This window comes from Bradyrhizobium sp. SZCCHNR1002, assembly GCF_032381435.1.
Classification (GTDB): domain Bacteria; phylum Pseudomonadota; class Alphaproteobacteria; order Rhizobiales; family Xanthobacteraceae; genus Bradyrhizobium; species Bradyrhizobium aeschynomenes.
Genome location: NZ_JAUHIS010000001.1, coordinates 2200390 through 2258060, shown reverse-complemented (window position 1 = coordinate 2258060; position 57671 = coordinate 2200390). Strand labels below are relative to the sequence as shown.

Here is a 57671-nt window from a genome sequence, read left to right as displayed (position 1 = left end):
AAAGCTCGGGAAGAGCGACCAGGCCGCGAGCCCGATGGCTGCGACCGTAAAGCCGAGGGCAAGGCGTTGCGCCTGCACGCTCCCGCGCTCCCGGCTGTGCTCGTCGCCGGGCCTATGGTCGCTTGGGTAGGGGGCGTTCATCGCGAGGTCCATCTCCATGCGCGTGACCCGCTGATCGCGGAGGCGGGCCGACCGACGATCAACGCGCCGCCGATTTGACAGGGGCGGGCAGGGTTGCGACTGTTCGTGGCCAGAAGCAAGAAGCTGGACCAGGGAACGCCAGGAAAGCGCCATGTCAACAGAGGCGATGTCAACAGAGCATGTCGACGTGCTGATCGTCGGCGCCGGGCTGTCCGGCATCGCCGCTGCCTATCATCTGCAGCACAAATGCCCGGCCAAGCGCTTTGCGATCCTGGAGGGGCGCAGCGCGATCGGCGGCACCTGGGACCTGTTCCGCTATCCCGGCATCCGCTCCGACAGCGACATGTACACGCTCGGCTATTCGTTCAAGCCCTGGACGGATCCGAAGGCGATCGCGGACGGGCCGCAGATCCTGAAATATGTCAGGGACACCGCGACGGAGAACGGTATCGACCGCCACATCCGCTTCAACCATCGCGTCGTCAGCGCGGCTTGGTCGAGTGCGGACGCCCGTTGGACCGTCGAGGCCGAGCGACAGACGGAGCAGGGCACGATCGAGACCGTGCTGATGACCTGCGGCTTCCTGTTCATGTGCTCCGGCTACTACCGCTACGAGAACGGCTATCTGCCGGACTTCAAGGGCATGGCCGACTTCAAGGGCCGTATCGTGCATCCGCAGGCCTGGCCCGAGGATCTCGACTATGCCGGCAAGCGCGTGGTGGTGATCGGCTCCGGGGCCACCGCCGTGACGCTGGTGCCGGCGATGGCCAAAACCGCGGCGCATGTCACCATGCTGCAGCGCTCGCCGACCTATGTGGTGTCGCGTCCGGCCCAGGACGCGCTCGCCAACAAGCTGCGCGCGCATCTGCCGGCAAGCCTGGCCTACCACCTGATCCGCTGGCGCAACGTGCTGTTCGGGATGTATTTCTTCCAGCTCAGCCGGCGCAAGCCGGAACGCGTCAAGCAGCTGATCCTCGGCGGCGTGCGCGCCGCGCTCGGCGCTGACTACGACGTCGCCACCCATTTCACGCCGCGCTACAACCCCTGGGATCAGCGGCTGTGCCTGGTGCCGGACGGCGACCTGTTCAAGACCATCCGCGAGCAGCGGGCTTCGGTGGTGACCGCCGGGATCGAGACGTTCACCGAGCGCGGCCTGCGCCTGTCCGATGGCCGCGAGCTCGAAGCCGACGTCGTCGTCACCGCGACCGGGCTGGTGCTGCAGGTGCTCGGCGGCATCGAGGTGATCGTCGATGGCCGCAAGGTCGATTTTGCCAAGACGCTGAACTACAAAGGCATGATGTATTCCGACGTGCCGAACCTCGCGGCGACGCTGGGCTACACCAACGCGTCCTGGACGCTGAAATGCGACCTGACCTGCGAGTATGTCTGCCGTCTGCTCAACTACATGGACCGGCACGGCTACCGCCAATGCGTGCCGCACAATGACGACAGCAGCGTCACGCCGCTGCCGTCGCTGAGCTTCAGCTCCGGCTATGTGCAGCGCTCGATCGCGGACCTGCCCAAGCAGGGCTCGAAGCGGCCGTGGCGGCTGTACCAGAATTACGCGCTGGACATCGTCTCGCTGCGCTTCGGCAAGGTGGACGACGGCGTGATGCGGTATTCGTGAGGAAGAGAATCTCGCGGCCTGCGCTGCTGCTGTGAGGACAGGGGCCTCATGGTTCGAGACGGCGCTGCGCGCCTCCTCACCATGAGGGTGAACATTTAGCCGCGCGACCGATCCTCATCCTGAGGAGCCCGCCGAAGGCGGGCGTCTCGAAGGATGGCTGCAGGGACGGTGTAGGCCAAGCTCCTGTTCGCCGCGATCATACGGCCTCGTATAAGCACTCACCGCTCCGCCGCGCCCTCGCGCAGCGGAGCGCGGCTGAGCTCGTTGCCGGCGGCGATCGCCTTCTGCATCAGACGCACCAGCTCCTTCGCTTCGGCCCTGGTGAGGCCGCGCACCATCAGCCGCTGCGCGGCCTCCACCGCAGGGGTGATCGCGTCCAGCGTCCGCCGGCCGTTCTCGGTGATCAGCAGCTCGCGCGAGCGGCGGTCGCGTGCGCTCGCGCGGCGCACAACCAGACCCTTCTGCGCCAGGCGATCGATCACGCCGGTGATGGTGGTGCGGTCATAGGCGATCAGGCCGGCCAGGGTGATCTGGTCGATGGCCGGATTGGCGGCGATCGCGGCCAGCGCGGCGTATTGCACCGGCGTCAGGTCGAAGCCCGCCGCCTCCACCTCTGCCAGGAACACCGCCACCGCGATCTGCTGAAACCGCCGCGCCAGGTGCCCTGGCATGTCCTGCATTTCGCTCACCACGAATCTCCGATGTTGTCTTGACAAGCATACTGATGATCAGCATACTGATCAATAAGGAACAACGCGGGAGGGCGCGACATGCAATTCCATCTGAATGGATTCCAGCCGGGCGACCCCGAGATTGCGGACCCCGATGAGCGCGTCGCCAGCCACGGCGCGAGCGGTCCGCTGCCATCGGAGGTCGACGTCCTGATCGTCGGCTGCGGGCCGGCGGGGCTCAACCTCGCCGCCCAGCTCTCCGCCTTTCCTGACGTCAAGACCTGCATCGTGGAGCAGAAGCCGGGCCGGCTGCTGCTGGGCCAGGCCGACGGCATCGCCTGCCGCACCATGGAGATGTTCCAGGCCTATGGCTTTGCCGAGAAGGTGCTGAAAGAGGCGTGCTGGATCAACGAGACCACGTTCTGGAAGCCCGACGACGCCAACAGCGCGCAGATCGTCCGCAGCGGCCGCGTTCAGGACGTCGAGGACGGCCTGTCGGAGATGCCGCATGTCGTGCTCAACCAGGCCCGCGTGCACGACTTCTTCCTGGACGTCATGCGTCGCTCGGCATCGAAGCTCGAACCTCATTATTCGCGGCGGCTGCGCGATCTCACGATCGATCCCGCGGCGCCCGCGGGCGCGCCTGGCGTGACCGTCAGCTTCGACCGTATCGATGCCGCGCATGAAGGCCAGGTCGAAACGATCAGAGCGCGCTACGTCATTGGCTGCGATGGCGCCCGCAGCGTGGTGCGCAAGGCGATCGGCCGCGAGCTGCAGGGCGATTCCGCCAATCACGCCTGGGGCGTGATGGACGTGCTCGCCGTGACTGACTTTCCCGACATCCGCTTCAAGTCGCTGATCCAGTCGGCCCGGGACGGCAGCCTGCTGGTGATCCCGCGCGAGGGGGGCTATCTGGTGCGGCTCTATGTCGAGCTTGCCAAGCTCGATGTCGGCGAGCGCGTGGCGGGCCGCAACATCACCGTCGATACCCTGATCGAGAAGGCGCAGCGCATCCTGGCGCCGCATACGCTCGAGGTGAAGGAGGTGGCGTGGTGGTCGGTCTATGAGATCGGCCAGCGCATCACCGACAAGTTCGACGACGTGCCGGAGGCCGAGGTGGCGACGCGGCTGCCGCGCGTTTTCATCGCCGGCGATGCCTGCCACACCCATAGCCCGAAGGCGGGGCAGGGCATGAACGTGTCGATGCAGGACACCTTCAACCTCGGCTGGAAGCTCGCGGCCGTGCTGGGCAAGCGTTGCGCGCCCGAGCTGCTGCACAGCTACTCGGCCGAGCGGCAGGCGATCGCGCAGGAGCTGATCGATTTCGACCGCGAATGGGCCGCGATCCTCGCCTCCGCCGCCAAGCAGGGCGGAGCGGATGCAGCGCAGACGCAGGACTATTTCGTGCGTCACGGCCGCTACACCGCGGGCACCGCGACCCACTACCGGCCGTCCCTCCTCACCGGCGACGACACCTTCCAGCAACTCGCTTCGGGCTTCGTGATCGGCAAGCGCTTCCATTCTGCACCCGTGATCCGGCTGGGTGACGCCAAGCCGGTGCAGCTCGGTCACGTGGTCCAGGCCGATGGCCGCTTCCGCCTGTTCGCATTTGCCGGAGCCGAAGATCCCTCCGCGGCTGATTCCGCCATCCGCCGCCTGTGCCGGTTCCTGGCCGAGGATGCAGCCTCACCCGTGCGTCGCTTCACGCCGGCCGGCGCCGATATCGATGCCGTCATCGACCTGCGCGCGGTGTTCCAACAGGGCCATCGCGGGCTCGCGCTCGAGACGATGCCGGAGCTGCTCAAGCCGCGGAAGGGCCGCTACGGCCTGATCGACTACGAGAAGATGTTCTGTCCCGATCTCAAGGGCGGCCAGGACATCTTCGCGATGCGCGGCATCGATCGCACGGCAGGCTGCCTGGTGATCGTGCGGCCCGACCAGTATGTCGCCGACGTCATGCCGCTCGACGATGTCAGGAGGCTGGCGGCGTATTTCGACGGCATCATGCTGCCGGCCGGGTGAGGGACCATGGTAAACAAAATGCAAACCGCGGCGCCGGATTCCCGGACCTCGCGCTAGCCGGATCCCAACGTTTTGCCGCTACAAGCATGAGTCTCCGGATGGACGATTGAGTGGGTGAGACGTCGAATGTTGATGTTGGCGAACCGTCGCAAGAGCGAACGTCGGCTGTGCAAGAGAATTGCCAAGATACACTACGGCAACGGCAGCTTGCCGCGTGACTGCACGGTGACGGATATTTCGGATGGCGGCGTGAAGGTGGTCGCCGAATTCGTTGAGATCCCACCGCAGTTCACGATCGTCTTCTCGCCCGACCACCAGCGGAAATGCCGGCTGGCTTGGCGCATCGGCTGCGAATTCGGCGCCGAATTCATCGATTGAGGCGCCCCTCGCGCGGCTGCTTAACGGGACCTTAGGGTTAATCTGCCAGCGTGCAGGTCATCTGGTCCCGAAGTAGTTCAGTTGCATGCGTACGCGGCCCTCCTGCTCCCTCCCTCTGCTCCGGCCGGCCGCGTTCGCGCTGTCGTTCGGCGTCGTGCTGCTTGGCCTCGGCGCCTGCCAGACCACCGATCTCGGCGACATCACCGGCGCACTCGGCGGCAAGTCCGAAAAGCCCGGCGGAGCCGCATCCGATCCGCGCGCCGAGCTCGACCAGCTCCGCGAGCGCTTCCGCGCCGCGCCGAACGATCCCGACGTCTCGCTTCGCTATGGCAGCGCGCTGCGCGCCACCGGCCAACGCTCGCAGGCGGTCGCCGTGCTCGAGCAGGCGACGATCGCCAATCCCGGCAACAAGGCGCTGCTGGCCGCCTACGGCCGCGCGCTCGCCGACAACGGCAATTTCCAGCAGGCCTTCGACGTCCTCAGCCGCGCGCATTCGCCGGAGGATCCGGACTGGCGCATCCTCTCGGCGCAGGGCGCCGCGCTCGACCAGATGGGGCGCAACGAGGAGGCGCGGCAGTACTACGTCACCGCGCTCAAGATCGCGCCCGACGACCCTTCCGTGCTGTCCAATCTCGGTCTGTCCTATGCGCTGTCCAACGAGCTGCCGAAGGCCGAGGAGCAATTGCGCAAGGCGAGCGCAAATCCCGAGGCGAGCCCGCGGGTGCGCACCAATCTCGCCGTCATCGTCGGCCTGCAGGGCCGCATGAGCGAGGCGGAGAGCATCGCGCGAACCGGGCTGCCGCCCGAGCAGGCCAATGCCAACGTCGCCTATGTGAAGAAGATCCTGGTGCGAAGGCAGATGGCACAGCGCGAGCTGTCGCCGCGCCACGACCGCCCGGTGGTTGGCCAGCCCGACAAGGCGCTGGCGAAGGCGCTGAGCCGTTCCGACGACTGAGCGCTATTTCGCGCCGAGCAGCCTGGCGATCGGCGCCAGCAGCGAGCTGCGCTGCGGCCTCGCATCGACGCGGCCGGTGAGCCGGTTGGCGATCTCCTGAAACAGCTTCGGCGTGCGGCTCAGCGCTCCAACCTCCGCAATCATCTGGCCGTTGTTGGCGGCCGTGCCGAACAGCTTGCAGTCGAACGGGATCACCGCGACCGGCTCGGCCTCGACCGTCTTGGCGAAGCGCTTCAGGTCGATCTCCGGCCGCTTGGGCATGCCGACCTGGTTCAGGCAGTACAGCGGCGGCCGGTCGTTGGGGCGCGAGGCCTTGAGCACGCCGAGCAGGTTCTTCGCGTTGCGCAGATTCGCGAGATCCGGCTCGGCCACCACCAGGATGTCGTCGGCATTGATCAGCGCGTGGCGCGTCCAGGCCGACCATTGGTGCGGCACGTCGAGCACGATGCATTGCTGCGTCAGGCGCAGCGTGTCGAAGATCGCGTCGAACGCCTCGGCGCCGAAATCATAGACGCGGTCGAGCGTCGCCGGCGCCGCGAGCAGATTGAGATGCTCGGTGCATTTGGCGAGCAGGCGGTCCATCAGCGCGGTGTCCGGCCTGTCAGGCTGGAAGATGGCGTTGGCGATGCCCTGCAGCGGGTCCTGGTTGTAGTCGAGGCCGGCGGTGCCGAACGCCATGTCGAGGTCGATGACCACGGAATCCAGCGTCAGGTCGCGCGCCATGCTCCAGGCGACGTTGTGCGCCACCGTCGAGGCACCGACGCCGCCCTTGGCGCCGACCACCGCGATGATGCGGCCGGTGATGACGGCCTCGGAGGCCGAGAACAGGCTGCAGATCGAGCGGATGATGTCGATGGTCTCGACCGGGCCGACCACGTAGTCGTTGACGCCGCGCCGCACCAGCTCGCGATAGGCGACGCCGTCGGCGGGGCTGCCGATCAGCACCACGCGGGTGCCGGGATCGCAGACGCTGGCGAGATCGTCGAGGCCGCCGAGAATGTCGCCGCCGGGCTTGGTCTCCAGCACGATGACGTTCGGCGTCGGCTGAGAATTGTAGGTCTCGATCGCGCGCGGCATGCCGCCCGCCTTGATCGTGATATGCGCCTTGCCGAGCCTGCGGTCCTGGCTCGCGGCGAGGATCGCGGACGAGGTCTGGTCGGTCTCGCAGAACGCCTGCACCGAGACGCGCGGCACCGGCGCGATGTGATCGTCGAGCACCGGGCCGCTCGGCACGGGCTGCTCATCCTGGCTGTGGCGCGACGCTTTGATCATTTGCCTGTATCGCTGAGCTTGGCCTTGTCGGCATCCGGATAGGTGATCGCCGTCGACTCGCCCTTGCGGTACTTCTCGAACAGAGCGGAGCGGCGCGGCGTGTAGGCGGCGGTCTCGGAGCGCGGCTGCTCGAGGTCGGCCGGGTTGTCGATCATCGCGGCGAGGTTGCGCTGCGTGGCGCAGCCGAAATTCTGATAGTGCTGATTGCTGCTGTAGCCGGGATTGTTGATGTTCGGCCCGAGATCGTCCGGCCACAATCCGCAGGGGCCGGCGACGGCGGCGATCTTCGGATAGCTCAGCCGGATGACGGCGAGCTGCCGCGGGTCGTCCGGCATGGTGTTGCGCATCGTGATGGCGCGCGAGGGCACGCCGCTGGCGGTCAGCATGGCGCGGATGTCGTGATAGACGTCGGCGGCGGCGCGCGCATTCGGCGTGCCGGCCGGCACCTCGGCGACGATGGCGCCGGTGCCCTCGCGCTTCCAGGAGCGGGCGAGGCCGATGACGTCGTCGCGCTGCGGGCCGGTGAGGCCGCCGCGGCCCTGGCCGACGAACACGACGATCGACTGCCGGCCTTCCTCGATCGCGATCGGATGGCGCATCCGGTAGTCGTCGGGGATCGTCGCGACGACCTCGCCGCTGGTGTAGTTGCAGGCGCCGAGCGTGAGCGCGAGGCTCGCCAGCGCGCCGACCCGCCATGACGCGCGCCGTCCGTCGTCTCCAATTGATCCCGACATGATCGTTCCCCCGTGCCCCATGGTCCCCGTCGTCTCAGTCGATGATGAAGCCGAAGCCGGCCGGCTGCCCCGTGGTCGCGTCGACCTTGGCGGCGATGCCGTAGAGCCGGTTCATGCGGCCGAGCAGCGCCGATTCCGAATCGGTCGCCGGCGCAAAGCCGTCATCCGGCCGCGACAGCTCCTTCTGGGCGACGGCGCGCACGACATAGGGCGTCACCATCACCATCAGCTCGGTCTCGTTGTTGACGTAGTCCTGGCTGCGGAACAGCTGGCCGAGCACCGGCAGCTGGTTGAGCCCGGGCAGGCCGTTGACCGCCTGCTTGGTCTGGTTCTGGATCAGGCCGGCCATCGCCATCGAGCCGCCCGAGGGAATCTCGAGCGTGGTCTCGGCGCGGCGGGTGCGGATCGCGGGGATCGTCACCGACGAGGTCGCGCCCGCGCTCAGCGCGTAGGACACGGTGATCGCGTTGTCGTTCGACAGTTCCGAGACTTCGGTCATGACGCGCAGGCTGATGCGGCCTTCGCTCAGCACCACCGGCGTGAAGTTCAGCGAGATGCCGAATTTCTTGAACATGACCGAGGTGCTGCACAGGCCCGTCTTGGGATCGCAGGCGTAGCCGCCGGGGACCGGAAACTCGCCGCCGGCGATGAAGGTCGCGGACTCGCCGGAGATCGCGGTCAGGTTCGGCTCGGCCAGCGTCTTGACGACGCCCGCGGTCTCCATCGCGCGCATCGTCGCCGCCACCGACGACAGGTTGCCGCCGCCGATCGCGGAGAGGCCGTTGCCTGACACCAGCGACTTGCCATAGGCCGTGAACGGGTTGGTCTGGTTGAAGTTCACGACCGCGGTGCCCCAGGTCATGGAGGCGCTGAGATCGATGCCGAGCTGCTTGACGATCTCGCGCCTGACCTCGGCGACGTTGACCTTCAGCATCACCTGGTCGCGGCCGCGCACGGCGATCGAGTTGACGACCTTGTCGGCGCCGCCGACCAGCCTTGCCGCGATCTCGCCGGCCTGCTGCGCCTCGACCGGGCTCGACACCGAGCCGGTCAGGATCACACCGTCGCCGACTCCGTCGATCTTGACGCCGGGAATGCTCTGGCTGAGCGCCTGGCGCACGCCGTTGAGATCGCGCTTGATCGCGATGTCGTAGGCCGCGACCTGCTGGCCCTCGCCGTCGAAGAACACCACGTTGGTCTGGCCGACGGTGGCGCCGATGATGTAGGCGCGCCGCGCCGAGCGGACGACGGCGTTGGCGATCTTGGGATCGGCGACCAGGACGTCCTTGACGTCCTGCGGAAAGTCGACGACCACGGACTTGCCGATGCCGAGCGACATGTAGCGGACCTTGGACGAGCCGACCGACACGACCGGCGTGTCCAGCCTGTCCTCGGCCGCCTTCACCGGCGTGATCGCCGGAGTCAGCGCCAGCGCCACGGCTGCCGACATGGAGAGCGCGCGGACGATCCCCATCCCCATCTTTGCGCGTTGATGCCCCGTCATCTTCCCCGTCCTTACTTCTGCGCGGTCTGCGAGGTCGAAACCCCGTAGCGAATGATCTCGATGGCGTTGCCCCGCCGCGCCATCTGCTGCTGTTGCTGGGCCTCGGCGGTGTTGGTCTCGGCCGCGTTCACGTCGGCGATGCTCCGCAGCGCCAGCGCCAGCGTGCCGGCCTGCCGTGCGCGGGCCAGCGTCTCGGCCTGATCGGGCTTGAGCTCGAGCGTCACGGTCTTGCCGACGACGGTGTTCTGGCCTTCCTTCTCCTTCGGCGCCTGGTCGATCGCGAGCACGCGCACATTGGTCAGGATGGTCTCCGAGCTGACGGCGTCGGCCGCGCCCGGCTTGTCCGGATTCTTGTCTCGCTTCGACAGGATGACGTCGACGCGATCGTTCGGCAGGATGAAGCCGCCGGCGCCGGTCTCGGGCGAGATTTCGGTGGAGATGGCGCGCATGCCCGCGGGCAGGATCGCAGCCATGAAGCCCGAGCCGTCGGACTTGACCAGCTTCTGCTCGCGAATGGGTTCGCCGATGACGAAGGGGGCGCGTGCGATCGAGCCGACCAGCTGATTGGCCGCCTCGGGACGGTCGCCGCGGCGAATGAAGATGTTGCTCGCAGCCTCCGGCCAGGTCTGCCAGACGAGGTCGCCGGGCTTGATCGCGTGTCCGAGACCGATGTCGCTCTTGGCGACGAGCACCTCGACCGTCGGCAGCTGCACGACGGGGGCTGCGGGCGCCGGCTGCTGGCCTTCGGAGTTGCTGACGAGATAGGCCGCAACGCCGCCAGCGCCGAGAGCGATGGTTAACACCACGATGCGTGCGGTCATCATGCGCGGACTACTTTCTACTCATACACAGGGAGCAAACGCGCGCATCGATCGACAGCGGTTCTCCCTGACTAACGACTAAGCGCCAATGGTATAAGCAGACTTGAACGAGGCGGGCTGCAGCACCCGCCTCAAGCAACGATTGCGCAAGTGGTGAACAGGTTGTTAGCGTGAAAATAGTGAAACGCCGCGAATGTGTTAGCTATTTGCGCGGGACGCGTCTGCACGCATCCGTCGCCGTGCGCTCAGCAGAATGAGATCGTGAGTTGCAGCCGCGCCTCAGTGGGCATCTCGTTAAGCTTGATCGTTTGCTAACAACGCTTGCTTAGGAACGACCACGTCGTCGGCGAGGTTGTGCCGTCGCGCGCGAACGCGATCGGCGGATCCCGACTTGCCTCTGCGTTGCGTGGAACGTCCGCGCTGCACTCACCATGGGGGGCGATGATGCCGACACTGCCTGCCGCGCTGCACCGTAATCGGACGGGGCCGCAAATTCAGAAAGCCGAAACGGGTTCGCCCTACGATTCCGTTGGGCGGGAATTCCGGTCTCATTTTCAGACTTTCTTAGGCTTTTACGCGCACGGTCCGGGCATGATGGCTGGGATTGTTCTGCGCGTTGTATTCCGCTCGAAAATACACGCAAAGATTGTATTTGTTGCGCCGCGGCGAGAGCTGCGGGCGGTCGCGGGTCTTGGGGATGGATGGGCGAGGGGAGGCGTGCAATGTCGGTTGCTCGATTCCTGAAGCAGCGCGCGGTCCGGATTCAGACGGTCGGCACCTACACGCTGCCGAACTGGTATGATCCGCAGGGGCGCCTGCGCTCCTTCGCCTGCCGCACCACGCGCGTGTCGCCGTTTCGTGCGCTGCTCGACGTGCCCGTGGTCGGCAAGGTCGGCGACCGCCTGACCTCGTACTTCCGCGACTTCGGCAAGTTCGAAGGCGAGATCAGCGACACCGTGCATGGCGGCTTCCTGCTCGAGCTGGAGATGACGCGCGCCGAGCGCGCCAAGCTCGCCGAGAAGCTGGTCTGGCTGGAGAAGAAGCAGAAGGATCCGACGATCCGCGATTCCCGCCGCGATACGCGCTTCGTGCCGAACTCGCCGCATTCGGAACTGACGCTCGCCGACGGCAGCTGCATCCCGTGTCTCGTCATCGATGCGTCGATGTCGGGCGCGGCCGTCTCGGCGGCGGTCCAGCCGGAGATCGGCACGCCGCTCGCCGTCGGCAGCTGCATCGGCCGCGTGGTCCGGCATTTCCCCGACGGTTTCGCCGTGAGGTTTGTGGATACGATCCCGGCGTCGTCCGAGTTGGAGCGGCGCGTCATCACCCCGCCGACCCGGCCGACGCGGCAGAAGCTCGCCTCGCACCATGACGATGAGCGAGGCGTCGAGACGCCCCAGGACTTCTTCATGGTCTGATTGTGACCACGGCGAAGACGGTTCTTCACCCTCCCCTGGAGGGGGAGGGTCGCCTCGCGGAGAGCGAAGCGAAACGCGAGGCGGGGTGGGGTGGTCTCTCCACTCGCACCGCTCCCGGCGGAGAGATCACCCCACCCCGGTCGCCCGCTTCGCGCGCGACCGACCCTCCCCCTCCAGGGGAGGGTGAGCATCACGCCCCCGACTGAGTCCGCCGAGCAACATCCGCGGTTTCGCGTATTGGGCGAGGAGCCGAATCCGGGCATTGGGAACTGGCAGCCGTCCGCACGGTTAACGCGCTGTTAATCGGCGTCGTGAAAGCTTGCCGGTGCCGGGTGCAATGCCAGGAGGACCAGTCCCATGGAGGCCCAGAAGACCGCGGTGGATGCCGTCGTCATCCTGACCGGGTGCGACCGCGAGGCTGTCGCCGCCTTCATCCGCCGGATGTATCTGGCCGGCGTACGCGATCCGAAGCGGCTGACCTTCAAGGGGCTGCAGGAGATGGCGCGGGGGTGACGCCCCGGCGCTGAGCGCGAGCCGGCCAAGCCCAGCTGTTGCCGCCAGAGCACGGCGAGAAACTATTGCCGTCTGTTTCCCGTCACAACCCGTGTCCCGGGGGATGCGGCCTGCCGCGCTTCCGGCTAAATTGTGGCTTTCGCGGTCGGCATCAGAGCACCACCTTCGATCTCGCCCATAAGGCGACACGGTTCTGCGCAACACGCTCTGAGCGGCCGGATCATGGGTACCGGGCATGCTCAGACAGCTCTTCGCGCCACAGCTCATCGGCCTCTACATCCTGATCGGGGCCACCATCTACGTCCATTTCCGCGGCAAGGAGCGGCTGCGCTTCGCCCGCCAGCTCGGCGACCACTCGACCTATCTCGCGCCCTACAACGTGCTGATGTATGCCGGCTCGGCCGTGCCGAACACGCCGGTGATCCCTGTCGAGCAGTTTCCGGAGCTCAAGAAGCTCACCGACAATTGGCAGGAGATCCGCGAGGAGGCGGTTCGCCTGTTCGACGAAGGCTTCATCCGCGCCGCCGCCAAGAACAACGACTGGGGCTTCTACTCGTTCTTCAAGAGCGGCTGGAAGCGCTTCTATCTGAAATGGTACGACGACTTCCTGCCCTCGGCGCGCACGCTTTGCCCGAGGACGGTGGAGCTTTTGAACTCCATCCCGAACGTCCACGGCGCGATGTTCGCGATGCTGCCGCCCGGCGGCAAGCTCGGCGCCCACCGCGACCCCTTCGCCGGCTCGCTGCGCTATCACCTCGGCCTGGTCACCCCGAACTCGGACAAGTGCCGCATCCTGGTCGACGGCGTGCCCTGCGTCTGGCGCGACGGCGAGGCCTTCATGTTCGACGAGACCTTCATCCACAGCGCCGAGAACGCGACCGACCAGAACCGCATCATTTTGTTCTGCGACGTCGAGCGCCCGATGAAGCTCGGCTTCATCGCGGCGATCAACCGCTGGGTCAGCCACCACATCGTCAAGGCCTCCGCGACGCAGAACGTCGAGGGCGAGCATGTCGGCGTGCTGAACAAGGTGTTCGGCAAGCTGTACGAGTTTCACCTGGCGACGCGCAAGGTGAAGGCGTGGAACAGGACGGTGTACTACACGGCGAAGTACACGCTGACGGTTGCGATCGTGGGCGCGATCGTGGTGTCGGCGTTTCGATGAGGGGCGGGCCCCCGCGCCGACTCCCTTGCAGCCCCAATAAGCCTCCGGCGCGCCAAAAGCTCGGCGGCTTATGGCCTGCGGGACCGGTAAAAACTTCTACGATCCTTTCAATAGTTCGAGCAACAGTGCCTCGGTCGCTCTAGCCGAAACAGCGCAGCCATATTGATGCAGATTGTCGTTCTTATCCGTATCTGCAAAATCGACAACACACTTGGCCGAAAAGAAGTGCTTTGGATTTGTTGGCGCTTCATGGGCAGCGAAATAAACGCCAAATGTTTCCATATCGAGTGCCGCGATCTTCCGATGCTGTTGCTCAATATGAGCTAGTCTTCGGGCATCTGCGATCACGGCAGAGCCGGTCACAAAGGGAGCGAGCTTCGGTGTCGACCTCAGTGCCGGTCTAAGGTAGTTGCCATCAATTCGCGCCTCCAACATTTCTCGGAACTCGTCTTTCGATATTGTATGATCGATAATTGCGCGAGTTTGTGATTTCAAAGGAATCTGGGTGGGGGCAATCTCAAAGCCGTTTTCCGACCATTTTCCCGCTTGGTACTCCCAGACTGGTGATCCAACCACGAGTTGCCCCAGTTTGGTCTGGCCGCTAAAGCCTGCGCATATACCACTCATGCATATGATATCGACGTGGAAAACGTTTAGCGCCCAGGTGGCTTCATAGGTGGATGCTACCAACCCCATTTGACCGAGTCGCATTAGTCCCCCAAAGTAGCGCCGCTCTCCTTCAAGGTACACGTAATGTACGTTAAGGCCGCCAACAACGACCTCGGATATCTTTGTAAAATCGGTAAACCGAAATCCCTGACGTTCCTCTTCTAGAGCGCAGACGACCAAAAAATCCAAAGGCGTCTTCGTCTCGCTTCGCGAGTCAATGTCTTCTACTATTCGTAATAGTGATCGGCGCCAAGTTTCGGTACTGTCAAACTTTGTTATAAGTACGCCAAGTTCATCGAATTTTTCTCTGTACGCAGCAACCTCGTCCGGAAATGCGGATAGACCAATCACGGGAGTGCTGCGGTTCTTTCCATCGACTGATCGGAGTTGGCGGAGAAGCTCAAGGCCGGCTCGGCTGTCGGCAGGGCCATCTGTAAGATATGGAAGCATCAAATCGAGAATAACTAAATCAAACAGAACTTCGCTCAACACCCGAATAGCGTCGGCTAAAGTACTTACAACGGTCACTGAGTATCTATGATTTCCATTTAGCGACGAGTCTATTGCCTCGGAAATTGATGTGGACTTGTCCTTGTCATCGTCAATAATTAGAACTCTCATGGATTGCCCCCTTTGCCGTTTCTATTTAGGTCTAACAAATAATTGCGTAAGGGAGAGCGCCAGCTATCTCGATCAAACTCGTATAGTAGGCAGGCCTTCACGTCTACACCAAAGCGTACCCGGAGAGCTTTGGCGGCAATCGATAATGGAACGTCCCTTCCATCAATTTCGATGTCTGGATACTGTGTTACTACAATGAATGGAGACGTGTTGTTGAGGCGACGCGCTAGCCGAAGTACCTCGAGCCCACCCTGGCCTTGCGGCGAGCCGCCTCCACCTAGTCCGGACATCTCGAACGTTGGGAGAGACATATCCAGCACGATCAAAGCAAAAGTCTCGCCGTTTATGGCCTTTAGTGCCGAGGTCACGGACATTGCTCGAACAACGCTGGATGAAGAGAAGGACTCCTCGAGGACCTTCAATATGTCTGTTGCCTTAAATTCGTCGTCTTCTACAAGAAGCACATTCATTAGCCGCGCATCCTTGTAAATGTAATTTCAGAGGGTAATCTAAGCTTGAATGTAATCGTGAGGTTGTGTTCGTTTCCGTCTACCCAAAGAGCAACGAAAGGTGATCGGACGCGGACTATCAGGCCTGCCAGCTTCATCAAGCCGCTAAAGCCTTCCTGAACAGCGGCCTGAGCAATAGCTTGAGCGTCTTTATTAAAGGCGGTGTCAATCCGAGAAATCGCATCTCGGTAATGATCCGCCGAGGAGACGTCGGAAGTGACCTCAAGCTGAACTATGTTACTGCCACCAATTACTTGCGCGGAAACGTGTATGTGCCCATCGCGCTTTCCGTGTCTTGCGGCGTTGCCAAGCAAGACGAACAGTGCATCTCCGAAGACATCAAAGCTGCCTCTGTTCAGAGAAATGTCGTCAGATACAACGACGTCTTCAGAAAAATCATACTCGTAATCTAGCTCTCGTACGATCGAGAGTGTGGTAGATATGAGCATTTTTAGGCTATATCGATCTCTCCGAAACACCGGGCGGATGAACCAGCCGCATACCTCTTGTATTCTCGCCTCGATTATCTGTCGGCATTCGTGCAAGAATGGATAGACCATCTCTTTGTCATCAGGAGATGGCATTTGCTCAAAAAGCTCAAACAACTTGCGTGTTGCAGCCGGTAGGAAATCTCGAAGCATATACCGTCTTAGTTGAGCTAAGTCGGATTCCAGGCAGTCCCAGCAAAATGAGTAGATATCAGGGAATACATCGTAAGCACCATTTGATTCTATTACGCGCCTGCGAACCCGCGCTGTCATGGCGTCCAAATGTTGAATGTTAGCTGGAGTTCGCCATTGCGCCTGTATCAATCCTTTTGGGTGCTCGGCGCTTTGGATCTGAATGACGTCCTTCCGGGCATGATCCAGCTCCGCAAGAAGAAATGCCCTGAAGTCCTCGGCAAAGCGAATCGCGCCCGAGTTATCGCTCGATGCATGAGCTTGTTCGTGGAGAGAAACCAATTCGGCGAGGCGGCCAAGCGCTCTTGTAACGGGCGTCATCACGTGGCCATTTAGGGTTCCATGTCGAATCCTGCGGCTTAGGTATGCATCCAAACCAAAAGTGCGATCCGAAACAAAGGTCTTGAGCGTGGCGTCGACGATTGCGATCAATAGAAACTCGGAGCCAATTTGCGTCTCGGCGGTAAAGTCGTCGACTTTTGGGCCTGGCTTTTCGAGATTGGAGAAAAACTTTATAAGTGAGCCAAATGAAGGTCCTGAATCTTCAGCCTGAGCTGTTTGTTTGTACCGTGAGACGCTCGCGCTATGAAGCGTGTAAAACCACTCGCGAAGTGACTCTTCGTCGACGTGAACGCGCGTGCTGTCAAGGTCAGACCTAGCTTCTAAATTTTCAAGTTCTCGTATCAGGGCTTCGCATTCTTCTTGAAGTGTATCAGAAGCAGGGTCAGTCTTTCCTATTAGCCATCGGCAGACCTCCAATCGCGCTTCGAGCACATCCTTGACGGAAGACATCATCATGAATAGTCGTTCAAGAAACGTTCTTGAGCATGTTCTAGCTAATAGAATCGCTGTAGATGGGCAGGTCTTTGCAACTGTTTCGAATACGTCGGTTAGGCTTGAGTTTTGATCAAAAAGACGCATGAACGCTAGGCGGCGATCCAATTCATTGTCTTGAGTGCGTTTTTGTCTATAAACTAACTCCCACAAGACAAACGTAAGTAATTTTGAGCGTTTTGTTAGTTCTGAATTGAGCAGTGCGTCAAAGGTCCGGGCCGAGGAAAAAAGTTGGATGTCGTCGGTGGAAGATAGTAGCTCTGCAACGGAGCTTTGATCGATTTGCTGGCGTGCAAGCATTCGTCTGGAGCTTTCTGCGATGAGCGCGGCTGACAGGAATGTGCGACTCTTTAGCTGTGAGTCTTCAGCTAAGAAGGCTAGTTGCCAATCATCGAGCTGTTGAATCGCCGCCTGTGCCTGGGCGGGGTGTTCAATGATCGCGTTGGCGGCGCCGCTAAAGCGTGGGACGTTCGCGTCAAGATTGATCTTTGACATGTCGGGTCGTTCGGCGAAGATCAGTGGATTAAGTTGACATCGCCAAGTGACCACAGAGGAAGAGTCATCGAAGAAGAAACTTGTCCGGTAGATATCTGTGTCATTAATGCCGCCGTTATCGCGAGGGCCATAAGCGCGGGGTACTTGAAGTGGAGTGTTCGAGAATCGCTGAATTAGAGTTGACTTGATCGGGTCAGTAAGATTTTGGAATGCGGACTGAATCAAACTGTTAAATGGAGGAGAATTGCGCTTCCGCCAAAGTAGAATGGCGAGGTCGAGTAGGGATAGCGCGCTGTATCTGAGCAATGAGCACGAAAGCCCATGTGCGTCGGTGGAAAGAGTCAGGAGTTCGTCCTGAAGTATCCGGGCGTACCAAGGGTCGTCGGCAAGATGGCCGTCTGCTAAACGAAGCCACCTCAAAGCAGCTCTGGTCGGATTAAATGTTGGGTCGATCATATCGTAGGCGTAGTGAGCTAGCAGGGCCCATGCCGTGTTCTGACAGTCGGCGGTGAGTGACTTGTACCGCCTTGAAAGTCCTGCGAGTCCGTCGCGCTCTAAGGCCGCGAGAAGGTCCTTTTTCAGTGCGATCAGGGAAAGTCCATATAGTCGCCGGTGCTCAGCTAGGGCTTCTTCGGTTTCGCGCAGGCGCCCTCGGGCCAAATGATCATTGATATCCGCGAGACTGTTCAGAGCATCGGTTAGTTTGCTAGAGTAGTGGTTTAGACGCGCAACTTGCAGTGCTAGTTCATTTGTGAGCTTTAGCGGCCTTAGAAGACCAAAAGCTGGATCTGGAACTTTCGACTCTTCGACCGGGAACGAATTGCCAAGTCCTGGAAAAGGGTAGGCCTTGTTATCTTCGATCACCTCGCAAACAGTCGCGTATTCGGCAGGGGGCGTCTCCTGTCGTACAGCTTGGATTTGCTTCCAGTAACTAGGTGCTCTTCGTGACCTGAAACTCTGCTCGTGATGAAGATTAAAGAATGGCCTTAGACTATTTCTTGCGCGGCTTACCGCAGATAGCGACTTTGGTCGTGACACTTGACGACTCCATCAAAAGGTACTCAAGAATAGATCGATTTTGTTGTAAAGCGAGCAAAAAACGACTTGTGGTTGGTGGTATCTGAACGCGGGGCAGCTCGTCGGGCAAATCAATTCGCGGCCTGCAAAAGGAAAGTGTCAAGTGATTCGGAAAAACATAAAGTGCTTTCTTTTCCCCGAAATCAGCATTATGGTCCGTCCATCCCGTTGCACGGTAGGGGACGGTTCGCGGTCGTCACGGACGTTGGCAGCGGGGAGCGGTGGACGCGGGGCGGCGGCGTGTGATGAGCACGGACGAACGCTTTTCTCGCGGACGGTGAAGGCGTGTGGTTCTGATACTCCGATGCTAGTATCCAGCGTAATGCGCGACAGCGCATTGCGCGACATGGTGGCCAGAAAGCCCGGTGCACCAGGAAGAGCACGCTATAGCCTGTTAAAACCATCGCGCGGGGAAGGCCGGGTGTGTTCGGCCAGACCTGTGGTGACTGCCGCCTGCTTTTTTGTTTGCAGGCGGGCCACGGGCGCGGCCAGCGCCCGGCCTTCCCTGCGCCCTCCATCTGGAGAGGGCGGGAGTTGGAGCATCACTCGGGCGCGGAATGCGTCGCGAGAAGGTGGATGCTCGTTCCCTCGACGCGATGCTGTTTGAGATTGTGGATCAGTGTTGCCGCTTGCGTCATCGCGAGCGCAGCGGCGCAGCGAAGCAAACCAGCGTCCTCGTGACGCCCTGGACTGCTCCGCTGCGCTCGCAATGACGGAGTTTGGGGCGGGCGCTCTGCCAAGCCACCAGGTGTCATCGTCCGCAGAGGCGGACGATCCAGTATTCCAGAGGCGGTGGTGATGAATCGAGGAGCCGCGGCGTACTGGATGCCCGCCTTCGCGGGCATGACAGCTGTGGAAAAGGCCGCGCAGCAGCGCGGCCTTGCAGATATCGAGTTTTGAACCGCTTACTTCGCCGCCGGCCCGATGCTCACCTTCAGCGTTCCGACGCCGTCGACGCCGCATTCGATCTTGTCGCCGGCCACCACGGCTGCGACGCCGGCAGGGGTGCCGGTCATGATGACGTCGCCGGCGGCGAGTTCGACCTGCTGGGACAGCTTCCAGATGATCTCCGGCACGTTCCAGATCAGCTCGGAGAGGTCGCCGGTCTGGCGCTCGGTGCCGTTGACCGACAGCCAGATCTTGCCCTTCGCGGGATGGCCGATCTTGGCGGCGGGCACCACAGCCGAGCACGGCGCGGAATGGTCGAACGACTTTCCGACCTCCCAGGGGCGCTGCATCTTGCGGGAGGCGAGCTGCAGGTCGCGGCGGGTGAGGTCGATGCCGACGGCGTAGCCGTAGACGTGGTCCAGCGCCTTGTCGGTCGGAATGTTCAGGCCGCCGCTCTTGAGCGCGACCACCAGCTCGACCTCGTGATGCATGTCCTGGGTCAGCGGCGGGTAGGGGATGACGGCGCCCTCGGGCGCCAGCATGTCGGCGTGCTTGGCGAAGAAGAACGGCGGATCGCGCTCGTCATTGCCCATCTCGCGGATGTGCTCGAGATAGTTGCGGCCGACGCACCAGATGCGGCGGACCGGGAAGACACCGGCTTCGCCGACGACGGGAAGAGAGGGCTGCGGGAAGGCCGGGATGACGGTGGAGCTCATGAAAGGTCTCGATGCGGTGAAATGGGCTTTTCAGGATGTCGCGGTCATGGGGATGACGTTCGGCCCCATGTCGCGCTGTTGCAGGCGGAAGAACGAAGCATAGCGGCCGCCACGGCGCAACAGATCGTCATGCCGGCCCCGCTCGACGATGTCGCCGGCCTCGACCACGAGGATGGCGTCGGCGTTCATGATTGTGTGCAGGCGATGCGCGATGACGATCGTGGTGCGGTTCTGGCAGAGATGCTCGATCGCCTCCTGCACCTGCCGCTCGGATTCCGAATCCAGCGCCGCGGTGGCCTCGTCGAGCAGGATGATCGGCGCGTTGCGGATCAGCGCGCGCGCCACCGCGATGCGCTGGCGCTGGCCGCCGGACAGCTGCGTGCCGTGCTCGCCGACCGGCGTGTCGTAGCCGAGCGGGAAGCTCATGATGAAGTCGTGCGCGCAGGCCGCCTTCGCCGCCTCGATGATCTCGGCCTCGGTGGCGCCGGGCTTGCCGAAGGCGATGTTGGCGCGGATCGAGTCGCGGAACAGATAGACGTCCTGGCCGACATAGGCGGTCTGCTCGCGCAGGGAGCGGCGCGACACCTGCGAGATCGACTGGCCGTCGATCAGGATGTCGCCCTCGGTGGCCTCGTAGAAGCGCAACAGCAGCGCCAGCACCGTCGACTTGCCGCCGCCGGACGGGCCGACCAAAGCGGTGACCTTGCCGGGCTCGGCTGTAAAGCTCATGCGGTTGAGCACCGGCTCGTTGTCGCGATAGGCGAAGGAGACGTCGCGCAGCTCGATTCTGGCTTGCGTCAGCTTCAGCGCCGGCTTGTCGTCGTCGGGCTGCTCGCTGGCGGGGCTGTCGACCACTTCGAGCAGCATGCGGGCGCCGACGAGCTGGCTGTTGAGGTCGATGTTGAGCCGCGCCAGCCGCTTCGCCGGCTCGGTCGCCATCAGGAAGGCGGTCATGAAGGAGAAGAACTGGCCGGGCGTGGCGTTCAGCGCGATCACCGCATAGCCGCCATACATCAGGCAGCCGGCGACCGCGAAGCCGCCGAGCATCTCCATCAGCGGGTTGGAGCGGTTGGAGACGCGGGCCATCTTGTTGGCGTTGCGCTCGACCACCGCGATGTTCTCGTCGATGCGCGCGCGCATCGCGTCCTCGAGCGTGAACGCCTTGACGGTGCGGATGCCCTGCAACGATTCCTGCATGGTCTCGAGGATGTCGGCATTGCCGGTGAACTGGCTGTGCGCGAGGCCCTTGATGCGCTTGACCAGCTTGCGCAGCACGATCATCGCCGGCGGCACCACGACGAGGCCGAGCAGCGACATCCAGGGGTCCTGCGAGATCATCACGATGATCATGCTGATCAGCAGCAAGAGGTCGCGGCCGATCGCGTTGATCAGCATGGTCAGGACGTCGGTGATCGACTTGGCGCCGGCGGTGAGGCGCGCCAGGAACTCCGAGGAGTGGCGCTCGGAGAAGAAGCTGATGCTCTCGCTCATCAGCTTGGCGAACAGCGCGCGCTGGTTGTTGGCGAGGATCGCGTTCGAGATCTTCGACAGGATCACCGCATAGCCGTAGGTCGAGACGCCCTTGACGAACAGCAGGATGACGGTGACGCCGGAGAGCACCGCGATGCCGGGAATGCTGCGGTCGACATAGGCCTTGTTGATGACCTGTCCCAGGATGTAGGCCGCGCCGGCGCTGGCGCCGGCCGAGACCGCCATCAGCGCAAAGGCCGTGAGATAGCGGCGCCAGTAGACGATGCCCTGTTCCATGACCAGGCGGCGGATCAGGATCGCGGCGCCATAGGGATCGTCGGTGATCTTCTTCGGAAATTCGGCCATTCTGGTCCCTGGCCGCGCGGGCAAATCGCCGGGCGGCCAAGTGTGCTTGCCCGCTCGGGGCGGCTTTTTCAAGCCCCCCGTCGTCCGGCTAAGTCGTTGATTCTAGGCCGAGGCCCGCTGCTCCTGATCGCTGTGGCGTTCCAGGAACAGTTTCTGCTCCCAGGCCAGCGCATGGGCGGCGATCGTTTCCAGATCGTCATAGGCCGGCGTCCAGTCGAGCAGCGCCCTCAAACGGCTGGTATCGGCGACCATGGCCATCATGTCGCCCGGCCGGCGCGGCCCGTATTGCACCGGAATGGCCCGGTCGGACACGCGGCGGACGGCCTCGATGGTCTCGAGCACGGAATAGCCGCGGCCATACCCACAATTCAGCGTGACCGAGCTGCCGCCGCCGCGCAGATAGGCCAGCGCGGCGCGGTGCACCTGGGCGAGGTCGCTGACATGGATGAAATCGCGGACGCAGGTGCCGTCCGGCGTCGGATAATCGGTGCCGTAGACGTCGATCTTGGCGCGCTGGCCGGTGGCGACCTCCATCGCGATCTTCATCAGATGCGTGGCGCCGACCGAGGCGAGTCCGACGCGGCCGTGCGGATCGGCGCCGGCGACGTTGAAATAGCGCAGCACGGCGTAGTTGAGATCGTGCGCCGCGGCGACGTCGTGCAGCATGATCTCGGTCATCAGCTTCGAGCTGCCATAGGGCGAGGTCGGCCGCGTCGGCGCGGTCTCGGGCACCGGGATCTGCTCCGGATTGCCGTAGACCGCGGCGGTGGAGGAGAAGATGAAGCGGCTGACGCCGCGCTTGACCGCCGCATTCAGCAGGCTGCGCGTGGTCATGGTGTTGTTGCGGTAGTACAGCAGGGGATCGCGGACCGATTCCGGCACCACGATCGAGCCCGCGAAATGGATGATGCTGTCGACGCCGTGCTGGCTGATGACGCCGTCGACGAGGTTCTCGTCGCCGGCATCGCCGATGAACAGCGGCACGCTGTCGGGCACGAAGCCGGAGAAGCCGGTGGAGAGATTGTCGATCACCACGACGCTCTCGCCGGCTTCCGCCAGCGCCAGCACCATGTGGCTGCCGATATAGCCGGCGCCGCCGGTCACGAGCACGGTCATTGCTTGACGCGATCCCTGTTTGTTTTGCGGCAGACTAACGCCGCCGAAATGAAGGACCTGTTGCGGGAATGGCGAACTGGCGGGCGTGCTTAATGTTGCGTATAGGGAACCGGTAGAATTGGAGTTGATGGTGCAAGCCGAGCCTTTTTCCGCTGGGGATCTCGACGTGATCGTGCCGAACCTGCACCGGCGCTATTCCGGCGTGACGGCGACCAACCGCATGGTGGCGCCGAAGCTGGCGAAACTCGTGCGTGCGGCGTGGCTCGGCACCTACGCGCCGGAGGGGATCGCGCGGATGACCGCGCGCGATCTTCTTGCCGTTTGGCGCCGGCGCCGGTCGCTGATCTGGCACGCGCGCCGCAATGACGAGATGATCATCGGCGTGCTCCTGCGCGCGCTCGGCTGGCCGTTCAAGCTGGTGTTCACCTCGGCCGCGCAGCGCCATCACAGCTGGATCACGCGCTGGCTGATCCGCCGCATGGACGCGATCATCGCCACCAGCGACATCTCGGCGTCCTATCTGAAGCGCGCGGCGACCGTCATCACGCATGGCGTCGACACCGAGGTCTACACGCCGCCGGCCGATCGCGCCACGGCGTTTGCCGAGAGCGGCCTTCCCGGCAAATACGCCATCGGCTGCTTCGGCCGCGTGCGCGCGCAGAAGGGCAGCGACGTGTTCGTCGCGGCGATGTGCCGGCTCTTGCCGCGCCATCCGGATTTCTCCGCCGTGCTGGTCGGCGCCGTGACGCCCGAGCAGATGCCGTTCGCGGCCGAGCTGAGGAAGCAGATCGCCGCCGCAGGCCTCGAGCAGCGCATCGTCATCACCGGCGAGCTCGACATCGCCGAGGTCCAGCGCTGGTATCAGCGGCTGACGATCTACGCCTTCACCTCGCGCAACGAAGGTTTCGGCCTGACCTTGATCGAAGCCATGGCCGCCGGCGCTGCGCTGGTCGCGGCGCGCGCAGGTGCTGCGGAGATCGTGGTGGAGGAGGGTGTGACGGGAAAGCTGGTGCCGCCGGGCGACGTCGACGCGCTGGTCGCAGCGCTCGAGCCGCTGATGCGGGATCCGGCCGCGGCGCGCGCGATGGGAGAGCGGGCGCGGACGCGCGTGGTGGAAAGGTTCAGCCTCGAGGCCGAGGCGGAGAAGATCGCCGCGGTCTATCGCGGATTGGTCTGAGCGATGACCTCGGCGACGAACGCATCGAGGTCGCCGCCGGCGAACAGGAAGCCGGGCAGGCCGGCGGCTTCCGCGGCCGCGATGTCGGAGGCGCGGTCCCCGATCACGAAGCTGCCCTCGCGCCTGATCGGCCAGTGCTGCATCAGATCGAGGATCATGCCCGGCGCCGGCTTGCGCCAGGGATGCTCGCGCAGATATTCCGCGACGGAGCCCTCGGTGTGGTACGGGCAATAGCGGATGTCGTCGATCACTGCGCCCTGCGCCGCAAGCTCGGCCCGCATCCAGTCGTGCAGGCTGAGTACGTCGTCCTCGCTGAACAGCCCGCGCGCGACGCCGGATTGGTTGGTGAACAGGAAGACGTGATAACCGGCCTCATTGAGCCGCCGGATCGCAGCCGCCACGTTCGGCATCCAGCGGATGCGCTCGGGCGAGCCGATATAGTTGTCGTCATGATTGATGACGCCGTCGCGGTCGAGAAACGCCGCCGGCTTCAGGGGAGCGGTGGTCATCTAGGTCTCGTCCCGCATCAGCGCCGCCTCGATCGCCTCGCAGATGCCGTGTGCGGTGGCGAGGTGGATCTGCTGGATCAGCGGCGTATCGTCGCTCGGCGCGACCAGCAGCTCGTCGCAGAGATCGCCCATCGAAAGGCCCTTGGCGCCGGTGAAGCCGATTGTGACCAGCCCGCGCTCGCGCGCCTTGCGCAGCGCATTGAGGATGCTCGGCGAGCGCCCGGAGGTCGAGATCGCCAGCAGCACGTCGTCCCGTGCGCCGAGCCCCTCGACCTGGCGGGCGAAGATCTGATCGAAGCCGTAATCGTTGCCGATCGCGGTCAGCGCCGAGGTGTCGGTGGTCAGCGCGATCGCCGCCCAGGCCGGTCGCTCCTGCTTGTAGCGGCCGACGATCTCGGCGGCGATGTGCTGGGCATCCGCCGCGCTGCCGCCATTGCCGACGATCAGGAGCTTGTGGCCGCCGCGCAGCGCCGTGATGATCGCCGCCGCGATCCGTCCGGCGCTGGCCAGCATCGCGGCATCGCCGGCCGCGCGCTCCATCGCCGCGCGGGAGCGGGCGAGATGGCTGGCGATCAGGTCGTCCGGTGCGCAGGTCACGATGATGGCTCGGGTGGCGATGGGGCTGGTGTATGGGGCGCGATGCCTCAGCGCAAGCTAGGGCGCGACCGGGATCGCCGCGTCAGCCAGCACGCGCTGGGCGATGGCGGCGACATCGGTGGCCGGGATGTCGCGCATGCAGCGATGGTCGTTCATCCGGCAGACCGGGCGGTGGCAAGGCTGGCAGGGTACCTGGGTCTTGGTCTGCACGGTCGCGGCCAGGCCGTTCAGCGGCGCCCAGTGGTATGGGCTGGTGGGGCCAAAGATGCCCATGGTCGGCGTCCCCAACGCCGCGGCGATGTGCATGAGGCCCGAATCATTGGAGATGGCGACCGCGGCGGCGGCCATGGCCAGGATCCCGTTGCGCAGATCGGTTCCGGTCAGGTCCCGGACAGCAGGGCCGCCTGTGGCGACGATCTCGGCCGCCAGCGCCTTCTCGCCGGGGCCGCCGACCACCCAGACGTCGAGGCCGGCGTCGAGCAGCAACCGGGCGGCCTCGCCGTAGAACGGCCAGCGCTTGGCGGCGCCGACAGACCCCGGCGCCAGCGCAACGGCCGGCCGGTTCCCCAGGCCATTGGCCTCGCGCCAGCGCGCGACGTCCCCCGGGGGTACCCGCAGTTGCGGCACCGGCCATTCCGGCGGCAGCGGCGCACCATCGGGCAGGGCGAGGGCGGCATTCTTGTCGATGAAGCGCGGCAGGGCCTTCTCGCCCCAGCGCCAGCGATTGAGCAAGCCGAAGCGGACCTCGCCGACAAAGCCGACCCGTTCCGGAATCGCGGCAAGGGCGGGCGCCAGCGCCGATTTCCAGGTCCGCGGCATCACCAGCGCGGTCCGGTAGTGGCGCTCGCGCAACAGGCTGGCGAGCTGCCACTGCCGGCCGAGCGCCAGCCGGCTGCGCGGCAGGTCCCAGACGATGCCGGCGCGGACCCCGGGCATGTAATCGACCAGCGGCGCGCACAGCGAGGTGACGAGCAGGTCCACCGGGCGATTCGGCCAGCGCTCCTTGAGCACCCGCACCACGGTGTGGCCACGGACGAAGTCGCCGATCCACATGTAGGGAATGATCAGGATCGGGCTGGTGTCCGCCGTGTCGACCTCGATCTTGGACGAATTCAAGTTCATTCTTTGACTGCCTGGCTCAGCGGCGCTGGTAGCCGCTCGGCCGCCGCAGGTAAAGTGGGCCGGACCTGGCCGTCACCAAAGCGCTTACACTTTCCCCTCGCATGCGCTACGCGAGGGCCGGGTTTTTCGGGATCAGGACGGGTTGCGCAATGTTGCTGGTGACCGGCGGCGCCGGCTTTATCGGATCGAATCTGGTCGCGGCGCTGAACGACGCCGGCCGCACCGACGTCGTCGTCTGCGACACGCTCGGCAGCGAGGGCAAGTGGCGCAATCTGGCCAAGCGGCAACTGGCGGATGTCGTGCCGCCATCCGAGCTTGCCGAATGGCTCAGAGGCCGCCGGCTCGACGCCGTCCTGCACATGGGCGCCATCTCCGCCACCACGGTCACCGACGGCGATCTCGTGATGGAGCGCAATTTTCGCAGCTCGCTGCAACTGCTCGACTGGTGCACGGCCAACCTGACGCCGTTCATCTACGCGTCCTCGGCGGCCACCTATGGCGATGGCGCGCGGGGGTTCGACGATGATCCCTCGCTCGCGGCGCTCAAGACCCTGCGGCCGATGAACCTCTATGGCTGGAGCAAGCATCTGTTCGACATGGCGGTCGCAGCGCGCGCCGCGCGCGGCGAGCGGCTGCCGCCGCAATATGCCGGCCTGAAATTCTTCAACGTGTTCGGTCCCAACGAGTACCACAAGGGATCGATGATGAGCGTGCTGACCCGCCGCTTCGACGACATCAAGGCCGGGCACACCCTGCAGCTGTTCAAGTCGCATCGAGAGGGGATCGCCGACGGCGACCAGCGCCGCGATTTCATTCATGTCGACGACGTGGTGCGCGTGATGCTGTGGCTCCTCGCCTCGCCATCGGTCTCCGGGCTGTTCAACGTCGGCACAGGCCAGGCGCGCAGCTTCAAGGACATGATGCTGGCGGCCTATGCGACCATCGGAACGACTCCCCGGATCGAGTATGTCGACATGCCCGAGGCGATTCGCGGCAGCTACCAGTATTTCACCCAGAGCAAGGTCGACCGCCTCGTGGCGGCCGGCTACAACGGCGGCTTCACGCCGCTCGAGGATGCGGTCGCCGGCTATGTCCGGGACTATCTCGATTCCGCCGACCGCTTCCGCTAGACGCCTACATTGAGCCACCTGCACCGAGACTGCCGCTGATGTTCGACTTCGACGATCTCTCGCAAGCGATCGCCCGCCAGACGGTGCTATGCGTCGGTGACCTGATGCTGGACGAGTTCGTCTACGGCGAGGTCTCGCGGATTTCACCCGAGGCGCCCGCGCCTGTGATCGCGGTCCAGCGCAGCGAGATCAATATCGGCGGCGCCGGCAATGTCGCGCGCAACATTGCCGCGCTCGGCGCCCGCTGCATCTTCGTCGGCCTGATTGGCCAGGACTCGGCCGGCGACCAGCTCGGGGCCGAGCTCGCCAAGGAGGCGGGTATCGAAAGCGTGCTGGTGCGCGATCCGTCGCGGCCGACCACCCGCAAGGTGCGCTTCGTGTCCGAGCATTTCTCCACGCACATGCTGCGCGCGGACTGGGAGCGCGCCGTCCCGGCATCGGGTGAGATCGAACAGAAGCTGATTGCGGCCATCCTGCCATTGCTTGCGCGTGCCGACATCGTGCTGCTGTCGGATTACGCCAAGGGCGTGTTGACGGCGCGCGTCTTGCGCAACGTGATCGACGCGGCGCGCAAGGCCGGCAAGCGCGTGATCGTCGATCCCAAGAGCGCAAATCTCGCGATCTACCGCGGCGCCAGCGTGCTCACGCCGAACCGCAAGGAGTTTTCCGAAGCGACCCGTAGCCGCGCCGAAACGGAGCAGGAGATTGCGGTCGCGGCGCAGGATGCGATCTATCTCGCGGACTGCGAGGCGATCCTGGTCACCCAGAGCGAGCGCGGCATGACGCTGGTGCCTCGGCAGGCCAACCCGATTCACGTGCCGGCCTACCCGGTCAAGGTGCGCGACGTCTCTGGCGCCGGCGACACCGTGGTGGCCGTTCTCGCCGCGACGCTGGCGGCCGGAGCCGGCTGGGAGGACGCTTTGCGGATGGCGAGTGCGGCAGCGGCGGTGGCCGTCAGCAAGCAGGGCACAGCCAGCGTGACCTCGGCTGAGCTCCGCCGGAAGATTCTGCCGCATGCCTATCGTGCGGCCGAGGAGAAAATCATCGAGAGCGATACCGAGCTCGCGGCTCGCGTCGCCGCTTGGCGAGGCGAGGGCCTGCGCGTCGGCTTCACCAATGGCTGTTTCGACATTCTGCATCCCGGTCACGTGAAGGTGCTGACCGCGGCGCGCGCCGCCTGCGACCGTCTCGTGGTCGGATTGAACAGCGATGCCTCGGTCAAGCGGCTGAAGGGCGAGAGCCGGCCCGTGCAGGACGAGCGGGCCCGCGCCGAGGTGCTGGCTGCGCTGGAGGCCGTGGATCTGGTCGCCATCTTCGCCGAGGATACGCCGCTGCGCCTGATCGAGCTGGTGCGGCCGAGCGTGCTGGTCAAGGGCGGCGACTACACGCGCGAGCAGGTCGTCGGACACGAGGTCGTCGAAGCGGCGGGCGGCGAGGTGATCCTGATCGACATCCTCAGGGGGCACAGCACGACTGCGCTGGTGGACCGCGCCCGGAGCGAGGTGCGATGAGCGCGCTCGCAGGTCATCCCGGCCCGGCGCTGCTGGCGCGCCGGTGGCGCGATCCCGCGGCGTGGCGCACCACCGTCGACGTCGTGGCGATATTGCTGGCGGCGTCGCTGCCATGGTCGACGTCGCTGGTGTCGATCCTCGGCGTCGTCATGCTGATCACGATGGTGCCGTATCTCGATTTCGAGCGCCTGCTGAAGATTCTGAAGCAGCCGATTTCGCTGGCGCCGATCGCGCTGTTCGTGCTGGCCTTGGTCGGGACCTTGTGGTCTGACGCAGCCTGGGGCGTGCGGCTCTACGCGGTCGGGCCGGCAGCCAAGCTCCTGGTGCTGCCGGCGCTGCTCTATCACTTCCAGCGCTCCGAGCGTGGCCTGTGGGTGTTCTCCGCCTTTCTCGCCTCCTGCGTGCTGATGGTCGTGATGTCGACCGCGGTCGCGTTCAATCCGGCGCTGGCGCTGAAAGCCAACGCCGATCGTGGCATCTTCGTGAAGAACTACATCGACCAGGGCCAGGAATTCTCGCTCTGCGCCGTCGCGCTGGCCTATCCCATCGCGCAGCTGTTGCGCGCCCGCCGCTTCGTGCCGGCCAGCGTTCTCACCGCGATCATGTTCGCCTTCCTGGCCAACATGATCTTCATCGTCGTCTCGCGCACCGCGCTGGTGACGATTCCGATTCTGCTCGCCGTGTTCGGGTTGATCCACCTGAAATGGCGCGCCAACCTCATGATCGCCGTCAGCGCGCTCGTGCTTGCTCTGGCCGCCTGGTTCGTCTCGCCGCAATTGCAGAGCAAGGTCGCGACGTTCACGACGCAGTATCAGGACTACCGGAATGATCGCGGGGTCACGTCGATCGGCGAGCGGCTGGAGTTCTGGCGCAAGTCCCTGCGCTTCTTCGCCGATGCCCCGCTGATCGGGCACGGCTCGGGCTCCACGCGGCATCTGTTCGAGCTGGCCGCGAGCGGCCGCACGGATCTCGCCGGCAGCACCGTGGTCGGCAATCCGCACAACCAGACGCTCAACGTCGCCGTCCAATGGGGGACGCTCGGGGTCGTCATTCTCTATGCGATGTGGGCTGCTCATCTGCTGCTGTTCCGCGGCGATGGTCTCGTGCCGTGGATCGGGCTTCTCGTGGTCGTGCAGAACATCTTCACTTCGCTGTTCAACTCCCACATCTTCGATTTTCACGAGGGATGGATGTACGTGATCGGCGTCGGCGTGGCCGGCGGCATGGTGCTGCGATCACGGACGAAGCCGGACGTGGCGCAGGGGCCGCTCGCGCCATGACACGTCTGTCCCAGCTGACCTCCCGCAACCTGCTGATCGCCGCGCATGACCTCGTGGTCAGCGTCGTCGCGCTGTTCGCGGCGTTCTACATCCGCTTCGAAGGCGCCAGCACGTTCTGGGAGCGGGTGCCGCTGCTGCTGCAGCTGCTGCCTTACTTCATCGCCTTCAGCTTCGTGGTCTTCTATTTCTCCAATCTGCTGACGACGAAGTGGCGCTTCATCTCGCTGCCTGATGCCCTCAACATCGTTCGCGTCGCCACCGTGCTGACGCTGGCGCTGCTGGTGCTCGACTACATCATCGTCGCGCCGAATGTCCGCGGCAGCTTCTTCTTCGGCAAGCTGACGATCATCCTCTATTGGTTCCTGGAGATCTTCGGTCTGAGCGCACTGCGCTTTGCCTATCGCTATTTCCGCTACACGCGGGTGCGGAGGCATGCGAGGTCCGAGGACGCTGCACCGGCGCTCTTGATCGGGCGTGCCGCCGATGCCGAGGTCGTGCTGCGGGGCATCGAGAGCGGCGCGGTCAAGCGGATCTGGCCGATCGGGATCCTGTCGCCGTCGATGGCCGATCGTGGACAGCTGATCCGCGGCGTTCCCGTGCTCGGCGGCATCGATGACGTGGAGGACGTCGCGGCTGACTTCGCCCGGCGCGAGCGGCCGATCGCGCGCGCGCTGATGATGCCGACGGCATTCGAGCCAGACTGCCATCCGGAGACCTTTCTGATGCGGGCGCGCCGGCTGCGCCTGATCGTCAGCCGCCTGCCGTCGCTGGAGAGCGGTGATGCGCCGCGGCTGGCCCCCGTTGCCGTCGAGGATCTCCTGCTGCGGCCGAGCGAGAAGATCGACTACGGCCGGCTGGAGGCGCTGGTGCGGGGCAAAGCGGTCGTCGTGACCGGCGGTGGCGGCTCGATCGGAGCCGAGATCTGCCAACGCGTCGTGGCGTTCGGTGCGGCGCGGCTGCTCATTCTCGAGAACTCCGAGCCGGCACTCTACGCGATCACCGAGGTGCTCGCGGCGGACAGCGAGGCGAATGTCGCCGTCGAGGGCCGCATCGCCGACATCCGCGATCGCGACCGGGTGTTCGCGCTGGTCGGCGAGTTCAAGCCTGACCTGGTGTTTCACGCCGCCGCGCTGAAGCACGTGCCGATCCTCGAACGTGACTGGAGCGAGGGCGTCAAGACCAACATCTTCGGCTCGATCAACGTGGCCGACGCCGCGGTGGCCGCAGGCGCCGAGGCGATGGTGATGATCTCGACCGACAAGGCGATCGAGCCGGTCTCGATGCTCGGTCTCACCAAGCGCTTCGCCGAGATGTATTGTCAGGCGCTCGATCGGCAACTCGCCGAGCGGCCGGCGGGCCGGCCGCCGATGCGGCTGATCTCGGTACGGTTCGGCAACGTGCTGGCGTCGAACGGCTCGGTGGTGCCGAAGTTCAAGGCCCAGATCGAGGCCGGAGGTCCGGTGACCGTCACCCACCCGGATATGGTGCGCTACTTCATGACCATCCGCGAGGCTTGCGACCTCGTCATCACCGCGGCGTCGCATGCGCTGGCGCCGCAGCGGCCGGACGTCTCGGTCTATGTGCTGAACATGGGCCAGCCGGTTCGCATCGTCGAGCTCGCCGAGCGCATGATCCGCCTGTCGGGCCTGCAGCCGGGCTACGATGTCGAGATCAAGTTCACCGGCATCCGTCCGGGCGAGCGCCTCAACGAGATCCTGTTTGCCAGCGAGGAGCCGCCGGTCGAGATCGGCGTGGCCGGCGTCATGGCGGCGACGCCGAACGAGCCGCCGATGCCGACGCTGAAGGTGTGGATCGCGGCGCTCGATCAGGCGATCGCGCGCAACGACCCGGTGACGATCAAGTCGGTGCTGAAGGATGCCGTGCCGGAGTTCGGCTCAAGCGCCGCCTGATCGCGGACGCGAAAAGCGGCGGAGCACGACAGCAACCGCCGCGAGGCCGGTGACGATCAGAATGGCATCGATCGCCATGGAGCCCGACGCGATCGAGACGCCGGCGAGGGCAGCGAGGACGATATTGAGGACGAACACCTCGCCGACCACGCCGGCGACGGTGAAGCCGTTGTCGGTGGCGCGCTGGTAGAAATGCGTGCGGTGTGCGGCCCAGAACGGCTCGCGCCGTGCGATGCGCCGCAGCAGGGTGAGGGTGGCATCGACGAGATAATACAGCGGCAACAGCAGCGCAGCGGCGACGTATCCCTGCCAGGCCAGATGCAGCAGGCACCAGCCCAGCAGCAGCCCGATCGGCAGGCTTCCGACATCGCCGAGAAAGACTCTCGCCACTGGTCGGTTGAAGGGTGCGAAGCCGAGCATCGCGCCGCCCAGCGCCGCGGCGATTGCGGTCGCCGGCCACGGCAGCCATGCGGACAAGCCGAACAGGACGAGCGTCACCGTGATCGGCACCGCTTCCGCCACCGTCATCAGGTCGAGCCCGTCCATGAAGTTGACGAGGTTGACGAACCAGAGGCCGGCAATCAGCAGCAAGCTGCGTTCGAGCGCGAGCGGAATTGGAAACAGCCGGAGGTCGTCCGGTGCGGTGAAAACGACCAGGGCGACGGCGAGCCCCTGCAGGACGAATCGCGGCAGCACCGGGATTGGCCTGATGTCGTCGACCAGGCCGATCAGCGCCAGCAGCGGCACCGCGATGAACAGCATGAGCAGCGGTGCAAAGCCCATCACCGAGGCAAACGCACCGCCGACCACGAGCGTCGCGCCGACCACCGCAATGCCGGCGCCTTGCGGCGTCGGAATCTTGTGCGAGGAGCGCGCATTCGGCCGCGCCAGCGCGTAACGCTGCAACAGCGGGCGCAGCAGCACGATCAGCACGGCGCACATCGCGGCCGAGAGCAGGGCGATGCCCACGAGAATGGCGGCGGGATCGGCGATCATCTCGGCGCGCCCGACGCCGAGGCGAGACGATCATAGAGCGCCACCACCGAGCGCCCGATGATCCTGGCCGAGAGCTTGTCCTCGACGAGCTGTCGTGCGGCGCGTCCGTAACGCGCGCGCAGCTCGGGCGAGGCGGCAAGCCGCGCCATCGCCTCCGCCAGCGCAGCGGAATCTTCGACCGGTACCGCAAGTCCGGTCTGGTCGGGGATCGCGATCTCGCGGCAGCCGGGCGCATCGGTCGAGACCAGCGGCCGGCCGCAGGCGGCGGCCTCCAGCAGGCTCACCGGTAGCCCTTCGCGATGGGACGGCAGCACGGCGATGTGGCAGCGCCGCCAGAGCTCGGTGATGTCCTTGATCTGGCCGAGCAGGGTGATGCCGGGTTCGCTGCGCCACGCAGCAACCTCCTCGGCCGAGACCGAGGCCGGGTTGGCCGGATCAGGCGAGCCGGCGATCAGCAACTGATGGTCGTGTCCCTGCTGGCGCAGCAGGCGGTGCGCGGCGACCAGGGCGCGGACCCCCTTGTCGGTCAGCAGACGTCCGGCGAAGCCGAACGTGATCGGTCCGGCCGGCTCGGGCAGCGGCTGGAAGCGCTCGGTGTCGACGCCGGAGCCTGGAATCAGCGTGATCTTGTCGGGCCGGACGCCCATGGTCTGCAGGGCGTCGCGATCGTCCGGATTCTGCACCAACACGCAGCTCGGCGCCCGGTTCATCAGCTGCGGCAGCAGCCACAGCAGGCCCTGCTTGAGCAGGCGCGAGCGCCAGCTCGACGACGTGAAGATGTAGCCAAGCCCGGTCATGGCGTTGACGACCGGCGTGGCCTTTCCGAGCGCGGCCAGCGAGCCGAGCACGCTCGATTGCAGTCCGGAATGGTGGATCACGTCAGGCCTGATCGCGGCCTCGACGGCACGGATGGCGCGGACCGTGGGCAGGGCCGAAGCCGGCGACAGGCCGCCGCGCCGGAACGGGATCGGGTGCAGGACGAAGCGCTCGGCCGCGATTGCGGCCGCGCCCGCATTGACGTTGGTCGCCACATGCACCTCGTAGCCGGCGTCGCGCGCAGCACGCGCCATCGGCAGGCGATGCATGAGAAAGGCGAAATCCTCGTTGGCCACGTAGAGCAGGCGGCGCGGCTGGGGGGAGCGGGGCGGGGGCATCAAACTCACGGTCTCAGGCGGTCGAAGCGCCGTATAGGCCAAGAGCGGGCCTTGCGCGAGCCGTTATCTGCCTTGCCATGATCTGCTTTGCCATGGCTTGAATACCGCCCGCCGCCAGCGGTTCGGAACTCCGGTCTCAGACCAGATGGAAGCTCGACAAATGGGCCAACAGATCGGCCGCCGACACGTGCTGGATCGTGATCGTATCCAGCGCCGCATCGGTGATCACGGCATTGCCCGCAGCATCCTCATGGATCGCCGACTGCAGTGCGGAGGCGTCGGCGAAGATGCTCTGGCTGAACACGATCTTGTCGGCGCCGACGTTGAAGTCCGAGACCGTGACCTGCCCGAAATGCGGGGCGAAGACGAAGGTGTCGTGCCCCTCCAGTGACACCGAAGGGGATGCCGTGCCGCCTGTAGCTGCCGCGGCGGTTCGCGTGCCGGAGATCAACGTGCCCCCTTGGCCGTCGGACGCGAAGTGGAAGCTGTCCTGTGACAGGGAGCCGATAAAGTGCAGCGATGCGCTGTTCGTTCCGTCGCTCAACGACAGCACCCCACTGGTTTCATCGAAGTGGGCCTGTAGCGACGTGAAGGCGATGCTCTTGAGGTCGATCTGATCGCCGGTGCTGCCGAATCCGACGAGCTCGCCGCTGAAGGACGGCGAGGCTAGGACCACGTCGGCCGCGCTCGACGTCACGGCCTGCGCGCTTGCCGCCACGGAGCTGCTGGACGCCGGGATACCGATCGTGCCGTCGCCGTTCAGGTCCTGCTGGAAACCGGTCTCGAGCTGCTCGAGCGCGGCGGAGCCGCCCGATGTCGCGCCGATGGCGTTGCTGACATAGTTGCCGCTGCTGTCGGTGTTCCAGACGGTGTACAGATCGGCCCCCGCCATCTTCCAGGCCACCTGGTAGCCGCTGCCGGACGTTTCTGCTGCAATCGCCGCCCAGCCGCCGAGCTGGCCCGCGACGACGACGCTGCCGCCGAACTTGACCTCCGGGCCGGTGCCGCCGGAGAGCGGATTCATCAGGTAGGTCGTGCCGGACAGCGCCAGGCTCGTCGACCCCAGGGATTCGACGACGGTCACGCTCGGCGTCACGTTCGGAGCGCCGATCGTGCCGTCACCATTGAGGTCCTGGTGGAAGCTGGCCTCCAGAGCTTCGAGCGAGGCGGCGCTGCCTGAAACCGCGCCGGTCGCGTTGCCGACATAGTTGCCGCTGCTATCGGTGTTCCAGACCACGTAGAGGTCGGCGCCGGCCATCTTCCAGGCGATCTGGTAACCGCTCGCCGTGGCCTCCGCGCCAATCGCCTGCCAGCCGCCGAGCTGTCCGGCGACGACGAGACTGCCGCCGAACATGACCTGAGGACCGGTGCCGCCGCCGACGGGGTTGAGGAAATAGCTCGATCCGACCAGCACCAGGCTAGTGGATCCGGCCGCTTCGATGACGGTGTTCGGAATGCCGATCGTCCCGTCGCCATTCAGATCCTGCTGGAAATTCGTCTCCAGCAGCTCGAACGCGGCGCTGCTGCCGCTGACGGCGGAAATGGGATTGCCCGTGTAGTTGCCGCTGCTGTCTACGTTCCAGACCGTATAAAGGTCGACGCCCGTCATCTTCCAGGCGATCTGATAGCCGCCGCCCATGGCCTCGCCTGCGATCGGGGTCCAGCCGCCCAACTGTCCCGGCGCGACCGTGGAGCCGCCGAACTTCACCTGTGGTCCGGTGCCGCCACCTGCGGGATTGAGGAAATAGCTGGTGCCGGATTGAACGAGGCTCGTCGTCCCCACCGCCTCGATGACGGTGCTGGCAAGGCCGATCGTGCCATCGCCGTTGAGATCCTGACTGAATGACGTTTCAAATGCTTCGAACGCCGCCGATCCGCCGGAGACGCCGCCGATCGCGTTGCCGGTGTAGTTGCCGCTGCCGTCCACGGTCCAGACGGTGTAGAGATCTTGGCCCTGGAATTTCCACGCGACCTGATAGCCGCCGCTGCCATTGGACTCGACGCCGATCGGCATCCAGTTGCTGAGCTGGTGAACGACGACGTTGGCACCGTTGAACCGCAACGCCACCGTCGTGCTGCCACCGACGGTGTTGAGATCGTAGATGACGCCGACCTGCGCGAGGCTGATCGATCCGAGCGCCTCGATGACGGTATTGGCATAGTACGGAGCCGAGCTGACGGCTGGATTGATCTGGGCCAGGCCCGCACCGGCCACCGCCTGGTTGCTCATCGGGATGGCGGTCTGCTGCAGGATCACCGAGACGTCGGCGTAGCTCAGCGTTGCGTTGGCCGTCAGGATCAAGGCGGCGATCGCGGCAACGCTGGGGGCGGCTGCAGACGTACCGTAAAAGGCGCTAAAGCCCGAGACCGTGGTCGCGATGTTGTCGATGCCGGAGACCACGACAGGACTGAGCTGCAGCGGCGTCGTGAGGCGTGTGCCGTCATTGGCAAACAGGATTTCCGTCCCGGCTCCCGATGACGAGAAGCTTTCCGGGACGGGGGTATAGCCGAAGGCCGGCGTATACGCGCTGTTGACGGCTCCGACGGTGATCACTCCCGGCGTCATCGCGTGACCGAAGACCGTCCCGGCATTGGCGCCGCTGATGGAGACCGAGAGACCATTGCCGGCCAGGATCTCCTTGATCGTGGACGGCGTGGGACCCGACACGTCTGCAATCACGATCTGGTACGTGCCGGAGACCCCGAACTGCAAGCCGATGAACGGATTCTGGTTGTAGTTGGGAGCGTATCCGAGGTACTGCCCGTCCTTGTACACGCTGACTGCGAGGTGCGACGCGGCCTGACCCCAGGGCTGGTCCCATTGCACGAGCAGGCGGGCGCCCGCGGTCACGGTGATCGTTTGCGCGACATTGCCGCCGAAGCTCAGCGCATTGCCGGCGAAATAATTTCCGCCGATGCTGCCGGAGGTCGACGTCCAGGACGTCTGATAGGCCGAGCTTCCGTTGTTGCCGGCCGAGGTCACATAGGTCACGCCCATGGCCTGAACGGTCTGAATCGCCTGGGCGACGATGCCGTTCTGGAAGAACGGCTCATCCGTGTAGCTGACGTCGTCGACGATGACCTTGCAGCCGGCATTGGCCAGCGCGATGATGCCGGCGGCGAAGTCCTGCTCGCTCTGCGTCGCGGTGTAGAAGGCCAGGCTGGCGTCGGGCGCGATGTCGTGGATGATCTGCATCATCGCACGGCCTTCGTCCGATCCGCCGGACGGCGCGTCCTTCAGGATCTGGATCTTGGAGGCGGATGGCAGTTCGCCACTGGCTTCGTCCGCCGCGGCGCCGCCGAGATTGTTGAAGCTGCTCGAGAGGACGCCGATCTTGATGCCGGCGCCGGTCACGCCCGTGGAGTTTCCGCCGAGCGCCTGCACGATCTGTGCGCCGTTTGCGGCCTGTCCCGAGACCGCCGAGGTGATGGCTTCGGCCACCGCGTCCTGTATCGACGTATGGACACTGCCGCTCGGTCCAGTCTCGCCCGATGCGACCTGTTCGGACCCGCCGAGCGACCTTGCCTGCAGCGATGCGCTGGCGCCGTACCACATCTGGGCGGCGGTCGAGATGATGAATCCGCCTGAGCCGAAGCTCTGTGCGGCGGCATGCGCGGTCTCGGCGGCGGCGTCCGCAGCCAGTGCGGGCGGATTGAACGACGTTTGCTGGCTGATCTGCCAGGTGGAGCTGGTGACAACCGCCGTCCAGACGGTCTGGCCGGCCGCATCGTAACCCGACGTTTGGGCCTGCACCGTCACTTCCGGCAGCTTCCCGATCGACACCATCGTCTCACCATGGGCATGGGAGGTGATGCCGCTGGCCTGGCTCGTCGCTTCAGCCGGAGAGTCCGTGGTCGATTGCGCTGGCGCCGAATCGGCTGGTCGATGCTGCATCGGCCTGACGACCGGCGCGGAGACATCGCCGGCGCCGGATGCATCCGCTGCAGGCTCGAGAGGGGTGTGATGCCCGCCGGCAACGGGATCGAAAATCAGGGACTGAGCGGCCTCTCGCCAGCGGTGGGACGTTTCCTCGGCGCGATCAGATTCGTACAGCATGCATGAAAATTATTGTTGATCCCGCCCCGGAGTCCGACAGGAGAGATGAAAGTTGAGCATCGCGCAGTGATGCCCTGCGAATTTGTGTAAAATGTTACTGAAGAATGGCGCCGCCGGCCATATGTCGCGGTTCGATTTGTGTGATTGAATTCAACCGCGGGTGGCGTTCATGGCAGCGGTTGTCGGCGTCGGCTGACCGGGCTTTGCCCCAGGCCGCATCGTCGTCGGCGAAGGTCGCGCAATCAGGCGGCTTTGGCAGGCGCAGATGAGCGGTGCGGTCCGATCAGACGAGATGGAAGCTGGACAGATGGGCCAGCAGGTCCGCGGTCGTGACATGCTGGATCGTAATACTGTCCTGCGCCGCGTCGGTGATAACCGCGTTGCCGGCCGCATCGTCATGGATCGACGCCAACAGTGCCGACTGGCTCGCGAACACGTTGTGGCTGACGACGATCGTGTCGCTGCCCAGGGTGAAATCGGCGATGCTGACCTGTCCGAAATGCTCGGCGAAGACGAAGGTGTCGTGTCCGGCCAAAGAGACGGATTGCGGCGCAGTGCCGCTTGCGGGACCCGGGGCGCCTGAGATCATCGTTCCGCCGTGGCCGTCATCGCTGAAGTGGAAGCTGTCCTCCGACAGCGGACCGAGGAAGTGCAGCGCTGTGCTGCTCGTGGCGTCGCGAAGCGACAGCAGCCCGCTTCCGGCGTCGAAATGCGTCTGCAGCGACGCATAGGCCATGCCGCCAAGGTCGATCTGATCGCCGGTGCCGCCGAAGCCGACCAGATAGCCGCTGAAGCTGCCAGACAGCGTCAGCATCACGTCCGGGCTGCTCGCGGACGTCAGGGATTGCGTGCTCGCCACGACGTGAGACGGCACGCCGATCGTACCGTCGCCGTTCAGATCCTGGTGCAAGCTGGTCTCGAGCGTCTCGAGGGCTGCCGAGCCGCCTGGAACGGCGCCGGTTGCGTTGCTGACATAAGCGCCGCTGCTGTTGGTATTCCAGACCGTGTAGAGATCGGCGCCCGCCATCTTCCAGGCGACCAGGTAGCCGCCGCCTGAGACCTCTGCGCCGATCGGATTCCAGCCGCCGAGCTGACCGACGGTGACGACGTTGCCGCCGAACATGATCTGCGGCCCGGTGCCGCCGCCGACCGGATTGAGAAAATAGGTCGAGCCGGACTGCACCAGGCTCGTCGATCCCAGCGCCTCGATCACGGCTGACGGAATGCCGATCGTGCCGTCGCCGTTCAAATCCTGGTGGAGGTTGGTCTCCAGCGCTTCCAGGCCGCTATTGGTGCCGCTCAGGGCCCCGATCGGATTGCTGGTGTAGCTGCCACTGCTGTCGGCATTCCAGACCGTATAGAGATCGGCCCCGGCCATCTTCCAGGCGATCTGATAGCCGCTACCGAAGGCGTCGGCGGCAATGGGGGCCCAGCCGCCGAGCTGACCGACGGTAACGACGCTGCCGCCGAACATGATCTGTGGTCCGGTGCCGCCGGCCACGGGATTCAGATAGTATGTCGATCCGGACTGGACGAGCTTGGTCGATCCCAGCGCTTCGATCACGACGGTTGGAATTCCGATCGTGCCATCGCCGTTGAGATCCTGGTGGAGGTTGGGTTCGAGCGCTTCCAGCGCGCTGTTGCTGCCGCTGAGGGCCCCGATCGGATTGCCGATATAGGCGCCGCTGCTGTCGGCATTCCAGACCGTGTAGAGGTCGGCCCCCGTCATCTTCCAGGCGATCTGATAGCCGCTGCCGACGACGTCGGCAGCGATCGGGGTCCAGCCGCCGAGTTGACCGACCACGAGATTGGCGCCGCCAAACTTGATCTGCGGACCGGTGCCGCCGCCCACCGGATTGAGGAAGTAGCCATTGCCGGACTGAACCAGACTGGTCGAACCGATTGCCTCGATGACCGTGGTCGGTACACCGATCGTGCCGTCACCGTTCAAGTCCTCATGAAAGAGCGGCTCGAACGCCTCGAACGCAGCCGAGCTTCCCGAAATGCCGGCGATCGGGTTACCCGTGTAATTGCCGCTGCCGTCGAGGTTCCAGACCGTATAGAGGTCGGCACCGGACATCTTCCAGGCAACCTGGTAGCCGCTGCCACTGGTCTCGGCCGCGATCGGGGCCCAGCCGCCCAATTGTCCGGGCTGGACGATGCTGCCGCCGAACTTGATCTGCGGGCCGGTGCCGCCGCCGACCGGATTGAGGAAGTAGCTCATGCCCAGCTGAACCAGGCTGATCGATCCCAGAGCCTCGATCGTGACTGGCGTGGCGGAGATGAGATGGAAGCCGAGCGCATCCATCTGCTTGAGATCCACCGCCGTCAGCGTCTGCAGCGTGTTGTAGGTGTAGAACTCGTTGAAGGGATCATTCGCTCCCTGCACACCGCTGTTCAGGAAGTCGCTGGGATCCGAGGATTGACCGTAATCCGCCAGCTTCGTCGTGCCGCCATCGAGCGAGAAGTAGGCCGTGCCCGCCGTTGCGCCGCCGGTCATCAGCCGGACGCCCGGACTGGAGAATCGGAACAGGTCGAAGATGTCGGGCTGCGGCCCGTAGGGGACGCGGCCGAAGGCGTGTGTCAGCTCGTGCAGCGCCACGCCGACCAGGAGGTTTGGATTGATATCGGTCGCGAACGTCGCGCTGCCATCGTCGGTGGTCGTGTCGTTGGCGCCGAGCCCGCCCCACAGCTTCAGCTGGGTGTTCCAGACCGCGACATAGGACTGCCCCTGGATGCTGGAACCGGCCGGCAAGGCGTTGAAGGTGGTATCGCCGGGGCTGGCATAGTTGATCAGGTTGGACCTGACGCTGGAATAGGTCATCCACTGACCGCCGTCAGGGCCCGCTGCTGCGCCGCCACCGACGCCGCTATAGTCGATCTTGATGTTGACCGTGATCCGATCCGAGATCACCGACGTGAGGATCGCCGCCGCCTGCTGAATGCCGGCCCGGAAGCTCGCGGGCGCGTTCATGGCGGCGGTGTCGAACAACAGGTTGATCGTCAATCCGCCGGCGCTCACCGCCGTAACGGCGCCGACACCGGCGAAATCGCCCTGCGCGAGCAGCGATTCGACGGCCTCTTCCGGAAGCTCGACGGGATTCGACGGAGGTGGGCCGACCCCTGCGTCGTAGGGGTCTGCGATCGGGGAGCCCTGTAACTGCCCTGGCATTGCGTCGGTTCCTGCCATTCGCATCGAGCGGAGCATAGATCGTCAATTCCGAATCGCGCAGCGTGCGATTCGCGACCATGCTAGACCTACCTATCAGGCCGATCGTCTTGCCCGAAGGTTAATGGCTCTACCGAGGGACAGGAAAACTACTGGCGATGGCTGCTGCGGGCGTCCATTGAACGAAGGCTCGCTTGCACGTTCAACCGAGCAGTTCCGGCAGCCGGTCGAGAAATGCCGGCACTGGTAAGGCAGCACCAAAATTATAGGGGTTGCCAGCGAGAGCTGCGTGATAGCGATCGAGCAGGGGCCCGCCCGCGCGCAGCGATCTGCCGGCATCGTCCAGGCAGTCGAGCTTGTAGCGAACGGCCTCGGTGATGTCCTGCGCGCTGTTCGGGTGGATCTCGAGCCCATGGCGCGACAGCACGGCGGTGTCGATCAGCAGCGCCTGCAGCGGCTGGCGATAGGTTTCCTTCAGCGACAGATAGCGCCTGTTGCGCCGGTCGTAGACCGGACGCACCGTGAAGTCGGTGCGCTCGTGCCAGAACTGACAGTCGTTGGAGATGCAGTTGACGAGCAGCATCGGCGTTCCCAGCGCCTGCACAGCCGTGGTCAGCCCCGACGTGGTCCCGACGAACAGGCGCGCGGCCGCGCAGAGATAGAGGTCCATCTCCGCCGACTTGATGTCGCTATGCGCATAGTCGAACACGCCGGGCACCTCGCTAAGCGGGGTCATGCTGCGGTCCCCGAGGCGCACGACCACGCCGCCGCGTGCGACGATGTGAGCGATGGCGGCGAGGTAGTCGCCGACATTGGCGGAGCGATGCTGCCGCGTGGTGCCCGGCCCGTCACCGTGATAGCCGCCCTCGCGGATGTGCATCGCGACGAACCAGCTCGCCGTGACGCCCGCCGCGCGCAGTCGGGCCGTGCCTGCCTTCATCAGCTCCGGCGGCACCTTCACGATCGGGCCGCGCTGCTGCGCAGCCCAGGCGACCTGCGCGCGCGAGGCCGCGTGGGCCCACGGCTCGGCCACGCCATTCTGGCCGCGCACCGCGATGAACTGGTCGCCGACCAGCCGTTGATAGGGAAGCAGATCGTCGACGAGCGCGGGCTCCTCGATGATCGTGACATGCGGCGCGAACAGCCTGAGAAACGGCTGGTTGACCACCTTGCCGGGCGGGGCGAGCAGCACGTAGTTGGCGCGCGGCAGCATGCCCAGCGCCGCCATGCGCAAATGGCAATCGATGAAGCCGACATGGCCGATCAGCGTCACCCATTCGTAGCCGAGCAGCCGCACCGGGAGCGTCGGATCGAAGATGCTGCTGGAGGCGGCGATGCGCTGCACGAGCGTCTCGGGAATCGACCATTTGCGCGCCAGCGCATCCTGGTGATCGAGCGCCGCCTGGTAGCTGCGGAACGTGTCGTCGTAGCGGCCCTGGTGATAGAAGTTCTCGCCGAGCTGGATCAGATTATCGTAGATCAGCAGCTCGCCGGCATTCTCCAGCTCCCAGGCGCTCGGCGTGTAGGTCGACGGATCGTAGCCGCCCGCATAGTTCTGATGCGCCATCACGGAGCGGGGATCGCGCGCGACCGATGCCTCGAAGCAAGCGGCGGCTCGGGCGTGGTCGCCGGCCAAGGCATGGACGGCGCCGAGCTTGCGCAACGCGTTGCCGTCGTCCGAGGCTGCGGCGGCTGTGAGGAAATGGGCCGCCACCGGCAGATTGCCGCGATACATGTGGGCGACGCCGACCGCGAAATTGATCGCGAAGCTGTCGATCGTCTCCGGCTGCGGCACCTCGCGCACGATCCGGTCATAGGCGCTGCACAGCGCCAGCGTGGTGAAATAGGCCTGGGCGCCGATTCCGGCGCGGGATCGGACCTGGCCGCGGAAGATCAGGTTCAGCACGCGCACCGCACGCATCGCGCTCGGCTTGCGGCTCGCAGCGAGATGGACCTGAGCGGCCGCCGCCAGCGACGTCGAGATCAAGCGGGCCAGCAGCCCGCCGACCCGCGAGCCCTTTGCCAGCTGCCGATCCATCAGTCGCAGCAGCCTGGCGCCGGCCGGGGCGACGATGAGCCTGCTGTCGACGATGTTTGCGGCGCGGGTGGTCAGCGGCAGCAATTGCCGGCGTCTCGCGCTGAGGAACGCGTAGAGGCGAAACGCCGATGTGGTCAGCCAGGTTCTCGGCGACCAACGGCTTCGCGGCGGCTGCGGTGATGGTTGTCTCGGTGGAACGACGCGGATCGAGGCCGTGGTCGCCTGCCGCTTGCCGAGGCGGTGCCGAAGCGAGCCGATGGGTGCACGAACCGTCATCGTGCGCGGTAGCCCGGCGTCGCCGAGATGATCGAACGTCGCGCTGCGGTCTGGGCGAGCAGGCGCGTGAGCGACATCGGCCGCGTCCGCAGGGTCACCCAGGCCAGCGCGGCAACACGGCCGATGGCTCCGAAGCTCAACGTCAGCCGTAGCAGCTGCGTATCGAGCATCGTGCCGCCGAGCAGGGCGGACACGCGCGCCGCCTTGGCCGACGGCGCCGTATCGCCGCCCAGCACGGTTCGCGCGGCTCCGAAGCGGTTGCGCCGCGCGAACAGCGCGCCATAGCCTTGCGGAAACAGCTGGCTTTCAGCGATCAATGTGCCGATCTCCGCGAGCTTGGAATTGAGCGAGGCTGGATCGGTGGCCGTCGCCGTCGAATAATTCTGGCCGTGAATGCGCCAATAGCCCAGCGCATCGGCAATGAAATAGCAGCCATAGGTCAGCCCCAGCCGTCGCGCCAGAAACGCATCGGAGAAAGAGCCGAGCTTGACGTCGAACCCGCCCAGCGCCTGCAATGCGCTGCGGCGATAGAGCGATGTGGTGCCGGAGAAGTAGTTGTCGCCGACGCGCAGGATGCGGCGGACGTCCGCCGGCGCCAGCATCGTGGAGGCGGACGCCGGCAGCATGATCGGCCGCAGCATGCGTCTTGCAGATGGCCCGTTCGGCCCGATGATCTCGCAGCAGGCGAAGATGAGGCCGGCGTCCGGGTGATCGGCGGCCTGCGCCATCGCCTTCTCGAGATAGGTCGGGTGCAGCGCGTCGTCGGCGCCGAGAAAGCCGATCCAGTCGGTGTCCGCGATGGCCAGCGCTTCGTTCTGGCCGCGTACGACGCCCTGGTTGATCTCGTGACGGATCAGCCGCCAGCTCGGCCGGTCGGGCAGGAAGCGTGAGATCACCGCGATGCTGTCATCCGTCGAACAGTCGTCGATGATGATCACGCGGTCGGGGGCTCGGGTCTGGGCAGCGATGCTGCCGAGCGATTCCGGCAGGTAGTGGGCATGATTGAAGTTCGGGACGACCAGCGTGACGGTCGGCGTCGATGCGCGGGCGGTCGTCGTGGTCATGGTTGAGCGAGCTTCCTGCGGCATGCGATCGAGCCCGGCCGCTCAGCCCGTGGGCAGATCTTTCAGAACGTCCTCCAGAGCGCCAAAGGCGCGCACCCGTCCGCCCTCGAGATAGAGCCCGAGATTGCAGGTGTTCCGCAGCAGGCCGAGATCGTGTGATGCCAGCACGACGATTCCCGAGCGGCCCGTGATCTCCTGCAGCCGGTCATGCGTCTTCTTTCGGAATTGCGCGTCGCCGACGGCGATCCACTCGTCCATCAGGATGATGTCGCCATGGATCGAGGCCGCGATCGAGAACACCAGGCGCAGCAGCATGCCGGAGGAATAGGTCCGGATCGGTAGCTCGAGATAGTCGCCGAGCTCGGCGAACTCGGCGATCTCCGGCACGCGCTGCTCAATCTCCTCGGGCGACAGCCCCAGAATGAGGCCGCGGGTGCGGATGTTCTCGTAGCCGGAGGCCTCCTCATCCATGCCGAGTCCGATGTCGAACATCGGAACGTTGCGCCCGACGACCCGCAACGAGCCGCGCGTCGGCTCGTAGATCCCGGCGAGCACACGGATCAGCGTGGTCTTGCCGGCGCCGTTGTGGCCGACGAGGCCGAGCCGATCGCCCTGCTTCAGGGTGAAGCTGATGTCGTCGAGCGCCTGAACGAACTGGAACGAGCCCTCGTTCTTCGAGACCCGGCCGCCGACGCGGGACGCCGCCTTGATGGCCAGATGCCGGAAGGATCGTGCGTTCGGCGGCGCGACCGGAAATTCGATGCCGATTTGCTTGGCTTCAATCAGAGGCATGAGGGATCCCGGATGGCCTGAACATCAGGCCCAGTACACGACGCGCGAGCGATAGCGCGTGTAGATATAGACCATGGCGGCGGTCAAGACGGCGACGCATCCGATCGCGCCGGCCCAGCTTGCGAGGCTGGGAACGATGCCCATCAGCGGGTCGCGCGTCACGGCCAGGAGATAGGCGATCGGATTGAGCGCGACGATGAATGTGCCACCCTTGATCTGTCCTGGCGCCCAGATGATCGGTGAGATGAAGAACAGCAGCTGAATGATCGCATTCATCACCGGCGGCACGTCGCGGTAGCGCACGCAGATCATGGACACGATCGTGGTCAGGCTGACGATGAAGACGTAGACCAGGGCCAATCCGAACAGGCTCAGCAGGCTGACGAAGCCGATCGACCACGGATAGATCAGCCAGATGACGGGGATGATGGCGATGTTGTGCAGGAAGATGATCAGGTTGCGCTGAACCATGCGCATCACGTGGATCAGGATCGGCATGTCCACCGCTTTGATCATGCCGCCCGCATTGATCATCGTGTAACAGGACTCGCCAAGCGAGGAGGCGATGAAGTTCCAGATGGTCATGCTGACCATGAAATGCGGCAGATAGGTCTTCATGTCGGCGCCGAGGAAGCGACCGGCCACCGCGCCCATGATCAGCGCCGTGATCGCATTGGTGGCCGTGATCCACCACGGGCCCAGCATGGTACGGCGGTATTTCGAGCGGATGTCGCCGGCTGCGAGCGCGCGCCAGGTCACATGGCGGGTGATGAACGGAGCAATGTCCTCGCGGCACCTTGCCCAGGAGACGCGACGCTGATCCGCAACCACGAAGCGCTCGACCTGTCCATCGGTCAAGGTGGTCATTCCTGCTACCTCGCGAATGCCGTAAGTATCTGGCCTGCCAGACGAAAGCGGCCATCTCCGCGCGCGCCGGCGGCCGATCGCCGCGCTTGCTGGACCATGTTACGCAGGGACTGTCAACAGGGCAGCTTCGAAGGCGGCCACCACCGTCCGGGCCGCTGCTCAGATCGCGGCCGATCCTGAGGCATCGACGATCCGGGGCTCCGGCAGCGGCACCAGGAACCGGCCGCCGGCATCCAGAAACGCTTGATTCCGCTTCAGGATGGGGTCGGCATAGATCCAGGCGAGAATCACGACGACGTCGGGCTTCCGGGTGGCGAGCTCGCTGGAGGGCAGCACCGGGATGTGGGCGCCCGGGCTGAAGCGGCCGTGCTTGAGCTGGTTGTCGTCGACGATGAACTTGACCCGGCCCTCGAGCTCGAAATGGTAGAGCAGGGTGGTCGTGGTGGTCGAGGCGCCATAGGCGGCGACGAGCTTGCCGGCAGCGATGGCTTGGTCGAGATAAGCGAGCACCCTGCGCTTGCAGTCCTCGATGGCCACGAACCAGTCGCGGTAGATCTGCGGCTTGGTCACGCCGCGCCGCTCCTCCTCGGCGATCAGCTTCGACAGCTCCGCCGAGCGCGGCCGCTGGCCGGTCGATTTCGGCTGCGCGAAGGCCCGGATCGAGCCGCCCTTGGTGCCGGTCCGTTCGACATGAAACAGCGTCATGTCGTGTCGGTTCAGGAAGGTCTCGAGCGGGATCAGCGCGTGGTGTGAGACGTGCTCGTGGTAGATGGTGTCGAACACCATGTTGTCGATCATGTCGACGATGTAGGAGACCTCGAACACGAAGGCGCCGTCGTCGGCGAGCAGCAGCCGGATGCCCTTCACCACGTCCGACATGTTGTCGATATGGGCGAACACGTTGTTGGCGCAGAACAGCTTGGCCTCGCCCTGTTCCGCCTTGATTCGGGCCGCCAGCGCGCTGGTGAAGAAATCCGGGATCGTCGGCACGCCTTCTGCGGTGGCGGTCGCGGCGATGTCGCGGGCGGGGTCGATGCCCTGTACCCGCATGCCCTCGTTCTTGAACGCCTTCAGCAGCGAGCCGTCATTGCTGCCCATCTCCGCAACCAGGCTGCCTTTGGGGATACCGAGCGTGGAGACCACGGATTGCGCGTAGCGTTTGAAATGCTCGACCAGGCCGAGCGAGACCGAGGTGCGGTAGGTGTAGTCACGAAACAGGATGTCGGGGTCGACGACGTCGAGATTCTGCAAGTGCCCGCAGCTCAGGCAGAGATAGCAGTCGAGCGGGTAGAGATCCTGCTTCTCGCTCAGCCGGTCCGCCGTCACGAACGCGTCGCCGATCGCGGAAGGCCTGATCGGCAGCACGTGATCGAGCGAGGTCGATCCGCACAGGCGGCAATCGGTCTTGTGCTTGACGTGCTGCATGACGTGTCGATCCTGGGTTGGCGATCCCGCAGGCGGGATGTCGGCCGAAGAGGAATTTGCGGCGCGTTTTACAGCCCCGCGAAGCTCTTGGCGACCTCTTCTTGCCAGACTGTGGACACTCCGCCATCGAGGAACAGGCTCTGCCCGTTGATGAACGAGGCGCGCTCGCTGCACAGGAAGTCGAGCGCGTCGGCGCATTCCTCGGCCGTCCCGAGCCGGCCGAGCGGGACCAGCTTCCGGTAGGTCTCCATCAGCTTCTCGTTCTGCTCGTAGAACACGCGCGATTCGCGCTTCAGATAGGTCAGTGGCATGATCGCGTTGACGCGGATGCCGCGGCGGCCGAGCGTCGCGGCGTAATGCCGGACCATCGCGTTGAGGCCGCCCTTCACGACATGATAGCCGACCGGCTGCGAGGAGCCGACGAATTCGGCATAGACCGAGCTGACCACGCCGATCGCGCGGTCGCCACCCCCGGCAAAATGACCGGAAAAGCCCTCGATCAGGTCGCGTGATGCGGTCAGGCCGACCTGGATTTCGCCGGCCCAGGGATCGCCCTGGCCGCGGAAACGCTGGCTCAGGACGAGGTAGCGGATCGGGCCGTTGGCCTCGGCAATCTGGCTCCACAGCCCGGCGAAGCTGTCGCTCCGCTCGAGATCCGCGGAGAAATGCTTCAGGTCGGCTCGATCCGGGAATTCGGCCGGACGCTGCCGCGACACCACGCTGACCGCGCAGCCGCGCGCCAGGAAGCGCTCGACGACCACGCGGCCAAGGCCGCGGGTGCCGCCGACCACGACGGCATGGTGGGTCATGCCGCGGCGTCCTGCAGCGCTGCGACGCGCCGGACGAGATCGGCCTGGTAGGCCGTGGCCTTGGCGGTGTCGCTGTCCTCGGGCGCGAAATCGGCGAACACGCTGGCGCCGGGGCGGAACGGGCCATTGGTGATTTCGTGCACGATCAACAGATCGCTGCGGATGATCAGCGTATGGAAGAAGGCGTTGGACATGCGATAATAAAACGGACGGGTGCCGCCCGGCGGCCCCAGCTCGACGACGCGTTCGATCTCGCCGTCGTCGTTGAAGACCACGATGTCCACCTCGCCCTCGACGATGTGGAACGCTTCGCTCTTGCCCGGATGCTTGTGCGGACGGATGTAGGAGCTCGCATCGATCGCGATGATCATCTCGTGCAGCGAATCCTCACCATCCGGATGCGCGTTGATGCGGGCGCGGCGCTTCGGGCTGGCCTTGACGGCGGCCTTCAGGGTGTTGATCTCCGCCTGGCCGACGGCCGCAATGGGCCCCTCGGCGAGGAATACCTCAGGGGATTTCTGAACCAGGCTCATCAGGCGAGATCCTTCGTGATTGCATTGTCGAGCGCGGCGTAGATGGAGTGGAACGCCACGCCCCGTGCTGCCAGCGGCGCGAGCTTGTCGCGCACCCGGCCCTCGATGTGAGGGGCCACGGCGAACAGGCAGGTGGTGATCCGCTCATCGGCCAGGAGCTGCTCCGAGCCTACCACGGGGACGCGAAAGCCGGGTGGAAAAAAGCCGCGCTTGTCCGCGTCGTCGTCGACGGCCAGGGCGATCAAGTCCGCAACGCCGAAGGCGTTGGCGAACATGATGGCGTGATGGCCGATGCCGAACAGCGCCAGCCCATCCCGCCGCGGGCCGGCGCCCGCGCGCAGCCGCGCCTGCACTAGGGCCCGTTGCTCCGGGAAGCTGTTGCGATAGGTCTCAAACAGCGTCGAGGGACCTTGCGCGGGCGATGGGGCGGTCCCGTGACCCGGGGCCAGCACGGCGACAAGGGCATCTTCGAGCGCACCGGGATAGCGCAGCAGCGCCAGCACCTGGTACCCGCTCGCGTGCGCCAGCTGCCGCAACGTGTCCTCGACGAAGTAGCAGCTGTGCTCCTCCCACAGGAAGCAATAGTCGCGCGCCGCGAGAAACTTGCTGCTGTCGGGGACCTCGATCAGCAGCACGCCGTCGGGAGAGAGCAGCTGTTTGAGGGCTTGCAAGGCTGCAACGGGTGTCGGGCTGTGCTCGACGATGTAGCGGCACGAGACGATGTCGAACGTGCCATGCTGCGCCGAGACCGTCGCCAGATGCTCGTTGTCAAGGGTGGCCTGCCAGCTTTCCAGGTAGGGATAGCGGCCACCTGCGGCGGTGGTGTCGAGCGACAGAGCCTGCGTGTGCAGGCCGTGGGCGGCGAGCCGAGACAACAGCGGCTGTTCGAACGGGCCGGTGCCGACCGCGCGGCGCGCGTCAGGACGCAGCGACGTCAGTCCGGCGACGAGCTCATCGAGATGGCCTTCGGGTTCCCGATAGCGAATCCAGGGCACCTCGGGGCTCAACAGAGCGGGCGGCGGGGCTTGAAGGAGCTGGATCAGCCGGCACGTCTCGCATTCCACGACGTCGAGATCGACACGACGGTCAGCCCGCCCAGATTTGCTGAATGCATTGCAGACCGGAACTGGACCGAGGGAAAGAGCGGGCGTGGCAATGTCGCTTCCGCACAGGCGGCAGGTCGATGTCATCAAGGTGCCTTGAAGGTGCCCTGGCCTCGCGATGAACGCGCTTGCCTCGTTGAAATTCGGTCGATCGCCCCGGGGCCGGCGCTGAACGTAGCGGTACCACTGACGTGCTCTAGCGGCGGAATCCGCGCGGCCGCTCAATCTTACGCTGTCTGATCACTGAACGCAATTGCGGTTGGCCCGCGCACACGGTCGATATCGATTTGTCCCAGGGATTGGCGCGGTTGGCGCGGTCAAATAGCCGATCGGGTGTTGATCGCCGAACTGCCCCGAAGTAAGCGTGTCCTGAGACTTTTTCAGGCGACGGTTCGGGCGGGCAGCAATGTACGATACAATCTCACCCGAGGAGAGCACCATCGAACGTCTCACGCGTCGCATCAAAGCTCGCATCAAGCCTATTGTGCTGCGCCTCGCGCATTTCGCTTTCCGCGTGCTGAGAAAGAGTCGCGCCCGTCATTTCGCGCGCAACATCGCTTTTACCTGCCTTCCGTTCAAGGCGCGGTTCCGGTTGACCGTGTGGTTTCGCCATTTCTTCAATCATGGTGCGCTCGACCGGCATTTCGTGTTTTTCTGCGGGCCCTTCGTCAAGGCGCATCTCGATTGGATCCTGCACGGTCCGTTCACGCGCCGCCATGCGGACGAGGTCGCATTCTATCTGCTGCTGGCCGGCTATCGGACCGAAGCCCTCACCGTGTTTCGCGGCGTCACGCAGCAGAAGAGCCGGGGCGTGCAGGGCGTCGACCCCTTCGGCAATGGCTATTCGATGGATCTGCTGACGCAGATCCACACCCTGAACTGGTCCAAGCTCGCAGGCAGCTCGCCGCAGCTTCGGACCTTTGTCCGGCTGATGCTCGAGCACCGCAACTTTCAATATGAGGAGCGCATCTTCAACGGGCGCGTCGAGGCAGAGCAGGTGTCGCCGGACGTGCTGGCCGCGGAATACATTCCCTACTTCTTTCGTGACCGCGACATTGTCGACCGCCTGATGAGGGATCTCGGCCTTCGCGACATCAATGGCGTGATTGGCCAGCTGGAGGAGGGCGGCCATCAGTGGGAGCAGCTTCCCGAACGGACGATCGATCGGGAGCTCGCGTTCGACGTCTACCTGTTCTACGCCTACCGCCATCTGCTGCTGCGGACCTATCACTTCGGCGAAGGCGACCTCGTGCCGCTGGTCTATACGCGCTGCATGGATACCCAGCGCCGTCTGCGCCGCTCGCTTCCGTCGCCGTCGCGGGAGCTCAAGCGCGAGCTCGACCGGATCGGCACCGAGCTGTCGAACGTCAGGCTGCTGTCGCCGGACTGGAGCGCGCTGATCGGCCACAACGGGCATCTCAACGTTCACCTGATGATGCGCAAGATGGGGTGGTGGTCCGGCCAGCCGGTGCTTCTGGCCTACAATGAGAGAATCGCCAACAAGCCGTTCCTGTCGCTGTTCTCCGACATCTGCCCGACGCTCACGCTTGGCGACGAGGGGGTCTCGCCGGCGGTCTGGCACGAACTCGCCAGCCTGACGCCGTTCCTCGGCGATTCCCATCAGGCGTTTCAGTTCAAGGACGGCCATAGCGTCTATTGGAACGACGCCGGGTCGATGGCGCTCCAGCAATGGGAGCGCGAGAATCGTGGTTTTCCGCTGCGGGACATCTATGACGCACGGCTTCGTGTCGATGATCGCGTCGAGACCCTCTATCAGTCGCTGCGGCAGAAATGGGGGCTTGGGCCCGACGACTGGTTCGTCTGTCTCCACATGCGAGACGCCGAGGCCCGTGGCGAGACGCTCGGGACGGGCGAGTCGATTCGCAGTGCCACGATCGGCAACTATCTGGACACCGTGCGCTTCATCACCGATCAGGGCGGCTGGGTCATCCGCATGGGCGGGCGCAAGGCGCCGCCACTGCCGGAGATGCCGCGCGTCGTCGACTATGCGCGCAGCGAGGATCAGGTGCCTGAGATGGACATCCACCTGATGCGTCGCGCACGGATGTTCATCGGCACGACGTCGGGCTTCGCCTATGTCGCGACCAGTTTCGGCATTCCGACGGCGATGGTGAACGCCCTCAGCTCGGTCGGGCTGCTATGGTCCAAGGATACCCGCTTCTCGCTCAAGCCCGTGCACACGAGGGACGGGCGTTTGCTGTCCTTGAGCGATGTCACCTCCGAGACCTGGCGCTGGACGTTCCCGACCTATGAGACCGTCCAGGCCGCAGGCCTGACCGTCAGCGAAAGCAGCGCCGACGAGATCCTGGAGACCACCCGGGAGGTGCTGGATCTGTCGTCCGGGGCGCCGCCCGTCATCAAGCCGGTGGATGATGCCTGGGAGAAATGTGTCAATATTCCCGGATTCTTCGGCAGCTCGCGACCCTCCCGCTACTTCCTGGAGAAGTACTCGGCGTCGCTTCTCAACCGCTCCTGAAACGCATCGATCAGCTCCGATGAACTTCGCCCATCCCAACCTTTCGCTGGAAGAAGCCCGTGCCACGCCGCTCGGCTATCGCGAGGAGATCGACGGGCTGCGCGCCGTCGCCGTGCTTCCGGTCCTGTTCTACCACGCCTTTCCCACTGCCGTGCCCGGCGGCTTCTACGGCGTCGACATCTTCTTCGTCATCTCGGGCTATCTGATCACCGGAATCATCCATAAGCAGATGCTGTCGAACAGCTTCAGCATCGCTGATTTCTATGCGCGCCGGATCCGCCGCATCTTTCCGGCGCTGATCGCGGTGGTGCTGGTCACCTTCCTGATCGCATGGTTCCTGCTGCCGCCGCGCGAGCTCAAGTCGCTCGGCACCAACATCGCGGGCGGCGCCGTCTTCATCCAGAACTTCATTCTGCTCGGTCAGGTCGGCTATTTCGACCTGGCGGCAGAGAAGAAGCCGTTGCTGCATCTGTGGTCGCTGGCGATCGAGGAGCAGTACTACATCGTCTGGCCGCTGCTCCTGATGCTGATCGGGGCGTGGCGGCGCTGGAGCCTCGCCATCACGATCGCGCTGGCGGCAGTCTCGTTCATTGCATGCCTGATCGTGCAGCCGCGGGCGCCGGACTACGCCTTCTATCTGCCGGTGACGCGCGCGTGGGAGCTGCTGGTCGGCTCGGGGCTGGCGCTCTGGGTCAATGGACGCAGCGTCGAGGCCCGCCCGCAGCCGCTGATCGACAATCCGATGGTCCGCGAGCTCATCGCGCTGGCTGCAATGCTCGCGATCGTGATCGCATTCTGGCGCTTCGGCCGCTTCACCCCGCATCCGGGCGTCCGCACGCTGCTTCCCGTTCTGGGCGCGGCCGCCCTGATCGCGACCAGCGGCACGCTGGTGCATCGCTACGTCCTGTCCTCGACGCCGGCCGTCTTCGTCGGCCTGATCAGCTATCCGCTCTATCTCTGGCACTACCCGCTGATGGCCTATGCGCGCATCCAGTTCGTCGATCAGGTGCCGGCGTGGGTCATGATCGCGATCATCGCTGCCAGCCTGCTGCTCGCCTTCGCGACCTATCGCTTCATCGAGCGGCCGATCCGCTTCGGGCGGCGGCGGGTGCCGCTCAAGGTTGGCAGCCTGCTCGGCGGCATGGCCGCGCTGGGGATCGTCGGCGTGATCGCCGACCGCTCCAACGGCTGGCCGGCGCGCATCCCGGCCGAGATCCGCGGATTCATGCTGGATGGCAGCGAGACCGCGTTCCGCTGGCGGAACGGCAAATGCCTGCTGATGGCTGATCAGAGTGCGTTTGCACCGGAATGTCTGGGCACGGGCCGCCGTCCGCTCGTTGCGGTCTGGGGCGATTCCTATGCCGCCTCGCTCTATCCAGGACTGGCCCAGTTCGGCGCCGAGCGCGGCTTCGACGTCGCCGAATTTGCGATCTCCGCCTGCGCGCCGCTGATCGGCTACGTCAATGCTCAACGTCCGCTCTGCAAGCCGTCGAACGATGCGGTGCTACGGCATCTGACCGAATTGAAGCCCGACGTCGTGATCTTCTACGGCACCTGGCGGGCCAGCGACGACGAGGTCCGTGCCGGCCTCGAGCGCACCATCCCCCTGGTCAAGCAAGCGGGGGTGCCGGCCGTCGTGATCGTCGGGCCGCCGCCGACCTGGCAGGGCGACGGGCTGCCGGCGAATATGCTGGATTACTATTTCCGGACTCGCACGGTGCTGCCGGAGCGAACCTGGTTTCGCACCGTCGACGAGTGGACCAAGCCGTTCGACGCGTTTCTTGCCGCTCAGGCCAAACGCCTCGGCACCGACTATGTCTCGCTGCGTCAGTTCATGTGTGACGACAATGGCTGCCTCACCCGGATCGGGCCGAACGCATCGGAGCTCACCACCTTCGATTCCGGGCATCTGACCTATCCCGCGTCGCTCCTCGTTGCCCGGCACGTGCTCGACACCGTGCCGGGCCTGCCGAAATAGTCGCTTGTCCGGGCGCCTCGGGGGCAACATGGATCGTCGGGCAGAGCGGACCGATCGTGCCGGACACCAGGTCGATCCTGAGTGCCTCGGCCCGGCCGGACGCCGCTATCTCGGTTGCCTGCTCGGACTGGCGGCAGCGATGCTGGGCGGACTCGGCGTCTGGCTGGCTGCGCAAGGCGGCGACCATTTCAGCGCGATCGGCAGGCCCGGCGATCCGGCCTGGTACCGCAATTTCGGCGGCGACAGCGTCACCGAGATCCAGGACCAGGATCTGTTCTATCATGGGATCGGCCGCTCGATCGACAATGCGCGGCAGGCCGACGTCATCATCCTCGGCTCCTCCCTGGTGTCGTTCGCGATCGACCAGGCCGTGATGCACGAGCGTCTCGAAAAGCCATACGGCCTGAAATTCTACAACATGGCGTTCGTCGGTGTTGCCAGCGGCGAGTTCGCACGGCAGATCGCACTCAGGCATCATCTCCGTCCACGGTTGTGGATCCTGAACGCCGACGACGGCGGCGGGGGCGGCAACTTCTTCTTCCGCAACCTGACGCGTGCGTTCGGCGCCGACGTCCGGCCGATCCCGAGCACGAAGCTCAGCCGCTACGGCGCGACCTACGAGATCATCCGGCGCAATCTGCGCTGGCGCTTCGAGGACGCGACGCGGCACTGGCGCGAGGCGCTTGCCGGCCCGCGATCCGGACCGCTGCCGCGCTTCGATCGTGATGATCGGACGGGGGCGGCCGACATGAGCACGTTTCCGCGCTTTCTCAGCCAGGGCAATCCACGTGTGAAGATGACGCGCGATCCAGACTGTCACACCACGCCCGATGTGATCGCCAACGCCCGCGACATGGTCCGGTCTCTGGGCGCACCCGTGGTGCTGACCTTCGTTCCCAACTTTCACGGCTGCCTGACCCAGGTGCGCGAGATCGCGGCGGCCATCAGCATCGAGACGGCGCTTCCGTCACGAACCGACTATTCCAGCTGGGATGGCGGCGGTCATCTCGACGGCCAGGGTGCCGCGGATTTCACCCGAGACCTCATCAACGCGCTGGAACAGACGCGGGCGTTTCAGGGGATGCGTGACAATGACGATCGCCGGAAGCCTTGACGGCCGGGCTGCAACGGGACGCACCCCGCCGTCTCCGAGTCCAGCGCACACGCTGCCCTATCGGCCTGACATCGACGGGCTGCGCGCCGCTGCGGTGATCGCGGTGCTCGTTTTCCATGCCTTTCCGCAGCTGATGCCCGGCGGCTTTGCCGGCGTCGACGTGTTCTTCGTGATCTCCGGCTATCTCATCACCGGCGTCATCGATCGGCAATGCGCCGACAAAACCTTCGGCTTCGCGACCTTCTACGCCCGCCGCATCCTGCGAATCTTTCCCTCGCTCATCACCGTCGTCGTGGCGACGTTCGCGATCGCCTGGTTCGTTCTTCCGGTGGCCGCGATGGAAGCGCTCGGATCCAACATCAAGGGTGCGGCGGCGTTCATCGAGAACTTCATGCTGCACGAGCAGATCGTCGGCTATTTCGATCCCGGCGCGGAGCGTCTCCCGCTGCTGCATCTGTGGTCGCTCGGCATCGAGGAGCAGTACTACATCGTCTGGCCGGCGGCGTTCGTGCTGATTGCCCGATGGCCGTCGCAGAAAGCGGCGATCGTGGCCGCGCTCGGGCTTGGTTCCCTGGTGGTCTGCCTGACGACCCCGGCGAGAGAAGCGGCCTGGGCGTTCTATTCCCCGACCACGCGCGGCTGGGAGCTGCTGGCGGGTTCGCTCCTGGCGGTGTGGCTGCGCCAGCGTGCCGATCGTCGGATCGGTCCGGGCACCAGCAACCTGCTCGCGGCTCTCGGCGTGGCCGGGATCGCCTTTGCCCTGTTCGGCTTCAGCGCGACGTCGCCCTGGCCAGGCGTTCGGACCATCGTCCCCGTGCTCGCAACCATGGCCCTGATTGCGACCGGCGGCACGCCGGTTCAGTGGGCGCTGGCGCGGCCTGCTTTGGTGTTCGTCGGCCTCATCAGCTACCCACTCTATCTCTGGCACTTCCCGCTGATCGCCTTCACCAAGCTGCATTTCGGCGGAGCGGCTCCTGCATGGAGCCTGCTCGCGGTGCTGGCGCTGAGCGCCGTGCTCGCCTGGCTCACCTATCGCTTCATCGAGCAGCCGATCAGGTTCGGGGCCGCACCGGTCGGATGGCGGGTCGGAGCTCTGCTGGCAGCGATGGCGGCAATGATCCCGGTCGGCACCGCCGCGACCAGCACGCGCGGCCTGCCGGTCCGCTTCGCGCCGGAGATCAGACCCTTCATGCTCTCGGGCACCGAGACGTCAATGCATTGGCGGCGCGGCCGCTGCCTGCTGCTGCTGCAGCCCGCGTCCGCGTTCGGCGCCGACTGCGCGGGGCGGGGAGGCCGGCCGCTATTGCTGATCTGGGGCGATTCCTACGGAGCGGCCCTCTACCCGGGACTGCTGCACGTTTCGGCGGAGCGCGGTTATGACGTGGCGCAATACACCGCCTCGGCCTGTCCGCCGCTGATCGGCTACACGCTGGCGGCCCGGCCGTTCTGCAAGAGCATCAACTACGATGTCGTGCTGCGGATCGGCCGCCTGCAGCCCGACGTCGTCATTCTCGACGCCACCTGGGGACACGCCGAGGCGGTGCTGCGCGAGGACCTGCCGCGCACGGTCGCGCAGCTCAGGGCGAAGGGCATCGCGAGGATCGTGGTGATGGGCCCGCCGCCGAGCTGGCAGGGCGTCGGCCTGTCACACAACGTTCTGGACTACTACCGGCAGACCGGAGCGGTGTTGCCGGAGCGGACCTTCTTCCGTTCCAACGACGAATGGACGCGCGGCCGGGATGCCCTGTTTCGCGAACTCACCCGTGAGCTCGGGATCGACTACATCTCCGTCCGCGACGTCTTCTGCAACGACGAGGGCTGTCTCAGCCGGATCGGTCCGGGCGCCTCGCAACTGACGGCGTTCGATCCGGGACACCTCACCGTGCCCGGCGCCATCTTCC

44 protein-coding genes (2 of these 44 only partly in view) are annotated in these 57671 nt (G+C 64.9%); 16 read left to right on the top strand and 28 right to left on the bottom strand.

What is annotated here, in order from left to right; all coding sequences use genetic code 11:
• Window positions 1-141: the 5' end (the start) of a hypothetical protein gene (locus tag QX108_RS09995; protein ID WP_315721181.1), read on the bottom strand. The gene continues 585 nt to the left of window position 1, outside the view; the window shows 141 of its 726 coding nt (coding positions 1-141); it begins with the start codon at window positions 139-141; its stop codon lies off the left edge, out of view.
• 166 nt (window positions 142-307) lie between these two features.
• Here QX108_RS09995 and QX108_RS09990 point away from each other — a divergent pair, with 166 nt between their 5' ends.
• Window positions 308-1768, top strand: a complete 1461-nt coding sequence (locus tag QX108_RS09990) for an NAD(P)/FAD-dependent oxidoreductase (RefSeq protein WP_315782237.1) — start codon at window positions 308-310, stop codon at window positions 1766-1768.
• Between the two features lie 218 nt (window positions 1769-1986).
• Here QX108_RS09990 and QX108_RS09985 read toward each other — a convergent pair whose 3' ends face one another.
• Window positions 1987-2439 carry a MarR family winged helix-turn-helix transcriptional regulator gene (locus QX108_RS09985; RefSeq protein ID WP_315726293.1) on the bottom strand — a complete coding sequence of 151 codons (453 nt, stop codon included), beginning with the start codon at window positions 2437-2439 and terminating at the stop codon, window positions 1987-1989.
• A gap of 99 nt (window positions 2440-2538) precedes the next feature.
• Here QX108_RS09985 and QX108_RS09980 point away from each other — a divergent pair, with 99 nt between their 5' ends.
• The 3 genes from QX108_RS09980 to QX108_RS09970 all read left to right on the top strand — a co-directional run bounded on the left by QX108_RS09980 (window position 2539) and on the right by QX108_RS09970 (window position 5794).
• On the top strand, window positions 2539-4461 hold the full coding sequence (locus tag QX108_RS09980; RefSeq protein ID WP_315781555.1) for an FAD-binding monooxygenase: 1923 nt from the start codon (window positions 2539-2541) through the stop codon (window positions 4459-4461).
• Between the two features lie 132 nt (window positions 4462-4593).
• Complete coding sequence (locus tag QX108_RS09975; RefSeq protein ID WP_172112826.1) at window positions 4594-4839, top strand: PilZ domain-containing protein; 246 nt, start codon at window positions 4594-4596, stop codon at window positions 4837-4839.
• 85 nt (window positions 4840-4924) lie between these two features.
• Window positions 4925-5794 (top strand): tetratricopeptide repeat protein, encoded by an 870-nt coding sequence (locus QX108_RS09970; protein WP_172112689.1) that lies wholly within the window; start codon window positions 4925-4927, stop codon window positions 5792-5794.
• A gap of 3 nt (window positions 5795-5797) precedes the next feature.
• Here QX108_RS09970 and QX108_RS09965 read toward each other — a convergent pair whose 3' ends face one another.
• From QX108_RS09965 to cpaB, 4 genes are read right to left on the bottom strand one after another with little or no spacing between them, the layout of a single operon-like run.
• A complete protein-coding gene (locus QX108_RS09965; RefSeq protein ID WP_315721178.1) occupies window positions 5798-7066 on the bottom strand; it encodes a CpaE family protein in 1269 nt (422 codons plus the stop codon).
• Entirely contained in the window at window positions 7063-7800 is a 738-nt protein-coding gene (locus QX108_RS09960; RefSeq protein WP_315721177.1) for a CpaD family pilus assembly protein, read from the bottom strand. Before QX108_RS09960 ends, QX108_RS09965 begins: the two co-directional genes overlap by 4 nt.
• Before the next feature lie 34 nt (window positions 7801-7834).
• Window positions 7835-9304 carry a type II and III secretion system protein family protein gene (locus QX108_RS09955; protein ID WP_315781550.1) on the bottom strand — a complete coding sequence of 490 codons (1470 nt, stop codon included), beginning with the start codon at window positions 9302-9304 and terminating at the stop codon, window positions 7835-7837.
• Window positions 9305-9315: 11 nt separating this feature from the next.
• On the bottom strand, window positions 9316-10128 hold the full coding sequence (gene cpaB / locus QX108_RS09950) for a Flp pilus assembly protein CpaB (protein ID WP_315781547.1): 813 nt from the start codon (window positions 10126-10128) through the stop codon (window positions 9316-9318).
• A 719-nt stretch (window positions 10129-10847) separates the two neighbouring features.
• Between cpaB and QX108_RS09945 the strand changes: the two genes are divergently transcribed.
• The 3 genes from QX108_RS09945 (at window position 10848) to QX108_RS09935 (ending at window position 13221) form a co-directional block, all read left to right on the top strand.
• Complete coding sequence (locus QX108_RS09945; RefSeq protein ID WP_315781544.1) at window positions 10848-11543, top strand: PilZ domain-containing protein; 696 nt, start codon at window positions 10848-10850, stop codon at window positions 11541-11543.
• Between the two features lie 357 nt (window positions 11544-11900).
• A complete protein-coding gene (locus QX108_RS09940) occupies window positions 11901-12056 on the top strand; it encodes a hypothetical protein (protein WP_172112695.1) in 156 nt (51 codons plus the stop codon).
• A 235-nt stretch (window positions 12057-12291) separates the two neighbouring features.
• Window positions 12292-13221, top strand: coding sequence for an aspartyl/asparaginyl beta-hydroxylase domain-containing protein (locus tag QX108_RS09935; protein ID WP_315781541.1), 930 nt, complete (start codon window positions 12292-12294; stop codon window positions 13219-13221).
• A gap of 96 nt (window positions 13222-13317) precedes the next feature.
• Here QX108_RS09935 and QX108_RS09930 read toward each other — a convergent pair whose 3' ends face one another.
• The 6 genes from QX108_RS09930 to galE all read right to left on the bottom strand — a co-directional run bounded on the left by QX108_RS09930 (window position 13318) and on the right by galE (window position 22662).
• On the bottom strand, window positions 13318-14511 hold the full coding sequence (locus QX108_RS09930; RefSeq protein ID WP_315781537.1) for a response regulator: 1194 nt from the start codon (window positions 14509-14511) through the stop codon (window positions 13318-13320).
• Window positions 14508-14981 (bottom strand): hypothetical protein, encoded by a 474-nt coding sequence (locus QX108_RS09925; protein WP_315781534.1) that lies wholly within the window; start codon window positions 14979-14981, stop codon window positions 14508-14510. The genes QX108_RS09930 and QX108_RS09925 overlap by 4 nt, the downstream gene beginning before the upstream one ends.
• A complete protein-coding gene (locus QX108_RS09920) occupies window positions 14981-17893 on the bottom strand; it encodes a hypothetical protein (RefSeq protein WP_315781532.1) in 2913 nt (970 codons plus the stop codon). The genes QX108_RS09925 and QX108_RS09920 overlap by 1 nt, the downstream gene beginning before the upstream one ends.
• Window positions 17894-19011: 1118 nt before the next feature.
• Window positions 19012-19710, bottom strand: coding sequence for a fumarylacetoacetate hydrolase family protein (locus tag QX108_RS09915; protein WP_315781529.1), 699 nt, complete (start codon window positions 19708-19710; stop codon window positions 19012-19014).
• A 30-nt stretch (window positions 19711-19740) separates the two neighbouring features.
• Window positions 19741-21546 (bottom strand): ABC transporter ATP-binding protein, encoded by a 1806-nt coding sequence (locus tag QX108_RS09910; RefSeq protein ID WP_315781526.1) that lies wholly within the window; start codon window positions 21544-21546, stop codon window positions 19741-19743.
• A gap of 102 nt (window positions 21547-21648) precedes the next feature.
• A complete protein-coding gene (gene galE, locus QX108_RS09905; protein WP_315781523.1) occupies window positions 21649-22662 on the bottom strand; it encodes a UDP-glucose 4-epimerase GalE in 1014 nt (337 codons plus the stop codon).
• 127 nt (window positions 22663-22789) lie between these two features.
• On the opposite strand from galE, the gene QX108_RS09900 reads away from it, so the two are divergent.
• Entirely contained in the window at window positions 22790-23839 is a 1050-nt protein-coding gene (locus tag QX108_RS09900; RefSeq protein WP_315781520.1) for a glycosyltransferase family 4 protein, read from the top strand.
• Here the strand turns inward: QX108_RS09900 and QX108_RS09895 are convergent.
• The 3 genes from QX108_RS09895 to waaF are packed head-to-tail and all read right to left on the bottom strand — an operon-like array spanning window position 23821 to window position 26067.
• Window positions 23821-24348, bottom strand: coding sequence for an HAD family hydrolase (locus QX108_RS09895; RefSeq protein WP_315721167.1), 528 nt, complete (start codon window positions 24346-24348; stop codon window positions 23821-23823). The two genes, QX108_RS09900 and QX108_RS09895, sit on opposite strands and share 19 nt — an antisense overlap.
• The gene (locus tag QX108_RS09890; protein WP_315781516.1) at window positions 24349-24945 is read right to left on the bottom strand and encodes a D-sedoheptulose 7-phosphate isomerase; all 597 of its coding nucleotides are present in this window, start codon (window positions 24943-24945) and stop codon (window positions 24349-24351) included.
• 57 nt (window positions 24946-25002) lie between these two features.
• Complete coding sequence (gene waaF, locus QX108_RS09885) at window positions 25003-26067, bottom strand: lipopolysaccharide heptosyltransferase II (RefSeq protein ID WP_315781513.1); 1065 nt, start codon at window positions 26065-26067, stop codon at window positions 25003-25005.
• 149 nt (window positions 26068-26216) lie between these two features.
• Between waaF and rfaD the strand changes: the two genes are divergently transcribed.
• From rfaD to QX108_RS09865, 4 genes are read left to right on the top strand one after another with little or no spacing between them, the layout of a single operon-like run.
• Window positions 26217-27197, top strand: coding sequence for an ADP-glyceromanno-heptose 6-epimerase (rfaD, locus tag QX108_RS09880; RefSeq protein WP_315781510.1), 981 nt, complete (start codon window positions 26217-26219; stop codon window positions 27195-27197).
• Window positions 27198-27235: 38 nt separating this feature from the next.
• On the top strand, window positions 27236-28708 hold the full coding sequence (gene rfaE1 / locus QX108_RS09875) for a D-glycero-beta-D-manno-heptose-7-phosphate kinase (protein ID WP_315781507.1): 1473 nt from the start codon (window positions 27236-27238) through the stop codon (window positions 28706-28708).
• On the top strand, window positions 28705-29988 hold the full coding sequence (locus tag QX108_RS09870; protein ID WP_315781504.1) for an O-antigen ligase family protein: 1284 nt from the start codon (window positions 28705-28707) through the stop codon (window positions 29986-29988). Before rfaE1 ends, QX108_RS09870 begins: the two co-directional genes overlap by 4 nt.
• Window positions 29985-31898 (top strand): SDR family NAD(P)-dependent oxidoreductase, encoded by a 1914-nt coding sequence (locus QX108_RS09865; RefSeq protein ID WP_315781501.1) that lies wholly within the window; start codon window positions 29985-29987, stop codon window positions 31896-31898. Before QX108_RS09870 ends, QX108_RS09865 begins: the two co-directional genes overlap by 4 nt.
• Here QX108_RS09865 and QX108_RS09860 read toward each other — a convergent pair.
• From QX108_RS09860 to QX108_RS09800, 13 genes are all read right to left on the bottom strand, one after another.
• On the bottom strand, window positions 31884-32894 hold the full coding sequence (locus tag QX108_RS09860; protein ID WP_315781498.1) for a glycosyl transferase: 1011 nt from the start codon (window positions 32892-32894) through the stop codon (window positions 31884-31886). The two genes, QX108_RS09865 and QX108_RS09860, sit on opposite strands and share 15 nt — an antisense overlap.
• Window positions 32891-34048 (bottom strand): glycosyltransferase family 4 protein, encoded by a 1158-nt coding sequence (locus QX108_RS09855; RefSeq protein WP_315781494.1) that lies wholly within the window; start codon window positions 34046-34048, stop codon window positions 32891-32893. The genes QX108_RS09860 and QX108_RS09855 overlap by 4 nt, the downstream gene beginning before the upstream one ends.
• A 136-nt stretch (window positions 34049-34184) precedes the next feature.
• On the bottom strand, window positions 34185-37943 hold the full coding sequence (locus QX108_RS09850) for a S8 family serine peptidase (RefSeq protein ID WP_315781491.1): 3759 nt from the start codon (window positions 37941-37943) through the stop codon (window positions 34185-34187).
• Between the two features lie 445 nt (window positions 37944-38388).
• Window positions 38389-41277 carry an NF038122 family metalloprotease gene (locus tag QX108_RS09845; protein WP_315781488.1) on the bottom strand — a complete coding sequence of 963 codons (2889 nt, stop codon included), beginning with the start codon at window positions 41275-41277 and terminating at the stop codon, window positions 38389-38391.
• A gap of 199 nt (window positions 41278-41476) precedes the next feature.
• Window positions 41477-43588, bottom strand: a complete 2112-nt coding sequence (locus QX108_RS09840; RefSeq protein WP_315781485.1) for a TIGR04372 family glycosyltransferase — start codon at window positions 43586-43588, stop codon at window positions 41477-41479.
• Complete coding sequence (locus QX108_RS09835; RefSeq protein WP_315781482.1) at window positions 43585-44652, bottom strand: glycosyltransferase family A protein; 1068 nt, start codon at window positions 44650-44652, stop codon at window positions 43585-43587. Before QX108_RS09835 ends, QX108_RS09840 begins: the two co-directional genes overlap by 4 nt.
• Before the next feature lie 42 nt (window positions 44653-44694).
• Window positions 44695-45444 (bottom strand): ABC transporter ATP-binding protein, encoded by a 750-nt coding sequence (locus tag QX108_RS09830; RefSeq protein ID WP_315781477.1) that lies wholly within the window; start codon window positions 45442-45444, stop codon window positions 44695-44697.
• Between the two features lie 24 nt (window positions 45445-45468).
• Window positions 45469-46311, bottom strand: a complete 843-nt coding sequence (locus QX108_RS09825; RefSeq protein WP_172112718.1) for an ABC transporter permease — start codon at window positions 46309-46311, stop codon at window positions 45469-45471.
• A gap of 159 nt (window positions 46312-46470) precedes the next feature.
• Window positions 46471-47736 (bottom strand): class I SAM-dependent methyltransferase, encoded by a 1266-nt coding sequence (locus QX108_RS09820; protein ID WP_315721156.1) that lies wholly within the window; start codon window positions 47734-47736, stop codon window positions 46471-46473.
• Between the two features lie 68 nt (window positions 47737-47804).
• Window positions 47805-48545 carry an SDR family oxidoreductase gene (locus QX108_RS09815; RefSeq protein WP_315781473.1) on the bottom strand — a complete coding sequence of 247 codons (741 nt, stop codon included), beginning with the start codon at window positions 48543-48545 and terminating at the stop codon, window positions 47805-47807.
• The gene (locus QX108_RS09810) at window positions 48542-49078 is read right to left on the bottom strand and encodes a WbuC family cupin fold metalloprotein (RefSeq protein ID WP_315781470.1); all 537 of its coding nucleotides are present in this window, start codon (window positions 49076-49078) and stop codon (window positions 48542-48544) included. The genes QX108_RS09815 and QX108_RS09810 overlap by 4 nt, the downstream gene beginning before the upstream one ends.
• The gene (locus QX108_RS09805; protein ID WP_315781467.1) at window positions 49078-50268 is read right to left on the bottom strand and encodes a class I SAM-dependent methyltransferase; all 1191 of its coding nucleotides are present in this window, start codon (window positions 50266-50268) and stop codon (window positions 49078-49080) included. The genes QX108_RS09810 and QX108_RS09805 overlap by 1 nt, the downstream gene beginning before the upstream one ends.
• A gap of 334 nt (window positions 50269-50602) precedes the next feature.
• Window positions 50603-50824, bottom strand: coding sequence for a hypothetical protein (locus QX108_RS09800; RefSeq protein ID WP_315721153.1), 222 nt, complete (start codon window positions 50822-50824; stop codon window positions 50603-50605).
• 3 nt (window positions 50825-50827) lie between these two features.
• Between QX108_RS09800 and QX108_RS09795 the strand changes: the two genes are divergently transcribed.
• The 4 genes in view from QX108_RS09795 to QX108_RS09780 are tightly spaced (at most 28 nt apart) and all read left to right on the top strand, a layout consistent with a single transcriptional unit that may run on beyond the window.
• Complete coding sequence (locus tag QX108_RS09795) at window positions 50828-52678, top strand: TIGR04372 family glycosyltransferase (RefSeq protein ID WP_315781464.1); 1851 nt, start codon at window positions 50828-50830, stop codon at window positions 52676-52678.
• A 19-nt stretch (window positions 52679-52697) separates the two neighbouring features.
• Window positions 52698-54656, top strand: coding sequence for an acyltransferase family protein (locus tag QX108_RS09790; protein ID WP_315781461.1), 1959 nt, complete (start codon window positions 52698-52700; stop codon window positions 54654-54656).
• A 28-nt stretch (window positions 54657-54684) separates the two neighbouring features.
• On the top strand, window positions 54685-55770 hold the full coding sequence (locus tag QX108_RS09785) for a hypothetical protein (protein ID WP_315781458.1): 1086 nt from the start codon (window positions 54685-54687) through the stop codon (window positions 55768-55770).
• Window positions 55748-57671 carry the 5' portion of an acyltransferase family protein gene (locus QX108_RS09780; RefSeq protein ID WP_315781455.1) on the top strand. The gene runs 56 nt beyond the window's last position, so the window shows 1924 of its 1980 coding nt (coding positions 1-1924); its start codon is at window positions 55748-55750; its stop codon lies off the right edge, out of view. Before QX108_RS09785 ends, QX108_RS09780 begins: the two co-directional genes overlap by 23 nt.

What these genes read in the sequence shown, in the direction of transcription:
- QX108_RS09990 (WP_315782237.1), top strand. Translation starts at nt 308, where the DNA reads ATGTCAACAGAGCATGTCGACGTGCTGATCGTCGGCGCCGGGCTGTCC.
- QX108_RS09985 (WP_315726293.1), bottom strand. Translation starts at nt 2,439, where the DNA reads ATGCCAGGGCACCTGGCGCGGCGGTTTCAGCAGATCGCGGTGGCGGTG.
- QX108_RS09980 (WP_315781555.1), top strand. Translation starts at nt 2,539, where the DNA reads ATGCAATTCCATCTGAATGGATTCCAGCCGGGCGACCCCGAGATTGCG.
- QX108_RS09975 (WP_172112826.1), top strand. Translation starts at nt 4,594, where the DNA reads ATGTTGGCGAACCGTCGCAAGAGCGAACGTCGGCTGTGCAAGAGAATT.
- QX108_RS09970 (WP_172112689.1), top strand. Translation starts at nt 4,925, where the DNA reads ATGCGTACGCGGCCCTCCTGCTCCCTCCCTCTGCTCCGGCCGGCCGCG.
- QX108_RS09965 (WP_315721178.1), bottom strand. Translation starts at nt 7,066, where the DNA reads ATGATCAAAGCGTCGCGCCACAGCCAGGATGAGCAGCCCGTGCCGAGC.
- QX108_RS09960 (WP_315721177.1), bottom strand. Translation starts at nt 7,800, where the DNA reads ATGTCGGGATCAATTGGAGACGACGGACGGCGCGCGTCATGGCGGGTC.
- QX108_RS09955 (WP_315781550.1), bottom strand. Translation starts at nt 9,304, where the DNA reads ATGACGGGGCATCAACGCGCAAAGATGGGGATGGGGATCGTCCGCGCG.
- cpaB (WP_315781547.1), bottom strand. Translation starts at nt 10,128, where the DNA reads ATGATGACCGCACGCATCGTGGTGTTAACCATCGCTCTCGGCGCTGGC.
- QX108_RS09945 (WP_315781544.1), top strand. Translation starts at nt 10,848, where the DNA reads ATGTCGGTTGCTCGATTCCTGAAGCAGCGCGCGGTCCGGATTCAGACG.
- QX108_RS09940 (WP_172112695.1), top strand. Translation starts at nt 11,901, where the DNA reads ATGGAGGCCCAGAAGACCGCGGTGGATGCCGTCGTCATCCTGACCGGG.
- QX108_RS09935 (WP_315781541.1), top strand. Translation starts at nt 12,292, where the DNA reads ATGCTCAGACAGCTCTTCGCGCCACAGCTCATCGGCCTCTACATCCTG.
- QX108_RS09930 (WP_315781537.1), bottom strand. Translation starts at nt 14,511, where the DNA reads ATGAGAGTTCTAATTATTGACGATGACAAGGACAAGTCCACATCAATT.
- QX108_RS09925 (WP_315781534.1), bottom strand. Translation starts at nt 14,981, where the DNA reads ATGAATGTGCTTCTTGTAGAAGACGACGAATTTAAGGCAACAGACATA.
- QX108_RS09915 (WP_315781529.1), bottom strand. Translation starts at nt 19,710, where the DNA reads ATGAGCTCCACCGTCATCCCGGCCTTCCCGCAGCCCTCTCTTCCCGTC.
- QX108_RS09910 (WP_315781526.1), bottom strand. Translation starts at nt 21,546, where the DNA reads ATGGCCGAATTTCCGAAGAAGATCACCGACGATCCCTATGGCGCCGCG.
- galE (WP_315781523.1), bottom strand. Translation starts at nt 22,662, where the DNA reads ATGACCGTGCTCGTGACCGGCGGCGCCGGCTATATCGGCAGCCACATG.
- QX108_RS09900 (WP_315781520.1), top strand. Translation starts at nt 22,790, where the DNA reads ATGGTGCAAGCCGAGCCTTTTTCCGCTGGGGATCTCGACGTGATCGTG.
- QX108_RS09895 (WP_315721167.1), bottom strand. Translation starts at nt 24,348, where the DNA reads ATGACCACCGCTCCCCTGAAGCCGGCGGCGTTTCTCGACCGCGACGGC.
- waaF (WP_315781513.1), bottom strand. Translation starts at nt 26,067, where the DNA reads ATGAACTTGAATTCGTCCAAGATCGAGGTCGACACGGCGGACACCAGC.
- rfaD (WP_315781510.1), top strand. Translation starts at nt 26,217, where the DNA reads ATGTTGCTGGTGACCGGCGGCGCCGGCTTTATCGGATCGAATCTGGTC.
- rfaE1 (WP_315781507.1), top strand. Translation starts at nt 27,236, where the DNA reads ATGTTCGACTTCGACGATCTCTCGCAAGCGATCGCCCGCCAGACGGTG.
- QX108_RS09870 (WP_315781504.1), top strand. Translation starts at nt 28,705, where the DNA reads ATGAGCGCGCTCGCAGGTCATCCCGGCCCGGCGCTGCTGGCGCGCCGG.
- QX108_RS09865 (WP_315781501.1), top strand. Translation starts at nt 29,985, where the DNA reads ATGACACGTCTGTCCCAGCTGACCTCCCGCAACCTGCTGATCGCCGCG.
- QX108_RS09860 (WP_315781498.1), bottom strand. Translation starts at nt 32,894, where the DNA reads ATGATCGCCGATCCCGCCGCCATTCTCGTGGGCATCGCCCTGCTCTCG.
- QX108_RS09855 (WP_315781494.1), bottom strand. Translation starts at nt 34,048, where the DNA reads ATGCCCCCGCCCCGCTCCCCCCAGCCGCGCCGCCTGCTCTACGTGGCC.
- QX108_RS09850 (WP_315781491.1), bottom strand. Translation starts at nt 37,943, where the DNA reads ATGCAGCATCGACCAGCCGATTCGGCGCCAGCGCAATCGACCACGGAC.
- QX108_RS09845 (WP_315781488.1), bottom strand. Translation starts at nt 41,277, where the DNA reads ATGCCAGGGCAGTTACAGGGCTCCCCGATCGCAGACCCCTACGACGCA.
- QX108_RS09840 (WP_315781485.1), bottom strand. Translation starts at nt 43,588, where the DNA reads ATGACGGTTCGTGCACCCATCGGCTCGCTTCGGCACCGCCTCGGCAAG.
- QX108_RS09835 (WP_315781482.1), bottom strand. Translation starts at nt 44,652, where the DNA reads ATGACCACGACGACCGCCCGCGCATCGACGCCGACCGTCACGCTGGTC.
- QX108_RS09830 (WP_315781477.1), bottom strand. Translation starts at nt 45,444, where the DNA reads ATGCCTCTGATTGAAGCCAAGCAAATCGGCATCGAATTTCCGGTCGCG.
- QX108_RS09825 (WP_172112718.1), bottom strand. Translation starts at nt 46,311, where the DNA reads ATGACCACCTTGACCGATGGACAGGTCGAGCGCTTCGTGGTTGCGGAT.
- QX108_RS09820 (WP_315721156.1), bottom strand. Translation starts at nt 47,736, where the DNA reads ATGCAGCACGTCAAGCACAAGACCGATTGCCGCCTGTGCGGATCGACC.
- QX108_RS09815 (WP_315781473.1), bottom strand. Translation starts at nt 48,545, where the DNA reads ATGACCCACCATGCCGTCGTGGTCGGCGGCACCCGCGGCCTTGGCCGC.
- QX108_RS09810 (WP_315781470.1), bottom strand. Translation starts at nt 49,078, where the DNA reads ATGAGCCTGGTTCAGAAATCCCCTGAGGTATTCCTCGCCGAGGGGCCC.
- QX108_RS09805 (WP_315781467.1), bottom strand. Translation starts at nt 50,268, where the DNA reads ATGACATCGACCTGCCGCCTGTGCGGAAGCGACATTGCCACGCCCGCT.
- QX108_RS09800 (WP_315721153.1), bottom strand. Translation starts at nt 50,824, where the DNA reads ATGCCGGTCGAGCGCACCATGATTGAAGAAATGGCGAAACCACACGGT.
- QX108_RS09790 (WP_315781461.1), top strand. Translation starts at nt 52,698, where the DNA reads ATGAACTTCGCCCATCCCAACCTTTCGCTGGAAGAAGCCCGTGCCACG.
- QX108_RS09785 (WP_315781458.1), top strand. Translation starts at nt 54,685, where the DNA reads ATGGATCGTCGGGCAGAGCGGACCGATCGTGCCGGACACCAGGTCGAT.